The organism is Barnesiella propionica (assembly GCF_025567045.1).
GTDB lineage: Bacteria > Bacteroidota > Bacteroidia > Bacteroidales > Barnesiellaceae > Barnesiella_B > Barnesiella_B propionica.
Genome location: NZ_JAOQJK010000012.1, coordinates 1 through 57671, shown reverse-complemented (window position 1 = coordinate 57671; position 57671 = coordinate 1). Strand labels below are relative to the sequence as shown.

At 39.5% G+C, this 57671-nt stretch carries 51 protein-coding genes, 1 tRNA gene and 2 pseudogenes; 22 read left to right on the top strand and 32 right to left on the bottom strand.

The annotated features are described in order from the left end of the window. Positions 1-234: 234 nt before the first annotated feature. The gene (locus OCV73_RS13920) at positions 235-762 is read left to right on the top strand and encodes an antirestriction protein ArdA (protein WP_147553166.1); all 528 of its coding nucleotides are present in this window, start codon (positions 235-237) and stop codon (positions 760-762) included. Between the two features lie 129 nt (positions 763-891). On the opposite strand, the gene OCV73_RS13915 is transcribed toward OCV73_RS13920, so the two are convergent. From OCV73_RS13915 to OCV73_RS13870, 10 genes are all read right to left on the bottom strand, one after another. Then, positions 892-1218: a helix-turn-helix domain-containing protein gene (locus OCV73_RS13915; RefSeq protein ID WP_147553164.1), complete on the bottom strand. Its 327-nt coding sequence runs from the start codon at positions 1216-1218 to the stop codon at positions 892-894. Between the two features lie 6 nt (positions 1219-1224). Continuing rightward, the gene (locus OCV73_RS13910) at positions 1225-1590 is read right to left on the bottom strand and encodes a helix-turn-helix domain-containing protein (RefSeq protein ID WP_147553162.1); all 366 of its coding nucleotides are present in this window, start codon (positions 1588-1590) and stop codon (positions 1225-1227) included. Positions 1591-1845: 255 nt separating this feature from the next. Further along, positions 1846-2352 (bottom strand): dihydrofolate reductase family protein, encoded by a 507-nt coding sequence (locus OCV73_RS13905; protein WP_147553160.1) that lies wholly within the window; start codon positions 2350-2352, stop codon positions 1846-1848. Positions 2353-2694: 342 nt separating this feature from the next. Next, positions 2695-3318, bottom strand: coding sequence for a hypothetical protein (locus tag OCV73_RS13900; RefSeq protein WP_147553158.1), 624 nt, complete (start codon positions 3316-3318; stop codon positions 2695-2697). 24 nt (positions 3319-3342) lie between these two features. Continuing rightward, complete coding sequence (locus OCV73_RS13895) at positions 3343-4194, bottom strand: RteC domain-containing protein (protein ID WP_147553157.1); 852 nt, start codon at positions 4192-4194, stop codon at positions 3343-3345. 26 nt (positions 4195-4220) lie between these two features. Further along, the gene (locus tag OCV73_RS13890) at positions 4221-4730 is read right to left on the bottom strand and encodes a hypothetical protein (RefSeq protein WP_147553155.1); all 510 of its coding nucleotides are present in this window, start codon (positions 4728-4730) and stop codon (positions 4221-4223) included. A gap of 2 nt (positions 4731-4732) precedes the next feature. After that, a complete protein-coding gene (locus tag OCV73_RS13885; RefSeq protein ID WP_147553153.1) occupies positions 4733-5821 on the bottom strand; it encodes an MBL fold metallo-hydrolase in 1089 nt (362 codons plus the stop codon). Continuing rightward, positions 5797-6471: a flavodoxin family protein gene (locus tag OCV73_RS13880; RefSeq protein ID WP_147553151.1), complete on the bottom strand. Its 675-nt coding sequence runs from the start codon at positions 6469-6471 to the stop codon at positions 5797-5799. Before OCV73_RS13880 ends, OCV73_RS13885 begins: the two co-directional genes overlap by 25 nt. A gap of 92 nt (positions 6472-6563) precedes the next feature. Continuing rightward, positions 6564-6950 carry a DUF4377 domain-containing protein gene (locus tag OCV73_RS13875; RefSeq protein WP_147553149.1) on the bottom strand — a complete coding sequence of 129 codons (387 nt, stop codon included), beginning with the start codon at positions 6948-6950 and terminating at the stop codon, positions 6564-6566. Between the two features lie 73 nt (positions 6951-7023). Next, positions 7024-7641 carry a TetR/AcrR family transcriptional regulator gene (locus tag OCV73_RS13870; protein ID WP_147553146.1) on the bottom strand — a complete coding sequence of 206 codons (618 nt, stop codon included), beginning with the start codon at positions 7639-7641 and terminating at the stop codon, positions 7024-7026. Between the two features lie 836 nt (positions 7642-8477). Between OCV73_RS13870 and OCV73_RS13865 the strand changes: the two genes are divergently transcribed. From OCV73_RS13865 to OCV73_RS13850, 5 genes and pseudogenes are all read left to right on the top strand, one after another. Next, a complete protein-coding gene (locus OCV73_RS13865) occupies positions 8478-9281 on the top strand; it encodes a class I SAM-dependent methyltransferase (protein ID WP_147553144.1) in 804 nt (267 codons plus the stop codon). Positions 9282-9516: 235 nt separating this feature from the next. Beyond that, positions 9517-10866: an MATE family efflux transporter gene (locus tag OCV73_RS13860; RefSeq protein WP_147553143.1), complete on the top strand. Its 1350-nt coding sequence runs from the start codon at positions 9517-9519 to the stop codon at positions 10864-10866. A 148-nt stretch (positions 10867-11014) separates the two neighbouring features. Beyond that, a pseudogene (locus OCV73_RS13855) lies at positions 11015-12593 on the top strand (ABC-F family ATP-binding cassette domain-containing protein); the annotation flags it as partial. Positions 12594-12664: 71 nt separating this feature from the next. Further along, positions 12665-12904, top strand: a pseudogene (locus OCV73_RS14595) (ABC transporter C-terminal domain-containing protein); the annotation flags it as partial. A gap of 256 nt (positions 12905-13160) precedes the next feature. After that, positions 13161-15431 carry a glycoside hydrolase family 3 protein gene (locus OCV73_RS13850; protein ID WP_147553139.1) on the top strand — a complete coding sequence of 757 codons (2271 nt, stop codon included), beginning with the start codon at positions 13161-13163 and terminating at the stop codon, positions 15429-15431. A 140-nt stretch (positions 15432-15571) separates the two neighbouring features. On the opposite strand, the gene OCV73_RS13845 is transcribed toward OCV73_RS13850, so the two are convergent. Both OCV73_RS13845 and OCV73_RS13840 read right to left on the bottom strand, forming a co-directional pair. Next, complete coding sequence (locus tag OCV73_RS13845) at positions 15572-16015, bottom strand: methylglyoxal synthase (protein ID WP_147553137.1); 444 nt, start codon at positions 16013-16015, stop codon at positions 15572-15574. 71 nt (positions 16016-16086) lie between these two features. After that, complete coding sequence (locus tag OCV73_RS13840; protein WP_147553135.1) at positions 16087-17454, bottom strand: MATE family efflux transporter; 1368 nt, start codon at positions 17452-17454, stop codon at positions 16087-16089. A gap of 106 nt (positions 17455-17560) precedes the next feature. Between OCV73_RS13840 and OCV73_RS13835 the strand changes: the two genes are divergently transcribed. Further along, on the top strand, positions 17561-18202 hold the full coding sequence (locus OCV73_RS13835) for an HAD family hydrolase (protein ID WP_147553134.1): 642 nt from the start codon (positions 17561-17563) through the stop codon (positions 18200-18202). 66 nt (positions 18203-18268) lie between these two features. Continuing rightward, entirely contained in the window at positions 18269-18712 is a 444-nt protein-coding gene (locus OCV73_RS13830) for a hypothetical protein (protein ID WP_147553132.1), read from the top strand. A 175-nt stretch (positions 18713-18887) separates the two neighbouring features. Here the strand turns inward: OCV73_RS13830 and nadC are convergent, their stop codons facing one another. Then, positions 18888-19736 carry a carboxylating nicotinate-nucleotide diphosphorylase gene (nadC, locus tag OCV73_RS13825; RefSeq protein WP_147553130.1) on the bottom strand — a complete coding sequence of 283 codons (849 nt, stop codon included), beginning with the start codon at positions 19734-19736 and terminating at the stop codon, positions 18888-18890. Between the two features lie 147 nt (positions 19737-19883). Between nadC and rlmH the strand changes: the two genes are divergently transcribed. Both rlmH and OCV73_RS13815 read left to right on the top strand, forming a co-directional pair. Next, a complete protein-coding gene (rlmH, locus tag OCV73_RS13820) occupies positions 19884-20357 on the top strand; it encodes a 23S rRNA (pseudouridine(1915)-N(3))-methyltransferase RlmH (protein ID WP_147553128.1) in 474 nt (157 codons plus the stop codon). A gap of 94 nt (positions 20358-20451) precedes the next feature. Then, on the top strand, positions 20452-21033 hold the full coding sequence (locus tag OCV73_RS13815) for a DUF2490 domain-containing protein (protein WP_167551275.1): 582 nt from the start codon (positions 20452-20454) through the stop codon (positions 21031-21033). Positions 21034-21058: 25 nt separating this feature from the next. Here OCV73_RS13815 and hemW read toward each other — a convergent pair whose 3' ends face one another. Continuing rightward, the gene (hemW, locus tag OCV73_RS13810) at positions 21059-22186 is read right to left on the bottom strand and encodes a radical SAM family heme chaperone HemW (RefSeq protein ID WP_147553124.1); all 1128 of its coding nucleotides are present in this window, start codon (positions 22184-22186) and stop codon (positions 21059-21061) included. 149 nt (positions 22187-22335) lie between these two features. Between hemW and OCV73_RS13805 the strand changes: the two genes are divergently transcribed. The 3 genes from OCV73_RS13805 (at position 22336) to rprY (ending at position 27015) form a co-directional block, all read left to right on the top strand. After that, positions 22336-24492 carry an elongation factor G gene (locus tag OCV73_RS13805; RefSeq protein WP_147553122.1) on the top strand — a complete coding sequence of 719 codons (2157 nt, stop codon included), beginning with the start codon at positions 22336-22338 and terminating at the stop codon, positions 24490-24492. A gap of 259 nt (positions 24493-24751) precedes the next feature. Further along, positions 24752-26302 (top strand): sensor histidine kinase, encoded by a 1551-nt coding sequence (locus OCV73_RS13800; protein ID WP_147553120.1) that lies wholly within the window; start codon positions 24752-24754, stop codon positions 26300-26302. A 2-nt stretch (positions 26303-26304) separates the two neighbouring features. Continuing rightward, positions 26305-27015, top strand: coding sequence for a response regulator transcription factor RprY (gene rprY / locus OCV73_RS13795; protein WP_147553118.1), 711 nt, complete (start codon positions 26305-26307; stop codon positions 27013-27015). Positions 27016-27097: 82 nt separating this feature from the next. Here rprY and OCV73_RS13790 read toward each other — a convergent pair whose 3' ends face one another. Further along, a complete protein-coding gene (locus OCV73_RS13790) occupies positions 27098-27682 on the bottom strand; it encodes a lipocalin-like domain-containing protein (RefSeq protein ID WP_147553116.1) in 585 nt (194 codons plus the stop codon). 326 nt (positions 27683-28008) lie between these two features. Here OCV73_RS13790 and OCV73_RS13785 point away from each other — a divergent pair, with 326 nt between their 5' ends. From OCV73_RS13785 to OCV73_RS13755, 7 genes are all read left to right on the top strand, one after another. Continuing rightward, positions 28009-28737, top strand: coding sequence for a lysophospholipid acyltransferase family protein (locus tag OCV73_RS13785; RefSeq protein ID WP_147553114.1), 729 nt, complete (start codon positions 28009-28011; stop codon positions 28735-28737). A 94-nt stretch (positions 28738-28831) separates the two neighbouring features. Then, positions 28832-28902, top strand: a tRNA-Gln gene (locus tag OCV73_RS13780). Between the two features lie 168 nt (positions 28903-29070). Further along, the gene (locus OCV73_RS13775; protein WP_147553111.1) at positions 29071-31929 is read left to right on the top strand and encodes a hypothetical protein; all 2859 of its coding nucleotides are present in this window, start codon (positions 29071-29073) and stop codon (positions 31927-31929) included. A gap of 5 nt (positions 31930-31934) precedes the next feature. Then, the gene (locus tag OCV73_RS13770; protein WP_147553109.1) at positions 31935-35336 is read left to right on the top strand and encodes a DUF6443 domain-containing protein; all 3402 of its coding nucleotides are present in this window, start codon (positions 31935-31937) and stop codon (positions 35334-35336) included. Between the two features lie 11 nt (positions 35337-35347). Continuing rightward, positions 35348-36022, top strand: coding sequence for a DUF4738 domain-containing protein (locus OCV73_RS13765; protein ID WP_147553108.1), 675 nt, complete (start codon positions 35348-35350; stop codon positions 36020-36022). 104 nt (positions 36023-36126) lie between these two features. After that, positions 36127-36426 carry a hypothetical protein gene (locus tag OCV73_RS13760; protein WP_147553106.1) on the top strand — a complete coding sequence of 100 codons (300 nt, stop codon included), beginning with the start codon at positions 36127-36129 and terminating at the stop codon, positions 36424-36426. Positions 36427-36516: 90 nt separating this feature from the next. Next, positions 36517-37119 carry a nitroreductase family protein gene (locus OCV73_RS13755; protein WP_147553104.1) on the top strand — a complete coding sequence of 201 codons (603 nt, stop codon included), beginning with the start codon at positions 36517-36519 and terminating at the stop codon, positions 37117-37119. 70 nt (positions 37120-37189) lie between these two features. Here OCV73_RS13755 and OCV73_RS13750 read toward each other — a convergent pair whose 3' ends face one another. From OCV73_RS13750 to purL, 6 genes are all read right to left on the bottom strand, one after another. After that, on the bottom strand, positions 37190-38893 hold the full coding sequence (locus OCV73_RS13750; RefSeq protein WP_147553103.1) for an acyl-CoA dehydrogenase family protein: 1704 nt from the start codon (positions 38891-38893) through the stop codon (positions 37190-37192). 35 nt (positions 38894-38928) lie between these two features. After that, positions 38929-39075 (bottom strand): hypothetical protein, encoded by a 147-nt coding sequence (locus OCV73_RS13745; protein ID WP_167551274.1) that lies wholly within the window; start codon positions 39073-39075, stop codon positions 38929-38931. Between the two features lie 32 nt (positions 39076-39107). Beyond that, positions 39108-40127 carry an electron transfer flavoprotein subunit alpha/FixB family protein gene (locus OCV73_RS13740; RefSeq protein ID WP_147553101.1) on the bottom strand — a complete coding sequence of 340 codons (1020 nt, stop codon included), beginning with the start codon at positions 40125-40127 and terminating at the stop codon, positions 39108-39110. Between the two features lie 37 nt (positions 40128-40164). After that, entirely contained in the window at positions 40165-41037 is an 873-nt protein-coding gene (locus OCV73_RS13735) for an electron transfer flavoprotein subunit beta/FixA family protein (RefSeq protein ID WP_147553099.1), read from the bottom strand. A gap of 275 nt (positions 41038-41312) precedes the next feature. Further along, the gene (locus OCV73_RS13730) at positions 41313-42716 is read right to left on the bottom strand and encodes an amidophosphoribosyltransferase (RefSeq protein ID WP_147553097.1); all 1404 of its coding nucleotides are present in this window, start codon (positions 42714-42716) and stop codon (positions 41313-41315) included. A gap of 118 nt (positions 42717-42834) precedes the next feature. Next, positions 42835-46527, bottom strand: a complete 3693-nt coding sequence (purL, locus tag OCV73_RS13725) for a phosphoribosylformylglycinamidine synthase (protein WP_147553095.1) — start codon at positions 46525-46527, stop codon at positions 42835-42837. Positions 46528-46776: 249 nt separating this feature from the next. Between purL and OCV73_RS13720 the strand changes: the two genes are divergently transcribed. Together OCV73_RS13720 and OCV73_RS13715 are read left to right on the top strand one after the other, a co-directional pair. Further along, positions 46777-47427, top strand: coding sequence for a LysE family translocator (locus tag OCV73_RS13720; RefSeq protein WP_147553093.1), 651 nt, complete (start codon positions 46777-46779; stop codon positions 47425-47427). 66 nt (positions 47428-47493) lie between these two features. Continuing rightward, positions 47494-48141, top strand: coding sequence for a carbohydrate-binding family 9-like protein (locus OCV73_RS13715; protein WP_147553091.1), 648 nt, complete (start codon positions 47494-47496; stop codon positions 48139-48141). Positions 48142-48227: 86 nt separating this feature from the next. On the opposite strand, the gene OCV73_RS13710 is transcribed toward OCV73_RS13715, so the two are convergent. The 11 genes from OCV73_RS13710 to OCV73_RS13660 form a co-directional block, all read right to left on the bottom strand. Further along, positions 48228-48716, bottom strand: a complete 489-nt coding sequence (locus tag OCV73_RS13710; protein ID WP_147553089.1) for a hypothetical protein — start codon at positions 48714-48716, stop codon at positions 48228-48230. An 11-nt stretch (positions 48717-48727) separates the two neighbouring features. Then, positions 48728-49246, bottom strand: a complete 519-nt coding sequence (locus tag OCV73_RS13705; protein WP_147553087.1) for a UpxY family transcription antiterminator — start codon at positions 49244-49246, stop codon at positions 48728-48730. A gap of 7 nt (positions 49247-49253) precedes the next feature. After that, positions 49254-49718: a WbuC family cupin fold metalloprotein gene (locus tag OCV73_RS13700; protein ID WP_147553187.1), complete on the bottom strand. Its 465-nt coding sequence runs from the start codon at positions 49716-49718 to the stop codon at positions 49254-49256. Positions 49719-49844: 126 nt separating this feature from the next. Beyond that, positions 49845-50954 (bottom strand): glycosyltransferase family 4 protein, encoded by a 1110-nt coding sequence (locus OCV73_RS13695; protein WP_147553085.1) that lies wholly within the window; start codon positions 50952-50954, stop codon positions 49845-49847. A 9-nt stretch (positions 50955-50963) separates the two neighbouring features. Next, a complete protein-coding gene (locus tag OCV73_RS13690; protein WP_147553083.1) occupies positions 50964-51869 on the bottom strand; it encodes an NAD(P)-dependent oxidoreductase in 906 nt (301 codons plus the stop codon). Positions 51870-51891: 22 nt separating this feature from the next. Next, on the bottom strand, positions 51892-52701 hold the full coding sequence (locus tag OCV73_RS13685; protein ID WP_147553081.1) for an aldolase/citrate lyase family protein: 810 nt from the start codon (positions 52699-52701) through the stop codon (positions 51892-51894). Positions 52702-52731: 30 nt separating this feature from the next. After that, on the bottom strand, positions 52732-53328 hold the full coding sequence (locus tag OCV73_RS13680) for a sugar transferase (protein ID WP_147553079.1): 597 nt from the start codon (positions 53326-53328) through the stop codon (positions 52732-52734). A gap of 32 nt (positions 53329-53360) precedes the next feature. Continuing rightward, positions 53361-54671: a glycosyltransferase family 4 protein gene (locus OCV73_RS13675; RefSeq protein WP_147553077.1), complete on the bottom strand. Its 1311-nt coding sequence runs from the start codon at positions 54669-54671 to the stop codon at positions 53361-53363. A 6-nt stretch (positions 54672-54677) separates the two neighbouring features. Next, entirely contained in the window at positions 54678-55718 is a 1041-nt protein-coding gene (locus tag OCV73_RS13670; protein ID WP_147553075.1) for a glycosyltransferase family 2 protein, read from the bottom strand. Positions 55719-55723: 5 nt separating this feature from the next. Then, entirely contained in the window at positions 55724-56785 is a 1062-nt protein-coding gene (locus OCV73_RS13665) for a glycosyltransferase family 2 protein (RefSeq protein ID WP_147553073.1), read from the bottom strand. Between the two features lie 22 nt (positions 56786-56807). After that, positions 56808-57659 carry a UDP-N-acetyl glucosamine 2-epimerase gene (locus OCV73_RS13660; protein ID WP_262512976.1) on the bottom strand — a complete coding sequence of 284 codons (852 nt, stop codon included), beginning with the start codon at positions 57657-57659 and terminating at the stop codon, positions 56808-56810. Between the last annotated feature and the right edge of the window lie 12 nt (positions 57660-57671).

Below are 57671 nucleotides of genomic sequence, written 5' to 3'. Positions count from 1 at the left end.
ACCTTCCTTTGTCGGGCTATATCCTGCCTTGTGGTTATTTGTATTCATGCGGGCAAAGGTGCTTACGGCGTCTTAACGGTTTGTAAAGTTCCGGGAGCCTTGCAGGTTCCGTCGAAAAATCTTCCTCTGCGAGCGTATTTTGTCGCGGAAAACTTGACAACCCTAACACCTACACCGGATTATGCCCGTGAAAACAAAATAACGGCAGGTTTGCCGATAAAAAAAAGTCAGGTTATGGAAAATTTATCAGAAGCACGGATTTATGTAGGCACTTACGCCAAGTATAATAACGGTTCCATTTATGGAAAATGGTTAGACCTTTCAGATTATTCCGATAAAGAAGAATTTTACGACGCTTGTCGTGAATTGCACAGCGACGAAGAAGATGCCGAGTATATGTTTCAGGATTGGGAAAACATACCGTCCTCACTTATAGGGGAAAGTTGGCTTTCGGATAATCTCTTTGAAGTGATTGAAGCTGTTTCGGACTTGAACGAAAACGAGCAGGAAGCCTTTTATATATGGCTTAATGACGGCAGCCATGATATAGACACGGACGATATAAGCGGGCTTATAGATTCGTTCCGCGACGACTATCAGGGCGAATATAAAGATGAAGAAGATTACGCCTATGAAGTAGTCGAACAATGCTACGAATTAACGGAGTTTGCTAAAACTTATTTCGATTATGAAAAGTTCGCACGCGACCTGTTTATCGGCGATTATTGGTTTGAATCCGGCTATGTATTCCGGCGTTCCTGATAGAACGCCATACCTTGACGGCAAGGCGGGAATTTCCCGCCTTTTTCTTTGCTTGCGCCTATAAAAAGTGCATCCCGCCTTATCTCACGACAATACGGGATGCTCCCAGAAAGACATAAAACAAATAACTCATGGCTCGGAATCTTCTGTTTCCGTTTCGTTATCCTCTCCTTTATTGAAATGAGTTTTGATAAACAAATCTACATCGCTTTCCCGGTAATAAGTCTTGTGGTAAATCATTTGGTAGGGCAGTTCGCCCGACGAGCGGTAGCGTTGCAGGGTACGCTTGCTGACATGGAGCAATTGGCACACGTCCTGATTATCCAGCAACCGTTCCCCGTCCAAAAAATTATACCTTCCCGACATCTGTTCCATATTTTCATCTAAGCGGTCGAAGCGTCCCATAAACCGCTCAAACCATTCTTGCAACCAATTTGTTAAATCGCTCTCTCCCATATCGCATTACTTTTTTTGATTTCCTTTCTTGCGTTCCTGATACTTCTGATGCGCCTGCAACAAATCGGCTTCCTGTTTGTATTTGCTTGCAACCACCCGTCCAACGATAAGCCGCTGTATTTCTTGGAGCGTGTAACGGATTTTACCGCCCCGGATAGAATAGGTTACTTCTCCGTTAGAGCGCAAGCGTTGTAATGTCCGCTGGCTTATCTCCAAAATCCCGGCTGCTTCCTCGTTGCCTATCCATATCTCCGACGGGTCGGGCGGCGGGACAGCATCTTTTTCTTTCTGCTCTTTGATGTAGTTAAAAACTCGGTCGATTTTTCGTACCAATACTTTATAGGCTTCCGAATCAATGGTAATCACTTTCATATCTGTAACTCTTTGAATTTCTGCAAAGGTCGGGTGCTGAAACCAATAAAATTGCCAAGGTCTTACCAAGTTGGTAGATATTTATTTAGTTAAAAAACAGGGGTATAAATAAGAAAATCAGCCTGATTAATGTTAAAATAGGGCTGATTTGGGGTATTTTCAGACAGAAAACAAAAACTACCAAGTTGGTATAAACTTGGTAGTTTTCAGAATGTGCAATATTGTTTAATATGCTTTGTTATAGCAATATAGCAATTAGTTAAATGTGCAGCATATTTTTGTAGTCCCTTTATATTCTTCGGGATTGGAGGATTTAACATTTACATCATAGGTCTTGCCTAAAAAACGGATGCCGTCGCCGAGTAGAACGGGGACAATATACAAATACAGTTCGTCCACCAAGCCATTGTTGAGCAGGGAAGTTATCAGATTACCGCCACCGATAACCGTTATATCTCCAATAGCTGCTTTCTTCATTTCGCATATCTTTTCTATCGGTTCATCGAACAGGTATTGCAAATTCTCGCTTGCAAGCGATGAACTGTCATAATGGGAAACAACATAGCTATTTTTATATGGCCAGCTTCCGCACTGCTCAAAAATAGCATTATAAGTATTGGAGCCAGCCAATAAGATTTCGGATGATTGGTGTATTTCCGATATTTCTTTTGCGAGTTCTCCGGGTATCCAGTTTGTTTCCCCGTCCGTGTGAGCAATATAACCGTCCAGCGAAATTGCTATGTGTGCTTTAATCCTACTCATATTGTTATCGTGTTTATATCGGAGAACGCCGGAGCAAAAAAGAAGCGTGGAACCCACACTGCTCCGTTACGAGGTACTGGTATACCCATGAATAGAAACAGGCAAGCCCACGCTATACAATGATAGCATAGACATTGCACAGTAGCCTCTATTCATCTGAAAATTACCAGTTTTCGTAACGAGACGTTCTGCGAACGTTATGTAATATATTTATGCAGAAATAATCTGCGTTTTCATTTTTATATTGTTTTGCAAAGATAGGAAAGTCCTCCGGACTTTCCTATCTTACTAATTTTTTATTTTCCTGTTATTCTTTATAGTGTAATATAGATCAATAGTAATTTAATATACGTTCTGGTCTAAAATTGAACAAAATTCTCCTTTTAGTTTTATTTGTTCTCGCTTTTCATCTTGTTCAATCGGAGAAACAAATTCATACTCAACTATTCCTTTGAGCCACTTCCCTTCCTCACTAAGTTCTGTCAATTGAATATAACCAGAGCCAAAACTCAAATTGCCCCAATCCCCACTAAGTGAAAAGGTTACATAAGAAATCTGATTTTCGACTAATTCATCTGCAACAGAAACATAAGAAATTGAATGTTCTTTACCCGGTAATACAGGGAAAGAATATTTTTCTCCAATTTTTAGAGGTTCTTTCAGGTATATGAAAGAGCGCAAATCATAATAAGGCATGTCTACTGTTTCCTCATTTGGTTTAATTGTAGTTGAAAAACTAAACGCCCATTTATCTTCACCTACATAATAGTTCGTTATAGGAGAAGGTCTTCCATTCGGAAATGTCATAACCGGATTATCGGTTTTAAACTTTACCCCGTTTAATTCACATTCAAAAAAAGATGATATGATAATATCATCTTTATCACAGCTATTGAATGTTAGCAGTAGTATTGCTGCTAATAAACAATACATTGCACAGTTTTTAAAGTTGTAAGTTGTTTTCATACATTAATAATTATATTGATAAGTTTATTCTGAATCGTCTTTTTCCATTCTTCTGATTAGGCTCTCAATAAGTTTATTCAGAAATGGTGTCCGGTCTTTCTTCCGGCTTTTGATTGCAACATAAGTCCTGTAATAATCGCCCAAGTCAATATCAAAGCTGACCTCTATAAAGTTCATAATTTCTTTAACATCGACGTTTCCATGATTTATTACCCCGCTATCCCGTATGGAATAGCCTAACTCGGTCGCATCGGCTTTAGAACCCGTCCATTTCAAATTGTTATGAGGTAATAACTCCCGACTCTTTTTGATTATTACCTGTTTTTCCAGATTGTATTTTTTCTTGTTCAAATAAATCCGCAGCATTTCGTTGCAGATAATTTTTGAAACTTTGTAATCATATCCCGTTGAAAACAAGGGGTCAAGAATATATTGTGCGCTATCGGCACAAAGTTCGTGATTGGACTTTCCCCTTACAAAGTAGTATTCATCCAAGTAGGTCGAATTTGCCCTGTAATACTGGTGGAAGTCCAAATTACGCTCAAAGAAATAAGTAAGGCTTTTCAGTTCCTTATCGTAATACTCGCTTTGCGTTTCATTGCTCCCGATAGGGCGTTTTAACTCGACAGTGTGTATTTTGTTGAAATACAAAAGCAACCCCAATACTTCGGGCTTCATTTCTTTGAAAAATTCGATTTCGTCCTGCACGGTTATCGACTTCAAAACGAGAAAATAATCCCGAAGTTCGGATAAACAGTCTTCGAGGAATTTAACCATTTTGGCAGCTTCTTCACGAGATATGTCGCATCCTTCCAAATCAATACTTTGTAACTCTGTCTGTATCTTTCCTGATAGACGTGTGTGAAAATCTCTCATATCGTATATTTATTGATTATGACATATTATGGATTTATCAGAACTGGTTTTCTGTTTAAAATATGTCCCGGAATCGCTGATATAAATAAGAATATTATTGAGATAATGACAAGTTGATTATATCCATTTATCAGCACAAGTGGAACTGTCCCCAATACACCAACGAAACCACAAATCACTATGACTTTTCGTTTAAGTATTACTCCGGTAATTATTGTTTCAATCCCCATTAACAGAGATATAAGCGCAAACAAAGGATATTCATAAAAATACCTGCCGATACAACTTAAAACAGCTATTAGACCAAACAAAGACCAAATATTATCTATTAACTTTTCTGTGGTTGATGCTGTGTTGCTCTTGTTCTTTAGTCTTACGATTACATTTGCAGAGATAGGTACTCCCAAATACAACAAATAAAACAAGTCATTTCCGGTAAATATTAAACAGGCATAAATAAGTGCAGAAAAGAGAACTACCGAATATCCCCATGCGAGAAAACCATTGCCATTATATTTAAACACTATTTGCTTCATATCTATTCAATTAAAGAGGTGTGACCTATTGTAAGTTCTTTAATATTCTCCATACAGTTGCTTTCTAATGCCGACACTCTTAATCTCCTTATAGGCTCTCCCAAAGGTTCGTCAGATAAATCAAAAGTACCGTAATGCATTGGGATAAATATTTTCCCGTTTAAATCACGGAAAGCTGTAATCGCTTCTTCCGGGTTCATGTGGGATGATGCCATCATAAATTCAGGGGAATATGCCCCGATAGGAAAAATACATATATCTATATCTCCAAATAATTCCTGAATATCTTTGAATATTTCTCCGTAAGCACTATCTCCGGCGAAAAATACCTTTGTGTGCTTTCCCACAATTAAAAAACCGCCCCAAAGCGTTTTATTAAAATCATTAAGCCCCCTTCTTCCCCAATGTTTTGCAGGGAGGAAAATTATACGAACATCATCTTTGATCCGGTATTCCTGATACCATCCGGCTTCTTGAATAGGAATGTTTTTTAGAATATCGGTATCGAATAATCTTCGTGCATTAAGCGGAGTTAATGCTTCCATAGAAGGATTATTCCGGCTCAATAGCTCAATAGACTTTTTGTTAAAATGATCGTGGTGGTCATGGGATATGAGTAAATAATCTATATCCCCAATAGAATCGGCATTACAGGGCAAAACTGTTTTACGCTTGTTTGCCGGAATATTTTCAAAAACAGGATCGGTTATTATACGCACGCCATTAATCTGAATAATAAAAGTTGCGTGACCGAGCCAGATAATCTGATTGTTGCTATCTAAAGGGAAGCTTAGTTTTTCAACAGGAAGATGATATATCTCTGATTTCTTCTCCTTTCGCTGTGGGTTCCTACTCAACTTCCATTTTACCACATCCCAAAGCGGAGCAGATTCAGGCATGGTATCATTCTGAAACTTTCCGTTGATAACAATATTCCCTTTCCAATCCGGCTTTATGCAATCCAAATCAGGGTTCATCCTATATTCTATCATATCCTGTCCTTTCAATAAATTCGTATACGTAAATATTCCGACTATAATAGTTACAGAAATGATCGACAGCTTCATTATACGATATTTAGTTTTGCCCATCTTTCAAGAACTGCTTTATATTGTTTAGGCTTTTTAACGGCATAAGGTCTTATGACATGGCGGATTGCAAACCAGTTAAATAATCTGTCTATCAATTTCTTTCTTTTTTTCCCTTTAATTGAATTATAAATGTGATTCGATGTTTTTCCCAACCTCTTTTCCATACCGGGTAAGGATAAAGGGTTGGAATTGAAAGGGAGTTTTATTTGAAGATTACCCAATATAATGCCCCCGGAGATCCGGAATAATTTATTAAGAATACTTACCACATCACTGCTTCCTCCTATCTCATAAGTACTGACCGCAAACGTGTATTTTCCGTATAGCGATTGTTCCAAGACAAAATGCCCCCGGTCTATATATTTCTTTAATGTTCCGGGAACATTGCTTACATACACAGGCGAACCGATTATTAAAGCATCTGATTCAGCAACATTATTATTTATATCCTCAAGATTGTCTTTTAAATGACATACACCTCTCGCATAACAACTCAGACATCCTGAACACTCTAATAAAGAATAGTCAGTCAAATCGTAGTATGATACAGTTACATCCTCTTTTTTTTCAAAATTCTCCTGCATTTTTTTTAGAATTTTGGCGGTAGAACCGCTCTTTCTCGGACTTCCGTTGATGATTGTAATTTTCATATTTAATTTATTTTGTTAGTCAAATGACTAAATTAATTGCAAAAAAACGAACGCAATATCACCGATATTCCATTCGCCTTTGATTGAAACATCTATTCTATATAAGGCACTTCTGTTTTTTTTTGTAGTTTGGATACTATTTCCAGCAAATAATAGTTGCTACGTGGGGCATCTTGGATGTATTTACTATTAGCGGGTGTAACCTTTCTTACTTTAAGATTATATTCAAAGCCCAATTCATATGTAAAACCCTCAATCCAACCGTTAGGCAGATAGCTCCATTTATTGCCTTCTTTAATAATCAAATATTCTGTTTCAGTTTCCTCCATTGAAATTACGGATGTTGTTTTAGATGCAACGGTTAGAGAAATTTCTTCAACTTTATCCTCTTTTATATCATCGTCATTTAAACAGCTGCTTAAAGACAGGCAAACGAAAAAGGATATGGGTAATAATATCCCTGACTTAAATGTTCTCATATTTCTAAGTTTTATTGTTTATATTTTTGTTTTGTTATATTATTAGTCATTTGACTAAATTTGGGTAAAAAAATTATTTTTTTATGTTACTAATAATTAGATTACTTACGTGTTCTGTTCTTTCTTTAATCATACTATTATATCCCGATTTTTTATCAGGGTATAGAAAGCTGACAAGAAATCCTTTTGCCATGAATGGGAAAAGTGACAAAGATAGAATGTCGATGCATAATTGTTTGGGATCAAGCTCTTTGATAATACCTTTCTGCCCTGCTTCTATCAATTCCTCGAAAAATTTATCATAATTATCAATAATGCTCTTTTTTTGAGGTTGTGAGTTAATCACTTCCCATACGACCTCTCTATTAAGTGAAAATTCACGCATGAGGAAAGATGCAATCTGCGGATGCTTAGAAGCGGTTGTAATATAGCTTGAAACCATTAACTCTATTTTGTCAAATACAGTTATATCAGAAGTAAATGCTTTATTTAATTTCTTAAAAAGCAGATTTAAGGCATCTTGAAAAACAACCTCAAAAAGTTTATCCTTCGTCCTGAAATAATAGTGTAAGAGTGCTAAATTGACTTCTGCCTTTTTAGCAATATCACGAACGGTTGCACCGTCATAGCCCTTTTCATAAAAGACTTCACGGGCTGCATCTATCAATTTTTGTTCTACACTTTTTTTCATATCTCAATTTTAGTCAAATGACTAATATTTTGCAAAGATAAATATATCTTATAATTCTCCAAATATAAATCTCGTTTTTTTGCTATTTTGCTAAATACCAATTGAAAATGAGATTGCTGTCTAATAAAAAATGCTTTTTTAAAGCGCAAATTCAGATATTATTTATAACTTTGCTTAAGTTATTTGAAGTAGTGCAAAATGCAATGGTTTACGTTGTTAGCCACGCTTCTAAATCGTTACGGGTTACCGCAAAAAGCCTATCTTTGCAGTCAATTTCGACTAACTACCAATCACTTACAGATTTTTGTGTTCTTTTTTCAAAAAAATATATAAGGATTTTTCTCGCAAGACCATACATTCCCGACCAAATGATTAAAGTCTTGCCTAACGGATAATGTCGGCGTTGTGTGTTTCTTATTATATTAGAGAGGATAACAAGATTGGTAAAAAGAGGCTTCTAGTCTCGTTTTTAATCAAACTGTACAAAGTTAAGACAATAATTTAAATTCCCACACTTAAAAAGCAAAAATTTCTCCTTATATGCGCTTTTTTTATGGAAATATGTTATAAAACATAATTTAGGCATTCAAAAAGAGACATACGTTACTTCTTATCCCTAATGATTTACGATTCTTCATATTGACAAAATATATATTGTATATACATAATATTAAAAAGAAACTATAACTTTGTACATTATTTTATGTTGTTATTAATAATCAGGGAACCAGAATTATAGAATAAACAGGTGTTTTTAGGTTTCTCATCATAATGATTAAAACGGTTCGGCTATTTGATGCAGAAAAGTAAATATGCCTCCATAATTACCACGACAGATGAAAGTACGCTCACCTTACGACAGAAGAGATTTGAAGATTAAAAAAAAAGACCGCGTATTAGAAGTAGGTCCCGGACATAATCCATCCTACCGCTCCAATGTTCTGGCGGATAAATTCGTCGACTCCAATTATCACCGCTGTGGAAATATAAAGATATATCCACACCAAACCTTTGTTAATGCGGACGGGGAAAATCTGCCTTTTAAAGATAAAGAGTTTGATTATGTTATTTGTAATCAAGTTCTTGAACACACCGAAAATCCAGAGAAGTTTATACTCGAACAAAACAGAGTGGCTAAACGGGGATATATGGAAACCCCCAGCCTCTTAGGAGAATTACTCTTTCCTAAAAAATCCCACAAATGGATCATTCTGGATATAGATAATAAATTGATACTTTTTGAAAAAGATAAAATGCCGGGAAATTATAAAAATAACTACGGTGAACTTTTTTTAAATTATCTTCCATACCAGTCTCTTATTTACCGTCTGCTCCGGTTCACCGAGGGTAACATTATGTTCAACCGGTATGAATGGAATGATCAAATAGAATTTATCGTAAATCCTACGGATGAATACTATTTATCTTTTTTCATTCGCCCCTGGAATAAGGAAATGGTACGAAAATTATATCCTCAGAGAACTATTCTGAAGGAAATAGAAAAAATGTGCTCCGCCTTATTTTATTTAATGAAATCCAAAACAAAACTGAAACTATATCCTCATAATCCCATCTCATTAGAAGAGTTTCTGGCAAAAAAGACATTTCAGTCCGGAAACGACAGAGACACAAAAGAATAACGGTAAACATGCCTTCTGGTATATTTTATGATACTTGTAATCTTTTACTTATATAAATAAAGCAGATAAAGAAATACAGATTATCCTTTCAGCTCTGTAGCATCACATTGAAATATAAACATGCAGGCATCTGTCCCTGTCTGTAACAATATTATATCTCTCTTGACTATGAAATATCAAAGAGAAAGCGTAACTTTGCAGCCCATTTTCAAAAAATAATCATAACAAGAGTTATATGGCCGAAGTTAAAGATCTCACTACGGGTAGTATTACATCGCGCATCAGTTCTCTGGCAGCTCCCCTTATTGCCGCATCATTCGTTCAAATGGCATACAGCATGACCGACATGGCCTGGCTGGGACACCTGAGCAGTAAACATGTTGCCGCAGTGGGAGCCGCGTCTTTCATTATCTGGTTCTGTAACTCGACGTCTTTTATTTCACGCATAGGAGCTGAAATAAGTATTTCCCAGTCATTAGGAAGAGGTTCCCGCGAAGAAGCCCGCTCTTACGCCGAACATGCCATATATTTGTCTTGTATCGTTTCACTCGCCGTAGCTGTACTCGTTTTTATAATCTCTCCTCTTTTCATTGGATTCTTTAAATTAGAGAACGATATTTCCGCTATGGGAATAGACTATCTCCGCATCATTGCTCCAGGTATATTTTTCACCTGTAACAATAACACTTTCGGCGGTGTGTTTTTCGGCTCGGGAAACAGTAAAACACCATTTAAAATAGCCTCGATAGGCTTAATCGCAAATATGATCCTGGACCCTCTCCTTATTTTCGGTTACCTGGGCTTTCCGGCTATGGGAACGAACGGGGCGGCACTTGCCACTACATTATCCCAGTTACTGGTATTTTCTATTTTTTCTTATCAATTATATACACACCGTTCCCCCCTGGGAAAATTATCTGTTCATTTCAAAAAACACAAGAAGAAAATATCACAAATCGCCCGGCTGGGAACCCCGGTATCGGTACAAAATATGATCTTTGCCACCCTTTCCACTACCCTGGCTCAGCTGGCTGCTCGGTTCGGCCATGTAGGAGTAGCCGTTTTTAGTATAGGCTCGCAGATAGAAGCCATCTCCTGGATGACGGCCGGAGGTTTTTCCACAGCCTTAGGTAGTTTTGTGGGGCAAAATTTCGGAGCCAAAAAGTACGGACGTATTGTAAAAGGGTACCAGATAAGCATGCTGCTCGCCGGAGGAATAGGATTAGCTGCCGGTTTGGCTTTTTTCTTTGCAGGAGATATGATATTCTCGTTATTCGTAACAGAACCCGAAACATACCACGCCGGAGGCGTGTATCTGCATATCCTGGCACTTTCGCAAGTTTTCATGGTGATGGAAACCGTCACAGCCGGAGCTTTCAACGGACTGGGGCGTACATCTATTCCCGCATTGTTAAGCATAGTTCTCAATGCCTGCCGCATTCCTATGGCATACGGGTTGGTCACGTTCGCCATATTAGGCGTGACCGGGATATGGTGGAGCATCACGATCAGCAGCATTCTGAAAGGAACAATTCTTACTCTGTGGTTTTATTATGCTATTATCCGTAAATACAAACATTATTGAACCGGTAAAAAATTGTTCCCTTCATTTTACCGAAAAATATATTCTCCGGCAGGAAGTCTACTTAAGAAAAAGTACATATCGAAAAAAACAACTACTTTTGTAGTCAGTGCATTCATACGGATGCCCTCTATATATAAACATCATACCCATGATAAGTTATCTGCAAATTGAAGAACTTACCAAGTCATTCGGAGACCTGGTCCTGTTTGAAAACCTCTCCTTCGGGATAAGTGAAGGAGACAGAATAGGGCTTATTGCCAAAAATGGAACCGGGAAAACCACTCTGCTCAACATAATAGCGGGAAAAGAGGACTACGATTCCGGGAATGTAACCTTCCGCAGGGACTTGCGGGTCGGTTATCTGGAACAAATGCCGGTATATCCGCCGGAACTAACCGTCATTCAAGCCTGCTTTCATTCACAAAACGAAACGGTTCAGGTCATATCGCAATATGAGCAGATTATGATGTCTGATGACCATTCAAGACTGGAAGAGGTCTTGGAACATATGGACCGGCTCAAAGCCTGGGATTATGAGCAAAGAGCCAAACAGATACTCTCCCAATTAAAAATCAATCATTTTGACCAGAAAGTAAAAGAATTGTCGGGAGGGCAGCTAAAACGTCTGGCTTTGGCAAATGTCCTTATTACCGAACCGAACCTCCTCATCCTCGACGAGCCGACCAATCATCTGGATATCGATATGACCGAATGGCTGGAAGAATATTTACACCGTAACAATATCACCTTGCTCATGGTCACTCACGATCGTTATTTCTTAGACCGGGTGTGTAACCAGATTATAGAGATTGATAACAAAAGCCTATATTCCTATAAAGGGAATTATAGTTATTATCTGGAAAAACGGCAAGAACGTATCGAAGCCAAAAACGCCGAAATAGACCGGGCGAACAACTTATTGCGTACAGAATTGGAATGGATGAGACGGCAACCCCAGGCCCGAGGAACCAAAGCCAAATACCGCATTGACGCATTCTATGAACTGGAAGAGAAAGCAAAACAACAGCGGCAGAATACACAAGTAAAACTGGAAGTTAAATCCTCATACATAGGTTCGAAAATTTTTGAAGCCAAACATCTTTATAAAAGCTTTGAAGATATAAGAATCATCGAAGATTTCAATTACGTTTTTGCCCGCTACGAAAAAATGGGGATTGTCGGGAATAACGGTACGGGAAAATCTACTTTCATCAAAATGCTAATCGGAGAGGTTAAACCCGACAAAGGACATTTCGATATAGGAGAAACAGTCCGTTTCGGTTATTACAGCCAGGACGGTCTAAAGTTTGATGACCAAATGAAAGTAATAGATGCCGTCCGCAATATAGCCGAAGAAATATCTCTGGGCGACGGCCGTAAATTATCGGCATCACAATTCCTGCAACATTTTCTGTTTGCACCCGAAACCCAGCACAATTACATTTATAAATTAAGCGGTGGAGAAAAACGACGGTTATATCTTTGCACGGTACTGATCAGTAATCCGAATTTCCTCGTACTGGACGAACCGACCAATGACCTGGATATTGTTACGCTAAACGTATTGGAAGAATACCTGCGTACCTTCAAAGGTTGTGTAATAGTAGTCTCACACGACCGATACTTTATGGATAAAGTAGTAGATCACCTGCTCGTGTTCAAAGGAAATGCACAGTTAAAAGACTTCCCGGGAAATTACTCCGACTACAGAGTGTGGAAAGAGGAAACAGAAAAAAGCGAACGAGCTGAACAACAAGCAGAACAAGCAAAAAAAATAGTAAAAGACAACACTTCTACAGAAAAAACGGCTCAACCCAGAAAAAACAAACTTTCGTTTAAAGAAAAACGGGAATTAGAAGAACTGGACGTCCTTATACCTCAACTGGAAGCGGAAAAAGCAGAATTGGAAAATGCAATGAGTAGCGGAACTCTATCTAACGACGAGCTCATGGTAAAATCCACCCGTATCGGCGAAGTCATGAAACTCATAGATGAAAAAATCATGCGCTGGCTCGAATTAAGCGAAATAGAAGGATAAAATTTAATCTCTCCCCTTTTTTATCAAGCCAAAGGAAAAATCTGAATTAGATTTTTCCTTTGGCTTCGTTGATAAGTAAAATCTATCGGGAACCTATTCCCACAAGTAAAATAAAACCTTCAATAAAAATATATAATATTCAACAATATACCTTCCTTTCCTATTTTATATAAAAATAATAACGAATATTTTTGTAACGTAAAACGCATTATAATACTATAGATAATAAAACACGCTATTAAATCTAAATAACACTATGAATGAGAATAGCAAAAACAAGCTTCTCTCAGAATTCAAAGAAGAAGTAAAAGACGGATATAACCTGATACATCAAAATGAAGGTCCCACATTAGGTTATTCTCCTGATTCCGGTATCAAAATAATCGAGGTAGACGGAAAAATATTCAAAGATTTCAACGGGTCAGGAAAACTCGAACCGTACGAAGACTGGAGATTATCCATGGAAGAACGGGCCCGCGATCTCGCTTCGAAACTTACTATAGACGAAATTGCCGGACTTATGTTATATAGTATTCAAAACAAACTCCCTATGCCGGACGATACATACGGAGGCAAACCTTTTGAAGAAAGCGATGCAAAAGCTTACGACTTAAGCGATGCACAGAAAAAATTCCTGATAGAAGATAATCTAAGGCATATATTAGTCTCAAAAATCGAAAGCCCGGAAACAGCAGCACGCTGGAATAACAAAGTACAAGCTTTAATAGAAGGAAGAACGCATGGCATTCCCGCCAATAACTCTTCAGATCCACGACACTCTGCCATTGCAGATGCAGAATTCAGTGCCGGTAGCGGTGGAAAAATATCCATGTGGAGCAGCATGCTAGGACTGGCGGCCACATTCGATCCCGATATTATCCTTAAATTCGGTCACATAGCCTCCACTGAGTACAGAGCCTTGGGGCTGGCAACAGCATTATCACCTCAGGCCGACTTGGGAACAGATCCCAGATGGTATCGTTACAGCAGTACATTTGGCTCCGAACCATTACTGGCAACGGACATGACCCGGGCTTACTGCGATGGTTTCCAAACATCGGAAGGAAATGACGAAATCGCAAACGGCTGGGGTTATAAAAGTGTAAATGCCATGGTTAAACACTGGCCGGGGGGAGGTACCGGAGAAAGCGGACGTGACGCTCATTATGGTAACGGTAAATTTGCCGTATATCCGGGCCGCAACTTCGAACTTCATAAACAACCTTTTATAGAAGGAGCTTTTAACTTGAACGGAAAGACGCGTATGGCCTCGGCAATAATGCCATATTACACCATCTCTTATAACCAGACCGAAGAAAACGTAGGCAACGGTTTCAACAAAACTCTTATCACCGACCAGCTTCGAGGCGATGCAAATTACAACGGTGTCGTATGCACGGACTGGATGATAACTCATGACGAAGAACATCCTGGAGTCCATTCGGGCAAACCGTGGGGAGTAGAAACGATATCGGAAGCTGAAAGACATTACAAAGCTCTTATGGCCGGAGTCGACCAGTTCGGAGGCAATAACGTGAAAGAACCGGTCATAGAAGCTTATAACATGGGAGTTAAAGAACACGGAGAAGATTGGATGAGAAAAAGGTTCGAGGATTCCGCTTATCGTTTACTACTGAACATATTCCGTACAGGATTATTCGAAAATCCCTACGTAGACGTTGATCACACTATACAAACCGTAGGATGTCCCGAATTCATGGAAACAGGCTATGAACAACAAGTAAAAAGCATAGTCATGCTTAAGAACCACCATTCGTTACTACCCGTAAACACGAGAAAAAAAGTATATATACCGCAAAGAATATCTCCTTCAGGACCCAGCTTTTGGAGGGAAGAGCAACCGGAAAGAATTTATGATCCGGTTCCTGATTCAGTTCTGGAAAAATATTTCGATAAAGCAGCCGATATCAATGATGCGGATTTTGCCATAGTATTCATAGAGTCACCCCACAGTTTTCTTATGGGCTATGACAAAGAAGATATAAAAAAAGGTGGAAACGGGTATATTCCTATTAGTTTGCAATATAACGATTACACGGCTGAATATGCGCGAGAGAAAAGTATCGCCGGAGGTGATCCGTTCGAATCTTTCACCAACAGGTCATATCGTGGCAAAACCTCCCGGACGATCAATCTCTGTGATCTGCATATGCTCGAAGAAACCCGCAGGAATATAGGAAATAAACCCATTATTCTGGTAATATCAATGTCAAATCCTATGGTCATGCAAGAAGTAGAACCGCTGGCCGATGCTATACTTATAGGTTTCGATGTACAAGTACAGGCCATTATGGACATAATCTCGGGTAAATATGAGCCGTCGGGGTTGCTTCCCGCCCAAATGCCGGCTGATATGCGCGCCGTGGAAGAGCATAATGAAGATACTCCGCTCGATATCCGTTGTTATACCGATACGGATGGAAATTCATATGATTTTGCTTTTGGACTCAACTGGCACGGTATTATTAATGATGAACGTACACATCGATACAGGAAAGTAAAATAGACCGGACAAGATAAAAAACGTCATTATTTGTTTCTTCTGAAACAGATAACGACGATCTTGCAAATTATAAACGGTCATACAAAAAAACGTATAAACCTAATAATCAAAACTATAAACAATTATCATTCCTATCTGCAGAATTACCGTTTAAAATAAATGTATTTGGGTTCAGTGGGAACATAATCTTCATTATCCCACAAAGTACTGGTAATCATAAGATCGGCACTATAACGGTTACAAGCGATAGGCACATTATGCACGCGGCACTGGCGCAGCAACATTTGTATATCAGCTTCATGAGGCTGAGCATTTAAATCATCTATCAGGAAAATAGCCAGGTCTATCTCATGTCGTACCACCATTGCGGCAATTTCCGCATCTCCCCCGAGAGGTCCCGAATTCATACAAGTAATTTCAGCTTCAATTCCTTTCTCCTCGAATGCTTTACGAACCAAACTTCCCGTAGTACCAGTGCATACCATATGATGTTTCGACAGCAATTCCGCATTATATGTTACCCACTCTACCATATCGGCCTTACGGTTATCATGTGCAACCAAGGCGATAGTTAATCTCTTTTTCATAATTCAAGCATTTTATATACATACAAATGTACTGATAAATTATTAAAAGATTCTATATTTTATCACATTATTTAATCGGTAACTACAGGTAAACTTTGTTTACGTACTTTCTTAAAATGAACACCCAATGCAACTATAGCTACAACAAAAGCGACAAAATCGGACATCGGCATACTGGCCCATACGCCTTCGGTTCCCCAATAACGGGGCAACAATATTAAACAAGGAATAAGGAACAGCAATTGACGTGACAAAGATAAAAAGATAGAAACCTTGGCATGACCTATCGACTGGAAAAAATTGGAAATAACGATCTGGCATCCTACGAACGGGAACATCAGACAGGCGATCCTTAGTCCGGTCGTTGCCAATTCAGTGAGCTCATTACTGGTAGTAAACATTGCAACGATCATATGAGGGAATAACTCACTGACAACAAATCCGAATGTCGTGATCGTAACACCGGCAATGATCCCGTATTTTAATGTCTTGCGCACTCTGTCAAACTGCCGGGCCCCATAATTATACCCTATAATCGGCTGCATACCCTGGGTTACTCCTATCACGATCATGACAAAGAGAGTCAACATCCGGTTCACGATACCATAAGCTCCGATAGCCAGGTCGCCACCATAACTGCGGAGTGCGTTATTAATAATTATAACAACGGCACAAGCACAGGCATTCATCAGAAAAGGCGACATACCGATAGAAAAAATGCTCAGTACTATCCTTTTTTTTAATTTACGGTAGGTCTTATCGAAATGTATAAAACTCCCTTTATTCCTGAAATGATGTATTACCCATAGCATTGCCAGGGATTGAGAACAGACAGTTGCAAAAGCTGCTCCCTTGATACCCCAATCAAAATGAAAAATAAAAATGGGTGCGAGAATAATATTAGCTCCTACGGTAAGCAGGGACGAAAGCATAGCTTTACGGGGATATCCCGTAGCGCGCATTATATTATTGAGACCGATAAATACATAGGATATGGGAGAACCTATAAGAATGACTTCCATAAAATCATGTGCATAAGGCAAAGTCTCCCGGCTGGCTCCGAAAAATATAAGGATAGGGTCAAGAAACAGCAGGGTAAGCCCCCCGAAACAAAAAGCAGTTATAATACATAAAATAAGTACATTTTCTAAAACTTCGGTAGCCCGTACAAAGTCTTTTTGTCCGAGATAAATAGAGCTGATAGTAGCTCCTCCGATAGCGACCAGCGTGCAAAATGCGATAACCAGATTCATCAAGGGAAAAGTAACAGCCAGTCCTGTTATGCCCAGCGGACCTACACCATGTCCAATGAAAATACTGTCAATTATATTATAAAGAGACGTTACGGTCATGGCGATAATCGCCGGAATAGAATACTGCAAAAGTAACTTTCCTATAGGCTTTGTACCTAATATAAGAGGGGAATTCGTGTCTGACATATATCTAATTTCACAATTATTATCGTTGGCAAAGGTAAGGATTATTTGCTTGGTATACCATGAATTATTTACTTTGCATAGTTAAACAAATTAAAGGTATAAAAAGATGTGTAAGACTATCGCAGCCCTTTTTGATCTCGACGGAGTCATTGTAGATACAGAACCCCAGTATACGAAATTCTGGGAAAAGATAGGTAATGAACATTTACCCGAACAACCAGATTTCAGCCGGGCTATCAAAGGGAATACCCTGGTACAAATATATGAACGCTACTTCCCGGGACAGGAAAAATTAAGAGCGGAAATAACCGAAGAATTATATAAGTTCGAACAGGAAATGACATTCCCCTTTATTCCGGGGGCAATCGAATTTATTACTGGCGTCAGAGAGAATGAAGCAAAAGTAGCCGTTGTTACCAGTTCGAACGATGCAAAAATGGCGAACCTATATCATCAACATCCCCATTTTAAAGAATTATTCGATACCATCGTCACGGCCGACCGAATTACCAAATCAAAACCCGATCCAGAATCTTATCTTCTGGCAGCGCACCTACTGAATACTGACATTCGCAACTGTTATGTTTTCGAAGACTCCTTCGCCGGTATAGCAGCAGGAAATGCGGCCCACATGAAAGTTATCGCTTTATCGACGACAAATTCGGCAGAACAACTCACTGGCAAATCGGTCGCCGTTATTCCGGATTTTGAGAACTTTACATTCCAAGACATGATCAAGATTAAATAATCAAAAAAGTATATTCTTTAATCCCCATTAATCTTATTTTTTTGTTATAACTAATATATAACTAACATGAAAAATTTGCTGTTTACATTACTGCTGGCCCTCGTCTTTATTTCATGCGAAGGGCCGATGGGTCCTCCGGGTGCACCCGGCGAAGGAACGAACTGGGGTGTCAAAACTTTCGAGATCAAATCCAGAGACTGGAAACTGGTAAGCGACGGAAACGGAAATAATTCGTTCTACACCTACTCATTTCCGTTCAGAGAACTTACCGAATTCATCTATCAATCGGGAAATGTCAACGGCTATAAAGTAGATATTATAGATGGACGTGAAATACAAACGACTATGCCTTTCGTCTATCCTCAGGAAGATACATACGGGAACAAATGGGTGGAAGTTTATAGCTTCGATATAGAGCCCGGATACATTACCTTTAATGTCATGTACAGTGACTTTATGGTAAATGTCCGGCCTCCCGACCTTTTATTCCGCATAGTAATGACTTGGTAAATTACACAAAACGAGGGCTTTTTTCTAAAAAGCCCTCGTTTTGTAACATACATTTATTTATTCCAATCATACCACAAAGCTATTCCGGGACTACACTGTCTCATAATTATCCGGAAACACAATAGCTAATCACCCGGATAACTTTCACCTGTGCGAAAGATTGCTTTAGCTTGAATCAACAAGCTTTAAAGCTCATATCCAGTCCTTTTACCGAATGTGTGAGTGCTCCGACAGAGATAAAATCCACACCGCACTCGGCATACATACGCAAAGTATCTATAGTTATACCACCGGATGATTCGGTTTCATATTTCCCGTCAATGAGTTTCACCGCTTCACGCGTAAGTTCCGGAGTAAAATTATCCAACATAATACGGTCTACCCCTCCTACTCTCATAACTTCTTTCAATTCGTCAAGATTACGCACTTCAATCTCAATTTTCAAATCTTTACCTCTTTCTTTCAGATACTGTCTGGCCCGGGTTATTGCCTGTTCTATCCCACCGACAAAATCGACATGATTATCTTTCAGCAATATCATATCGAAAAGACCTATACGGTGATTTACTCCCCCTCCTATCTTTACAGCTTCTTTCTCCAGCATGCGCAAACCGGGTGTCGTCTTACGGGTATCCAGCACACGGGTATGCAGCCCATCCAGCAATTTCACATATTTACGGGTAACCGTAGCTATTCCGCTCATTCGCTGCATTACATTTAACATAAGACGCTCCGTCTGCAACAAAGACTGTACACGCCCCTCTACAACAAAAGCTACATCACCGGGCATTACTTCCGTTCCGTCCTGAATATATACGGTCATTTTCAATTCAGGATCGAAATCACGAAATATCTTTTTAGCCACTTCTACTCCGGCCAATACACCCGGTTCTTTTACCAGTAACTTGGATTTTCCCATTTCATCGGAAGGGATACAACACAAGGTCGTATGATCACCGTCTCCTATATCTTCGGCAAAAGCCAGTTTTATCAGGTCATCTACCAACTCTTCGGAACTTTTCATACTTTAAATTCTTTTGCAGGATTAATATTTAATACATTTTTTTCTAACAGGAGTTATTGCTACCTTTACGGCTCGAAAAAAGAGGAGTGAAGGATTTATTTTTCCGGTTGCAAAATTAGGAAAAATGCCCCATAAATACAACCTGTTATGAAAATTGTCTTTTTAGTGATCGGCAAGACTACAGATGCATATTCTGTCGCAGCAATACAGGAATATACAAACCGGTTACGGCATTATATACCTTTTGAAAACGAAGTTATCCCGGAATTAAAGAATGCCAGAAACCTCAATTTCGATCAGCAAAAAGAGCGGGAAGCGGATCTTTTATTAAAGAGTTTTCAACCGGGAGACTATATTGTTCTGCTGGACGAAAAAGGAAAAGAATTTACATCGGTAAGTTTCTCCCGGTATCTCGAACGTAAAATGCACACGGTTCCTAAACGACTGGTTTTCGTGGTAGGAGGACCTTACGGATTTTCACAGCGCATTTACGATATAGCACAAGAAAAGATATCCCTATCCAGAATGACTTTTTCACACCAGATGATACGTGTCATTTTCACCGAACAACTATACCGTGCCATGACCATATTGAATAACGAGCCCTATCATCATGAATAATATAATTATGTCACATTATCTTAAATTTCTCCCACTGCTTCTTCTTATTTATTGTTCTATATCATTGAAGGCCGAAAAATACGATTTTGGAAATATGTTTAATTTTACGATTAGCAAACAAGTCACTCCACGTTTCGGTGCTCATATACAACAAAATATCTGGACAAACTCTAATTTCGGGAAATATGAACGCTATATGCCAATCGTAGCCATCGATTATGCCGTATGGAAATCCCACCTGAAACTGAACGCCTTATATTATTACATGAACCAAAGAACTGCAGACGGTTCTTATAAGAACCGGAATCGTTATCAATTAGGATTTACAGCCCTACAATCGGCCAAGCGCATAGATATATCCTGGGCATCCCGCTTCGAATCGACATATACCCGGGGAGTATCGGAGCCTAATAATAAATGGAGAAACCGAATAAAATTGAGTTACATTATATCGAAAGACTCTCCCTGGAAACCTTTTCTTTATGCCGACTTGTTCTTGTTATGTAACGGGACGAAACAGGGAAAGCTCGAACGGGTATGGTACGATGCCGGGGTGGAATACCGGATAGATAAACATAATTCGGCAGAGATTAAAATAAGGGAAGAACAACTCATTACGACTTCGCCCCGGCAACTGAATACAATGATAAGTTTCTCCTACAAAATAAAGCTGTAAATTAGTGCATGACAAAAAAGAACAATCAGACATAAAACAGATCGCTCATAATATCATCGGACACGAATAATCCTGAACGAGTAATACGCAGGATACCGCACTCATAAGACATTTTGCCGCTACGAATATGAGGATAGGCTTGTTGCAGACAATAATCATGTAATTCTTTACCATACAAACGTTCCAGTTTCCCGGTATTCATACCCCATTTTGTACGCAAAGATGTCAATACCATTTCGTTATAACGGCTATACAAGTCTTCGGACTCTTCTTCATAGGCGACCTTTCCTTCTTTTATCCGGTCGATATAATAATGTATGTCGTCTTTATTAAAACGCCTGAAATCTCCGTCATAACTATGGGCCGAAGCTCCCAATCCCAGATAAGGGACCTGTTTCCAATAAGAGGTATTATGTACCGCTTCTTTACCAGGTAAACAAAAGTTGGATATCTCGTAATGTTCATAGCCTGCCAAAGCGAGTTTATCCATTAGAGATTCGAAAAGCCGTATGCACGTATCTTCGTCGCATTCCTGCAACAATCCCTTTTCCCGCATCCGAAAAAGAGAAGTACCTTCTTCGTAAATAAGATTATATGCCGAAATATGAGGAACACCGAGACTTATAGCTCGATCCAAATGGTTTTCCCAACGCCCGGCAGTCTGTCCGGGCAAACCGTAAATAAGATCGATACTTATATTTTCCAGCCCGGCTTTCCGGCAATTTCCGACAGCCTCGACGGCCTGCTTTGCGGAATGACGCCGGTTCAGAAACTTAAGTTCCTGGTCATCAAAACTTTGAACACCCATACTTATCCGGTTTACCGGCAGCTCGCGAAGAGCAAAAATATATTCGGGCGAAAGGTCGTCCGGATTGGCTTCCAGCGTTACTTCCCGACAGGCATCTATATCGAAATACCGGGCAACTCCATCAAAAAGAAACTGCAGCTCGGAAACCGATAACTGGGAAGGAGTTCCACCTCCGATATAGAGTGTTTCTACCGGTTCCCCTCTTAGCTCGGAAAAACGCAACGACAACTCTCCGAGCAAAGCATCCAGATAGTCCGAACGCAGCGACATATCCGTATTGGAATAAAAATCACAATATAGACAACGACATTTACAAAAAGGAATATGAATATAAATTCCGGCCATAACAGATACAAAGATAGACAATTATTATACGCACAAATAATGTTTTCTAACATATATATGTTAATTGCATTTGTCAATTTAATTTTTTAATTTGCGAACGCTTTGCAAAAAAGCATAACCTTATTGTTTCATTAAAAATCTAATATCCCATGAAGGTATACGAATCACATGAAATCAAAAACATTGCCTTATTAGGCAGTAAAGGATCGGGTAAAACCACTCTCGCTGAAGCTATGCTTTACGAGTGTGGTATAATAAAACGCCGCGGAACCGTTGAAGCCAATAATACCGTATCGGATTATTTCCCGGTAGAAAAAGAGTATGGATATTCTGTATTTTCCACTGTATTTTATGCCGAGTTCCTAAATAAAAAACTGAACGTGATCGACTGCCCGGGCTCTGACGATTTTGTAGGAAGCGCTATTACGGCTCTGAACGTAACCGATACCGGAGTCATAGTTGTCGATTCCCAGTATGGTGTGGAAGTAGGTACCCAAAATATCTTCCGGACGGCAGAAAAGCTGAACAAGCCTATCGTATTCGCCATGAATCAGCTGGACGGAGAAAAAGCCGATTTTGATAATGTAATGGAGCAAATGCGCGAATCTTTCGGAAGCCGCGTGGTACAGGTACAATATCCGGTCAGCAGCGGGCCGTCATTTAATGCAATGATAGATGTCCTTTTGATGAAAATGTATTCATGGGGACCGGACGGAGGTGTTCCTACAATTTCAGAAATACCGGAAAACGAAAAAGAAAAAGCTCTCGAACTAAATAAAATATTGATAGAAGCTGCAGCGGAAAACGATGAAACGCTGATGGAAAAATTCTTCGATCAAGGATCACTGACCGAAGATGAAATGAGAGAAGGCATTCGCAAAGGTCTTATTACCAGAAGCATATATCCGGTATTCTGTGTAAGTGCCCTCAGGGATATGGGTGTACGCAGAATGATGGAATTTCTGGGAAATGTAGTACCTTTCGTATCGGAAATGCCGCAACCCATAGATACCGAAGGACAGGAAATAGCTCCGGACCCGAACGGACCGGTGAGTATGTACTGCTTTAAAACGACTGTAGAACCTCATATAGGTGAAGTATCTTATTTTAAAGTAATGTCAGGAACGGTCAAAGAAGGAGACGATCTGATAAATGTAAACCGGAACAGCCGGGAACGTATGGCACAATTATTCTGCGTATGCGGACAAATCCGTACTAAAGTAGATAAAGTAGTTGCAGGCGATATATGTGCCAGCGTTAAACTGAAAGACGTTCGTACAGGTAATACATTGAACGAAAAAGGTTGTGAGATCCGTTTCGACTTTATCAAATACCCCGATCCGAAGTATCAGCGCGCTATCAAACCGTTGAATGAAGCCGATGCGGAAAAACTGAGTGAAATACTGACCCGCATGCATGAGGAAGACCCGACCTGGACCGTAATACAATCGAAAGAACTGAAGCAAACGATCGTCTCGGGACAAGGAGAATTCCATCTTCGTACATTAAAATGGAGAATCGAAAACAACGAAAAAATCGCTATAGAATTTGCAGAACCCCGTATTCCATACCGGGAAACGATCACTAAAGCTGCGCGCGCCGATTATCGTCATAAAAAACAATCGGGCGGTGCAGGTCAGTTTGGCGAAGTACACCTCATCATAGAACCTTATTACGAAGGTATGCCGGCCCCTGATTCTTACCGTTTCAACAATCAGGAATACAAAATGAACGTCCGTGACACGCAAACGTTAGATCTTGAATGGGGCGGAAAACTGGTCGTATGTAACTGTATCGTAGGAGGTGCTATCGACGCCCGGTTTATTCCCGCCATCGTAAAAGGACTTATGGACCGTATGGAACAAGGGCCGCTCACGGGGTCTTACGCCCGTGACGTGCGGGTATGCATCTACGATGGTAAAATGCACCCGGTAGATTCCAACGAAATATCTTTCAGGCTTGCCGGACGTAACGCTTTCAGCGATGCATTCAAAAATGCCGGTCCTAAGATTCTGGAACCTATTTATGATGTGGAAGTGCTTACTCCCGCCGATAAAATGGGAGACGTTATGAGTGACCTGCAAGGTAGAAGAGCTATCATTATGGGTATGTCCAGTGAAAAGGGATTTGAAAAAATAAGCGCAAAAGTTCCTTTAAAGGAAATGGCTTCCTATTCCACCGCGCTCAGTTCCATCACAGGCGGACGTTCCTCATTTACTATGAAATACGCCTCATACGAACTTGTTCCGGGAGATGTACAGGATAAACTTTTAAAAGCTTACGAAGCACAACAGGAAGAAGAATAAAAGATTTTCAAAATACAGATTTGTTAAATTTACTAAAAACGCCGTTATTTCTTATAGCGGCGTTTTGCATTTAAACATTCATTTGTTAAATTTGCCCTGAAGTGTTAAAGCTGATATTATTAAAAAGTGGACTAATTTTGCAAACAAAAGCATAATTGATTTGTTTATATATAAAATTGTTCAAAACTTACGAAATCGTAAATCATATGATAACAAGCATTTAACAAAATTATAAGGCAAAAAGAAGTAAAAACGATATATGAAAAAATCGACAATCTGGTTATTGGCAATCATCATGGCCCTCACATTTGTGGGACTATTATACATGCAAATCATGTATATGGAAAACATGGTGAAAATGCGGAACGAGCAGTTTACAGAAGCCGTAAAACGGAGTCTGTACGGCGTTTCCACGAGCCTGGAACTGGATGAGACGAAACATTATCTCGCAGAAGACATAGAAGAGACCCAAAATAAACTGCTCTCTGAGTATGAGCAGAACAACCAGACCAAAGACGTAGTATCCACACACAGACAATTTTCTATTGTAGCTCCAGACGGAACCGTCGCCAACTTCTCTTTCAGGGAACAGACCAGTACGATCATGCTGAGACCCAGCATCCGCCCGAGCAAAAAAGAAGACAATACGCTGATCAACACGTATAAGAATATGCAAGAGGTACTCAAAGGCCAGTACCTCTATCAAAAAGGATTACTTAATGAAGTCATTCTTAATATTTTAAGTAAAGCCAGTAGCCGTCCTATCATGGAAAGGGTGGATACGAAAAAACTGGAAAGCTATCTGAAATCGGAATTTGAAAACAACGGGATCAATATCATTTTCGAATTTGCCATTACCGACAAAGACGGAAAAATCATTTATAAAACATCAAAATTCGATCCTAAAGAAGAAGGAAATCTGTTCACACAGGCTATATTTCCTAATGACCCTCCGGGACGTCTTAACTATCTGAAAGTATATTTTCCTACTAAGAAAAATTATATCTTCAGTTCGGTTAAATTTATGATTCCGACATTTGCTTTTACATTAATATTGCTGGTAACATTCTTGTTCACCATTATTGTCGCTTTCCGTCAAAAGAAGCTGACTGAAATGAAGAACGATTTTATCAATAATATGACTCACGAGTTTAAGACACCTATCTCTACCATATCGCTGGCTGCCCAGATGCTGAACGATCCCGCTGTCGCGAAAAGCCCGGCCATGTTCCAGCACATATCCGGAGTGATAAACGATGAAACTAAAAGGCTTCGTTTCCAGGTGGAAAAAGTGTTGCAGATGTCCATGTTCGACCGGCAAAAGACACTCATGAAATTACATGACGTAGATGTAAACGATCTCGTTACCAGCGTTATGAGTACCTTTAAACTAAAAGTAGAAAAATACGGAGGAGTAATAGATGCCGACCTTCAGGCCGAAGATGCTATTGTTTCGGTAGATGAAATGCACTTTACCAACGTTATTTTCAATTTACTGGACAACGCCGTAAAATATCGCCGGGAGGATGTTCCTTTATCTCTGTTCATCCGTACACGTACCATCGGGGATAAAGTAGAAATATCGATACAGGACAACGGCATAGGAATGAAAAAAGAAGATCTAAAAAAAATATTCGAGAAGTTCTACCGCGTATCAACCGGAAACCGCCACGATGTAAAAGGATTCGGGCTGGGTCTGGCATATGTAAACAAAATCATCAGAGACCTGAAAGGGAACATACGCGTGGAGAGCGAATTGAATCACGGTTCAACATTTATAATTACATTACCTCTAATAAAAACTGACTAATTATGGAAGAAAGATTGCGTATCTTACTATGCGAAGATGATGAGAATCTTGGCATGTTGTTGAGAGAATATTTGCAAGCAAAAGGATATGTAGCCGATTTATTCTCCGATGGAGAAAGCGGCTATAAAGCATTCCTCAAAGGCAAATATGATCTTTGTGTTCTGGACGTGATGATGCCGAAAAAAGACGGTTTCACACTGGCTCAGGAAATTCGTACTGTAAACGGTGAAGTGCCCATTATTTTCTTGACGGCGAAATCACTCAAAGAAGATATTCTGGAAGGTTTCAAAATCGGTGCTGACGATTATATTACCAAACCGTTCAGCATGGAAGAACTCGTGTTCCGTATTGAAGCCATTCTCCGTCGCGTAAAAGGCAAAAAAGGCAAAGAAGTTACTATGTACAAAATAGGACGTTTCACATTCGATACTCAGAAACAAGTTCTGTCTATTGATGATAAAACGACCAAACTTACTACTAAGGAATCGGAATTGCTCAGCTTGTTATGCGCACACGTAAATGAAATTCTTGAACGTAACTTCGCCCTTAAGACGATCTGGATTGACGACAATTATTTCAACGCACGCAGTATGGATGTCTACATCACCAAACTTCGTAAACATCTGAAAGATGATCCCTCTATCGAAATCATCAATATCCACGGTAAAGGATATAAACTGATCGCTCCGGAAATCGAAGCTAAAACGAAATAAATGTCTGTAAAAGTTCATTTTATAATAAAAGAACCGGATTATAATAATCCGGTTCTTTTATTATAAATACGGTACATAATCATTACTTCTTCCTGACTAAATCCCAAACCATTCTATTATTTGCGGAAAGAACCAGAGAATCGGCATTGATCTTTACAATATGCAAAGTATCGGAACCTTCTATCGTAAGTTTATTTCCTATACTCGTATATTGCAATATTAACATGTGGCCTTTCAGAGTCCAACTCCTGAAATCCAAAGTAGCCATATTCACCGATTCTGCCGTACCATCTTGTTTTAAAACAAAACCCTGCATCTGTGCTGTATCTATCGGGTTAGGTTCAAGCCAGGTACCTTGTATACAATAATACGGAGAACGTACAAGAATAACCAGCGAGTCAGCCGTTAATATTTTATCCTCACCTACCTTTCTATCCGAACAGGTTACCCGTACGGAATCATTAATAAAAACTCCGGGTACTTTTGCCGGATCGGCATTCATCGTACTTACCGTTACAGTATCACCCGTACCGGTAATAATAACGATATCGTTCATACTGGCATCGAAAATTCTACCTTCATAAACTTTAAAGGCCGTATCTTTACAAGATACCATTACGGCCAATAACAGTACCATGCCTACAGAAAATCGTATTAACCTGCTCATAACTCTATTCGTTTTAAAACTTAACATTGATTTAAATGATTGTAATATAACAAAGATAGGAATAAATAATCTATTGATTATAAAAGGAATGCTTTTATTTTAGACTTTACATTAAGCAAAAAATATTCAATTTTTGGCCGCCTTTCGTCATCTTTCTGTCATTTATCCATTCCCTTCTTTTATCTTTCATTCCATCTTTCAGTTTTTATATTTATCTTTGCTCCAAAGAGAGAAACGGAACAGCAAAATTCATTACCCGCAGATGTTTACAGCCTGAGCCGGGAATAAAAAAAGAATTGAAGAACTTCATCATTTATAAATTACGTATGAAAATTATCCTATTTATATATCAATGGTTTATAGCCGCTCCTATTTTACTTATACTTACCTTATTAACAGCTATTACTACAATTATAGGCTGCACACTGGGAAAAGGAGATTTCTGGGGATATTACCCGGCACAATTATGGTCACGACTCTTTTGCATCCTTTCATTCGTACGGATCGAAGTACGGGGACGGGAGAATATCAACTCTAAAACTTCATATGTATTTGTCGCCAATCATCAGGGTGCTTACGATATATTCCTCATTTATGGTTATCTCAACCATAATTTCAAATGGATGATGAAAAAAAGTCTCCGCAATATTCCCTTTGTAGGAAAGGCATGTGAAGCCGCAGGACATATCATGGTAGACAATTCTTCTCCTCATAAGCTAAAAGAAACCATGGAAAAGGCAGAAAACACTTTAAAAGATGGTATGTCTCTCGTGGTTTTTCCGGAAGGGGCACGCACGCTTGACGGCCATATACACCGGTTTAAAAAAGGAGCTTACCAGCTGGCCGTGGAATTCAATCTACCGGTAGTCCCGCTTACCATCGACGGAGCTTACTACATAATGAAACGCGGAACATATACTGTTAAACCAGGAAAAATAGTGCTGACGATACATAAGCCTATCTATCCTCAAGAACATGAAGGACATAACCTGAATGAACTTATGGAAACCTCTTACAAAGCCATCGTTTCGGCCTTACCTGAAAAAAACCGATAATGTAAAATAATATTAAACATATTATTTTTTATTGCCGCTTTGATACAAAAGTCAAAAAAAATTATCAACTTTGCACTCGTAAAACAAGAATAATTGTCCAGTGGTGTAATGGTAGCACTTCGGATTCTGGTTCCGCCTGTGAGGGTTCGAGTCCTTCCTGGACAACGCTTCAAAAACCCTTCCGCTTATTTAAGAAGTGGTTGGGTTTTTCTTTTAATATCATGTATCTTTTCTGCACTGTTTTTCTTCAATAATTCCGGTTGAATATTTTATCCTTCAAATTATTTTATTTACATTTATGTTTAAATGTAAATTATTTCTTTACAAAATACTATGAAAAAGACACTTTCCTATCTGCTTATTTTATCGTTATATTTTTCGTCCGCCGTAGCACAAACATCTAATACTTTACTTCCTACGATTATTCCGTCTTCTCCCGAGGCCATGTCTATTGCTCAATACGTAAACTACCCGATCAATTACTGTTCAGGATTAGCCCAAATAGAGATACCGTTATTCGAAGTGCAGTCCGGTGATATTACACTGCCTGTTTCTTTAAGTTTTCATGCATCGGGATTAAAGACAAAAACTATAGCTGACTGGGTGGGATTAGGCTGGACATTAAATGCAGCTCCCTCCATATCCTGTTCGGTCAAAGGGTTGCCGGATGAACGGGGTTACTTATATAGCTGCGCCGATTATAATAATATAGTGGATATCGTCGGTGTTGGAAAAGGTACACTGGATAGTCAACCTGATGAATTTTATTATAAGTTATGTAACTCCTCGGGGGGATTCTTTTTCTACCGGAACGACAACAGCGAACCTGCTAAAGCTATTACTATACCTTTCAAGCCTATAAAAATTGATTATGAACAGTTACCTAAAATCGGCATCGGATTCAGAATAACTGATGAGAACGGATTATTCTATCGGTTTGGAGACCAAGCCGATGGTTCCGGTTATTACACCGAGAATACAAATTTTGGAGCAGCAACTACGTCCTGGAAATGTACCGAGATATGTTCAAATAAAACCAACAGGAAAATAAATTTCACTTATGAGGCTCCTTATTACTTCGATATTTATTCCCAAGCGGAGGATATGATACAAGTCGAAGACTCAATTCCGCATTATACGAAAGTTATTTCATACTTCAACGGAGAAAAATCCTCAGCCTTTTTCGTTCCTGTAACAAATACATGGGACACGATACCTAGTTTTGAAGAGTACCCCTATTGCGGAATTATAAGTTCTTACAAGGTACAGTCCCGAAAATTGAAGTGTATCACTTTCGATAACGGAAACATAGATTTTATCCATCATAATGGGACCGGAAGACACGACATAGAATGGATAAAAATACGGAACAACAATAACCAAATCGTTAAACAGTTCCATTTTTTCCAGACCCCTTATAATGTCCGGGAAGACGGATATAAAGTCATGAGGCTGGATTCAATCCAGATTCTGGACAAGGCGGGAAATATTGCAGAAGTTTACAGATTTGACTATTACAACCACACATACTATTTTCCAACCTTGAAAGAGCAAGTAGGAAGCGATGACTTTTGGGGATATTACAACGGGATAAACAGAGGAACAAACATTCCTTTATTAACAATCAAACAGAAATATGATGAAGGAGAGTTCACAATAGGAGCAGACACAAGAAATTCTCATCTGGAAATGGAAACAGGAATGATAAAATCCATCATTTATCCCACCGGAAGAAAATCGGAATTCGAATATGAAACAAACAGATACTGGCGTATCGGAGAACATCCGAATACGACAAGAGACTGGCCGGCCGGAGGACTTCGCATAAAAAGAATTACCGAGACCGATCCCATAAACGGAGAACAAACGGTCAGAAATTTCGTATACGGCATAGCAGAAAACGGATTGGGGATCATACGGCATCAAATAGAACCCGACGATTTTATGTATGAGAAAGAGAACAGAGAACAGAGGAAAAAAATAAGGACCTTTACTCCTAACTCCATTACCGACTTATTCTATTCCGAAGGCTCCCCTGTACTATATGAAGAAGTTACAGAATATTTTACCGGAGATAAAACAGGTAACGACCAGAATGGAAAAATCGTATATCGATATGCAATAAACGAGGAAGAATGTAAAACAAAAATCCCCGGAACGACATTAGTGTTCAATAAAAGAAACGGCTGGAAAAACGGGCTCTTATTATCACAAACCCAATATAAATACGTATCGGGAAACTATATTCCTGTTATGAAAACAGAGTATGCCTATGAACCGAAGAACATGCAACAATATATTACTCATGACACTTACGACAATTGGGTCGTGGCAAAAGACCCTCATCCTACCCTCGATCACGGGAGGTTCATATCACATACGAATATCATAGAATCCGGATGCATAAAACCTGTTTCCGAAACCACGACCTGTTATTATGATAACGGAGATACTCTGACGACTACACATAATTACATTTATGAAAATCCACAACATCTATATCCGACTATTATCGAAACATTCAACAGTGACGATAAAGTTTCAAAAGAAATACGCAGATATCCGTCCGACTTGTCATTAAGCGGAAACGATGAAATCGCCCGGCAGAAACTACTGGAGGAAGGACGTATCAATACCTTGCTGCAATATACTGTCCTGGACAACGGGGACTCTCTTACGACCACTTCCCATTTCAACCTTTTCGGCAATAAAGCCTATATAGAGAAAGTATCGGTTAATACGGGTGAGAACAACTCCGAAGAAGAAAGGGTCATATATCATAAATATGACTCTTACGGAAATCCGCTACATATAACAAAGGACAATAGCCAGAAGATAGTATATTTATGGGGGTATAAAGCCCAATATCCTATTGCTGAAATCAAACAGGCGGGGTACGAAGACGTAACTAATATCATACCGGAAGCCCAACTGTCGGTTATAGCCGGAAAAGCCGCTCCGTCTCCCGAAGACATAGCATTAATAAATCAGCTGAGGGAAACATTACCGTCCATCGCGCAGGTTACGACCTTTACCTATGAACCTCTGACGGGCGTTACCTCTATAACAGACCCGCGAAACCAAACAATCTATTATAAATACGATCAGGCAGGGCGTCTCGAAGAAATATACCGGTTAAAGAACGGGAATAAAGAAATAATTGAAGCTTATAAATACAACTTTAGAAATTAGGAAATATGAAAATACGTCTTATCCTCTTTACCGGTTTACTCATAACATCCCATTCGCATCTATCGTTCCCGGCTTTAGGAGAAAATATACAGCTTCATTCCACCGGAAATAGCTATTTTACCTCCGGACTGGACAAAACACGGAATTATATATTAAAAATCAGTCCGTTACAATCTTATAGCGATGTATTTAGCTCCACAACGGCAGGGCTGACAACAATCAGCTACTATGACGGATTAGGCCGTTGCTATCAGGTCATACAGAAAGGGTTTACTCCGGAAGGAGCCGATCTGGTTACTCATACCCAATATGACAAACAAAGCCGTCCGTCAAAGCAATGGCTGCCGGTTCCTGTCGGGAATAACAACGGAGCGGAAGTAAGTATGGAGAGCATCACCGCCTTATCCCTGTCGGCCTACCGCCAAGACCCTTATGCATACAAAGAGCTCATATATGAAGCATCCCCTCTGAACCGAATAGAAAAGGAATATGGTCCCGGGCAAGAATGGAGACAAAACGGGGAACATTGTTTAAGGACCGCCTATAAAGTAAATACATCTTCGGGAGAACATGCAGTAAGGTATTTCTATGAGGAAAACGGTAATTTGAAAGAGGACGGGCATTACCGGGCAGGAACTTTAAATATTACAGAACAGACTGATGAAGATGGGAAAATTGTATATACTTACACCGATAAGAGGGGGCAAGCCGTACTAAGCCGCCAGATGAACGGTACCTTACCTCATGATACTTACTTCATATATAACGACTGGGGGGGAAAGAGCATCGTTCTATCTCCAAAAGCGGTAGATGAACTGGGAAATGCCGGGATATGGACACCCGATCATTCTACAATAAAAAAACTGGCTTATTTATACCGATACGATAAACGAAGGCGTTGCATCGCAAAAAAATACCCGGGAGCCGACTGGATATATCTGGTATATGACCGGGCGGACCATCTCGTCTTTTCCCAGGACGGAAACCAACGGACACAGAATTTGTGGACATTTTATATTTACGATCAGCAGGACAGGCTGGTCATCAGCGGAAATTGCAAAAACAATACACGCCCGGCCGTTTCTCAACAACTTTTTACCGCTTCATGGAACGGCTCCGTAACCGGAAGTTTTTGCAAAACCGGTTATACTATACCGCAAGACATAACATTGGAAGATCCTCATCCGGAAATAGTTTACTATTACGACCATTACAATTTTAAAAAGTTATCCGCCTCCCTCACAAGCTCCCTTTATAACTACGGCATGCCTGCGGGAATTCCTGATAACCGTTATGGGACCGATAACAGCACATGCGAACACAAAGGTCTGCTCACCGGAAAAAAAGTTTATAATCTGGGGGCTACATCCGGTTATCTGGAGGTATACTATTATGACGACAAGGGACTGCTCATTCAAAGTATCAGCGATAACAGCCTAAGCGGAGGAATAGACAAGGAAAGCATTCAATATAATTTTTCAGGACAACCTGTAAAACGAATACACGAACAACTGGTATCGGCAGGATTACCTCCCACCCAAATCAATACAAAATTCAAAGAAACATATACTTATCAGTACGACCATGCCGGAAGAAACACTCAGATAAAACACCAGATTAACGATCAGGAAGAACAAACCATCTGTTCTCTCATCTATAACGAATTGGGTCAAATATGGAAGAAATCACAGGGAAATACGACTCCTACCACCTTCACATACAATATACGAGGATGGATTTCCAGCATCATCGTCATGAACAAGTTCATGGAAAACCTCTATTATACCTCCAATCCTTATGACCGGGACATCTATTATAACGGTAATATAGCAGCCAGTAATCTGGTAGGTTTCGGCAAAAAGGGAAACGGACAGACTTTTCGTTCCACCAAGAGCATGACATATAAATATGACGGACTCAATCGCCTGACAAATGCCGAAATGAGGAATTATCACGATGGATTCGACCTCTATTTTGAAAACTTCACTTACGATAAGAACGGTAATATCCTGTCTCTCTCCCGGGGATGGAAAGACTCAATGGAAGACGATCTGTCTTTCACTTACAGTGGTAACCAGATGACACGCGTAGCGGATGCCGGGAACGACATGTATCTCTCTTCCGTACCACAGATACCTTGTAATATTTACGACAACGCATTTTCCTATGATGAGAATGGCAACCAGACCAAGGATATTCCCCGAAAAATTGGCTCTATAGCATACAATTCCCTGAATCTGGCATCGCAAATAACGAAAAATAACGGAGACTATATGAAAATAAAATATGGCGCCGACGGAAAGAAACATTCCAGTGAAATCCACTGGGCTGTAGCGGAAAACGTCCAGCCGGGAGAGGGCAATACTATAATCTCACCGATAAGCCGAAAATACACCTATTATGCTGCCAATGCCGTATACGAAGGCGAAGCATCAAGCTTGACCTCTCTTTCGAAAATCTACATAGACGGAGGTTTTCTCACTTACGATACGCAAACTTCCCGATACAAATATTATTATTACTATAACGACCATTTGGGTAGTAACTGTATGGTCGTCGACGAAAGCGGAAAGATTCTGCAGGAAGCCGATTATCTACCATCGGGACTACCTACCAGCGAATACGGACCACTCACTACCGACAACAAATTACACCTCAATATGGAATTTGAGAGTCTATTAGGCATACATCTCTATGATAACGAAGCACGCTGGAGAGATCCTATCTACAACCGGTTTATCTCCATCGATCCGCTTTGTGAGAAATATCCACGGATTTCTTCCTATGCTGTCTGTGACAATAATCCGATGAATAAGATTGATTTGGATGGGAAAAGAGAATGGCCAGTAAATGAAACATATAATAGTAAGTCAAGAAGTCATTTAAATAATTTTAATGCTCCTCGATATAATGGGCGTAGACATGGAGGATTAGATATAAATCTTGGTTCTCGTTCAGATGATTTAGGCGCTCCTGTTTTTGCAACTCATGAAGGTATTGTTACAAAATCAGTAACAATGGAAAATGGTGATATGGATGCAGGAGGAAATCGTGTTCTAATAACTTCTGTAACCGGTAAAGTTGCAACTTTTTATATGCATCTTAATGAAATTTCTGAGAGTATTAAGGTCGGTGATTTTGTACCAGAAGGCATGCAGATAGGCACCATTGGAGGTACAGGAAAAGGTTCTTATAAACAATATGTTCCACACTTGCATTATGAAATAATAATAGATGGGGAGAAAATTAATCCTGTATTGTCAAAAAACAATTTAATTGATCCTCAAAAAGAATTTATAAAACCAATGCTTTTACCAGAAGTAAAAGTATCAGCTCCGACTATTTCATTAGCCATACCTCAACTACCAATTCCATCAATTACAATACCTGCCGTTATTAATAACTAAATCAATATAAAATGAAAAAAAATATTATTTTATCAATCTTTTTATTTTGTGTATTTTCATGCTCCATGAAAATAAATAAAGAATCAATAAATAAAAATGAGTTTAAAATAGATAGTTTGGCATTTAATGAATCTAACCTGGATTCTTTCGGTAAAGATATAATAGTGATAAATGATAGTATAAATAAAAAAATAATAAATGATAACGATTCTATTTATAAAGTAAACCTGAAAACATATTTATCAAGGATAGAACAGAAAAATAATGATATTTCTTATTGGGAACCTATTAAAGTTGATACGGTTATTGAAGATTACTATGTAAGTTATGTAATAATAAATAATGCAGATACAGTAGTTAATACTGTGAATTATGGAAAAGGGGAATTTACTGTTTTTAAATTTTTGGACGTTTCAGTATATTTGAATGTTATGTATAAAAATAGAATTATAATGCATAATAAAGAATTTACGAAGTTTTTCTTTGATAATATAATCCCACTAAAAGATATAAATAAATATTCAATAGTGAGCTTTTATATAAATGGCATAACTTCTGGAGAGATTAGTTTTTCGTTAAACATCTGTATTCCGGATAGTGATATTTGTTATCCCATAAGCCTGTCAATAAATAATGACGGAGTTATAAATACAAGTTTGGAAGAAGAGATATGGGAAGAAAATTAAACTTATTATGTAAAATAATAATTGATTTTGTTTTTATTTGTATAGCCATAATGTTCGTCAGCGGAACCCTCTGCTGAACCTGTTCAGTTCCATAAATCCCCTCTGTGAAAAAAATCCTTGCATTTCGCCGTATACTTATTGTAGAAACAATCCTTATTAATCGAATCGGTCCAGACGGAACGGATAATTTTTATTACAAAGCTAATGGACAGGAAATTTGCAGACTCTCCTATAATAATCTTAATAGAAATTTTGCGATAAAAATAACGCAAACCACAAATGAAAAGTATGGAAAAAATGATTTCTATAGTGGTTATATTAATAAAAATGATACCATTAGAACTGTTCAACCAGAAGATACAGGAGATCCTTCCAATGTATACCGGGTTATATTCCATCTATAGTGTATAGTAAAAACATTTCGATAAAACCGATACAACCTTTCAGTCATTATATTGTTATATTATTATAAATTAACCTATAAATATCAAGTTATGAGCCGAAATTTTAAAGAAGCTATCCAACACCGCCGAAGCTATTACAACCTCACGAACGAATCTTCCATAAGTGATAAACAAATCGAAGAGATACTGGATTTTGCGATATTACATGTGCCTTCGGCATTTAATTCCCAATCAACCCGCCTGGTTTTATTATTACATGAGGAACACCACAAACTATGGAATATAGTAAAAGAGGTATTGAAGCTTCAATTGTCGGAAGAATCGTATATTAAAACAGAAGAGAAAATAAATACTTCTTTCGACAGCGGATATGGTACGGTGCTGTTTTTGGAGGACCGCAGCGTAATTACCCATTTGCAGGATAGTTTCCCGGTATATAGCGACCGCTTTCCGGTATGGTCTCAACATACCAACGCCATGCACCAACTAACGGTATGGTGTATGCTCGAAGACTCCGGCATGGGCGCCAGCCTGCAACATTATAATCCACTTATCGACGAGATTGTACAACGCACCTGGAATTTACCGGAAGAATGGGAACTTGTCGCCCAGATGCCATTCGGTATTCCTGCAAAAGAACCGGGTAAAAAGGAATTCAATCCCATAGATACCCGGATAAGAATATTCAAATAAGTTCTTTTATAATAACAGAACGGGACGGCTTTATCAAGTCGTCCCGTTCTTGTTATAACATATTCATATATTATTTGCGATAGCTGGCCAAATCTTCAATTTTGAAATTATTGATAAATTCGGCATTCTTCGTTACTTCTGCTTCGCCATAATGAATGTAAACTTCGGCAGAATGACGGAAAGATTCATTCCGTGTCGTATCTCCCAAAAGTAAATATCCCATGATTATATGTCCAGCCATTTCAACCATACGACGAGCCTGGAAATCAATATATTCGTTATCCTTGGTTCCTACTACTCCAGCAACCGTTTTTTCATAAACGGCAGTCATGGCTTTCAGTTTATCACGCAACGGTTCCAGTCCTCCGGCTACAGGCTCAGCTTCATATACACGAATCTGATTCAAATAAGTTCCTGTAGTCACGTGACGTATAGCAGCAACTACCTGTAACTGGGTAGTACCTTCATAGATCGAAGTAATACGCGCATCCCGGTAAATACGTTCACAAGCGTAATCTTTCATAAATCCGGAACCGCCATGTACCTGTACACAATCGTAAGCATTTTGATTACAGAATTCACTCGACATTCCTTTGGACAAAGGTGTAAAGGCATCGGCCAGTTTCTGATAGGCTTTCATCTCCATACGTTCTTCCTTATCCAACGTACGTTCTTTAGCTATATCTTCATACGTTTTGTACATATCGACGAAACGTGTCGTTTCATACAGTAACGAACGTGAAGCATCCAATTTGGCCTTCATTACAGATATAATTTCATAAATAGCCGGAAACTCGATAATAGCTTTACCGAATTGTTTACGTTCCTTTGCGTAAGAAAGAGCCTCGCGATAAGCAGCCTCGGAGACTCCTACCGATTGAGCGGCAATACCCAGACGGGCTCCATTCATCAAAGCCATTACATATTTGATAAGACCCAGTTTACGGTCTCCGCAAAGTTCCGCCTTAGCATTTTTGAATACAAGCTCGCATGTAGGGGAACCTTTTATCCCCATCTTATTTTCTATACGACGTACGGTCACGCCACCATTATTCCGGTCATAAATGAACATGGACAATCCCCGGCCGTCTTTGGTTCCTTCTTCTGAACGGGCCAATACCAGCGCAATATGTCCGTCTCCATTGGTGATAAAACGTTTTACGCCGTTCAATAACCAACAGCCGTCTTTTTCGCTGTATGTGGCTTTAAGCATTACAGCCTGCAAGTCGGAACCGGCATCCGGTTCGGTCAGGTCCATTGCCATCGTTTCCCCGGCGCAAACACGCGGAAGATATTTCTGCTTTTGTTCCTCATTGGCAAATTCGTAAATAGTCTCGGCGCAGTCCTGCAATCCCCATATATTCACAAATCCGGCATCGGCACGGCTCACCATGTCGGCTGCCATGATATAAGGTACTAAAGAAAAATTCAAACCGTCATAACGACGAGGCATCGAGATTCCCATCAAACCGGCTTTAACCAAAGCATCGAGGTTTTTTTCTGTCCCCTTGGCATAAACCACATGGCCATCGACTACATGAGGCCCTTCATGGTCCACATCTTCGGCATTGGCAGCAACGATTTCTCCACTTATCTCTCCGGCAATCTCAAGAACTTTTTCGTACGAGTCCATAGCATCTTCAAAATTGAAAGGTGCATAATCGTATTTCTCGGCGTCGGTATAATTACGTTCTCTCAGAGCCACCAGCTTCTTCATGAGCGGATGGTTCAAGTGATGTTTCAGATCACTGTTATCGGTATAAAAATTAGCCATTATTCTCTATTTTTATTTTACGAAAACCTGTTGTGTTAATACGGAAGAACAAAACAATGCGTATATTCCACCGCACCGGCTTTATCGTACCAACGATAATTCTTATCGATATAGACTGTATGCTGAGCTGACTCCCATTGTACAGAAACCCATAAAATAAGAATTAAAACGTTTTTTTTCATAACACATCGGGTTCAGCAAAGAATATTTCTCTTTATTTGGAATTCTTCTTGTAATATTTAATCAGTTTGGGAACAACTTCTTCGACCGCACCGGTAATCACATAATCGGCTATCGTATTGATAGGTGCGTTAGGATCACTGTTTATCGAGATGATAATAGAACTATCCTGCATTCCGGCTATATGCTGTATCTGTCCCGATATACCACAAGCGATATACAATTTCGGGCGTACGGTTACACCGGTCTGGCCGATCTGACGGTCATGGTCACAGAACCCGGCATCTACAGCAGCACGTGAAGCTCCTACTTCTCCGCCCAATGTAGCGGCCAGCTCATGCAACATATCGAAACTTTCTTTCGAACCCATACCATAACCTCCGGCTACAATAATAGAAGCGCCTTTTACGTTCGCTTTCGATTTTTCCATCTGACGGTCGATCACTTCCACTACGAAATCGGCATCCGATACATATTTTTTCGGATCGAGTTTTACTACTTCACCCTTGTAATCAGCATCATATACTTCCTTCTTCATTACACCTTCCCGAACGGTAGCCATCTGGGGACGACATTCCGGATTCACGATCGTAGCCACGATATTGCCTCCAAAGGCGGGACGTATCTGGTATAAAAGATTTTCATATGTTTTATTCGCTTTTTTGTCTTCATGAGGACCTATCTCCAATGAAGTACAGTCGGCTGTAAGACCGCTATGTAATGCCGATGAAACCCGCGGGCCTAAATCACGGCCTATACTCGTCGCACCCATCAGGCACACCTGCGGTTCAATTTCTTTAAAGAGATTGACTACAGCCGAAGTATGAGGGGTTGAGGTATAAGGATATAAACGGGTATCGTCCATTAAATATACCGTATCGGCACCGTATGGAAATATCTGCTTTTCTACACCCTCCAGTTTACTTCCTATGACCAAAGCTTCCAGTTTACAGTTAAGTTGGGTCGCCAAACTACGTCCCTTGGTGAGTAATTCCAGACTCACATCGGCTATCATGCCGTCTTCTATTTCGCAATATACAATCAGATTATTCATGATTTGTGTTTTTTGTCAAAGTTAAAAAGTTACGGCATCATCCGATAGTATGGTTCACAATCAATTCTTTCACGAGCTCTTCTATTTCGTTGTCGTTGCTCGTAAGCTGCTTACTTTCCTTAGCCTGAAAAACAACATTCTCAACATGCTTTACTTTTGTGGGAGAACCGGCCAACCCGACCTGGCTAAGATCGGCATTTACATCGGCAACACTCCACTCATAAAGATTAAGAGCCGGGCGTTCTTCATATATCTTCTGTGCATCGGGTTCCAATGCTGCCTTTTCACTCGGAGTCTTTGCATATTTGTAACGCTGAACTAATTTCGCATTACGCGGGCGACATTCATCTGCCGAACCATTTACGGTAATTACCAGAGGCAATGGGGCCACTACGGTTTCCACCCCTCTTTCCAAACGGCGTTTAACGGTTGCTTTCCCGTTCTCCACTTTTAATATTTTTTCGGCATATGTAACCTGAGAAAGGTTCAGTTTTTCCGCTACCTGCGGACCTACCTGTGCCGTATCGCCATCGATGGCCTGCCGTCCTCCCAGAATAATATCGTATTCTCCTATTTTACGGATAGCACTTGCCAAGGCATAAGAGGTTGCCAGCGTATCGGCTCCAGCAAAAGCTCTGTCGGTAAGTACGACACCTCCGTCGGCACCGCGGAACAGGCCTTCACGAATAATTTCAGCAGCACGAGGAGGTCCCATTGTGAGCAATGTTACAGTAGAACCCGGGTGCTGCTCTTTCAGCTGAAGAGCCTGCTCCAGGGCATTGAGATCCTCGGGGTTGAAAATTGCAGGTAAAGCGGCACGATTGATCGTTCCATCTTCTTTCATCGCATCTTTTCCAACGTTTCTTGTATCCGGCACTTGTTTTGCCAGCACGACGATTTTCAAACTCATAATTTTTTAAAGATGTAAGATTAATGTATTCTTGTTTTAATTATACTCATTCAGTAGCTTGCAAAGTTACACAAATGATTCTTTTTGCCAACTGTTTTTTACGAAAATGTTACAGGACAAGCACTGTTATAATCATTTAAATATCAATATGTCCGGCTATTTTACACAATGAAGCAGAAAGTATGAATCATCTATTTTTATATCTATATACATAGGAACCCGTTTTTGTCTAATACTAACAAAAACGAGTTCCCTCATTCATTATTTTCAACAAATCATTCATAACTGCTCCCGTCAAAACAATGTGTACAAACAGATTCTTTCGGTAAACCGATAGCTTTGACAAGTGTCTCCAAAGAATTGAACTTAAGGCTGTCTACTCCTATTTGCTTGCGTATCTCTTCTACCATCCGGCAATAACAGGGAGAACCTGTCTCGGCATAAGAACACAGATTCTTTTCATGGTCTCCCTCCAACTTATGGATCGTTCGACGGGTTATCAGCTCCATATCGCTTTTAGATGCGGTAAAATTGGTAAACTTACAGGGATAGATGAGCGGCGGACAACTGATACGGATATGAACCTCTTTAGCCCCATACCTGTACAGATCACTGACATTATCTCTCAACTGTGTACCTCTCACGATAGAGTCGTCACAGAACACAGCCCGTTTTCCGTTCAGTATATCTTTATTCGGTATCAATTTCATTTTGGCGACCAGCTCACGAAGGCTTTGGGTAGGAGGTGTAAAACTACGCGGCCATGTGGGTGTATATTTAACTATACCCCTGCGGTAGGGTATTTGCTTTCCTGTCGCATATCCCAGTGCCATACCCACTCCCGAATCGGGTATGCCGGATACGAAATCGGCTTCGATATCATCATCTTTACCCATTTCCAGGCCGCAGGTATTTCTCATTTGATCTACATTCCTTCCTTCATATTCACAGACCGGATATCCGTAATATACCCATAGGAACGAACATACCTGCATTTGTTTACCCGGCTTCCGGAGTTGGGAATATCCGTCGGAAGTGATCAGGACGATCTCTCCGGGGCCTATATTATATTCGGTTTCATATCCCAAATTAGGAAATGCACATGATTCAGAAGAAACGGCATATCCGTTCGCCCCCTTCCCTATCAGGATCGGTGTACGTCCATACTTGTCCCGGGCCGCAATAATTCCCTCGGCAGTCAACAGCAACATAGAACAGGAACCTTTAATGCGTTTATACACATTTTCTATTCCTTCCACATAATCTTTTCCTTCACATATCAGCAAAGACATGAGTTCACTGGTATTAGACAAGCCATTGCTATGTTCGCTTAAATGATGCCCGGCATCCAGTAATTCCTGTTCCAACTCTTTTTGATTATTTATCCTGGCTACGGATACGATAGCAAATTTTCCCAAATGACAATTAACGATAATAGGTTGAGCATCGGTGTCGCTGATTATTCCTATACCTGAATTTCCACAAAAAGCAGGCAGTTCTTCTTCGAATTTGGTACGGAAATAAGAATTCTCTATATTATGTATCGAACGCACGAATTTCGCTTCATTGTATGTAACCATACCGGCACGTTTCGTCCCCATATGGGAATTATAGTCTACTCCGTAAAAAAGATCGGCTACACAACTTTCTTTTTTTATTGCTCCAAAAAAACCACCCATCGCAGTTATATTTCTTTATTCTGATTTATTATTTTAATTAGGGCATATCTCCCCCATATTTATAAAAAGATACGTGGCTGTCTCTTTATAAGAAAACAGCCACATATATTATATTCCGTTATTTACGATGTTTCTCCACCCACTTGCGGGCATTTACAAATGCCTCTATCCAGGGGGTAACTTCGTCCAGTCCTTTTCTTTCGGCCGGATAATATGCCCATTGCCATGGGAATATAGCCCTTTCCAGGTGAGGCATCATCGCCAAATGACGACCGTCTTCCGAAGCAATGCCTGCTATTGCGTAAGGCGAACCGTTAGGATTAGCCGGGTAAGCGTCATATGAATATTGAGCGATAACGTTATAATGTTCTTTCGAATACGGGAGGGAAAATTTTCCTTCTCCATGAGCGACCCATATTCCCAGTTTACTACCTGAGAGCGAACCGAACATGACAGAATTATTTTCAGGAATAGTCAGTCCCAGGAACTGGCTTTCAAATTTATGGGAATCGTTATGTAACATTTTAGGCTTTTCTTCATGGCCGGGAGTTAATAATCCCAATTCCACCATTAACTGGCAACCGTTACAGATTCCCAAGCTAAGCGTATCTTCCCGGGCATAAAATTTATCTAATGCAGCTTTGGCCTTTTCATTCCAAAGGAAACCGCCGGCCCATCCTTTTGCCGAGCCGAGAACATCTGAATTAGAGAATCCCCCGCAATAAACAATCATATTTACATCTTCCAATGTCTCACGGCCACTGATCAAATCGGTCATATGAACGTCTTTTACATCAAAACCGGCCAAGAATAGGGCATATGCCATTTCGCGGTCGCCATTCACTCCTTTCTCCCGGATAATAGCGGCCTTTATTCCTGACCGTCCACGACGGTATGCCGATATTTTGAGGTCTGACAATTTTCCGGTAAACGAAGAATTGAAATGCAGCCGGATAGGTTGTTCTTTATAATTAAGGAACCTTGCCTTCGCTGCTTCTTCTCCACTCTGTTTGCGATCCAGCAAATAAGAGGATTCAAACCATACATCTCTCAAATGGTCTATAAAGAACTGGTATTCAGAACCATCTTTATTTATAAGAATATGACGTTCGTCACAAGGACGGCCGATACGAAGAAATCCTATTCCGGCATCGGATAATATTTTCTCCACTTCACTCTTATTTTCGACCTGGATCAAAATACCGGGATTCTCACTGAATAATATCTTCACCAGATCTTTTTCGGGCAATTTGTCTAAATTAATCTCCAAACCACCTTCCACATTGGCGAAACACATTTCCAACAGAGCCGTTATCATTCCACCTGCAGAGATATCGTGTCCGGCAAGAATCAGACCTTTTTCCACTAACGTCTGAACCGTATTAAAAGCGGTTGCAAAATATTCGACATCACGCACCGTAGGAGCTTCGGATCCTATTTTATTCAGAGACTGCGCAAAAGCCGAACCTCCCAGTTTAAAACTATCGAAAGAAAAATCGATATAGTAAACTGCACTGTTACGAACAGGCTGCAATACAGGGGAAACTACTTTCTTAACATCGGAGACCTCGGCTCCGGCAGAAATAATCACCGTACCGGGAGCAAATACTTTTTCCTGGCCATATTTCTGCGTCATGGAAAGGCTGTCCTTTCCAGTCGGTATATTAATACCTAAGGAACAGGCAAAGTCGCTGCAAGCTTCCACAGCGGTATATAAACGGGCATCTTCTCCTTCGTTCTTACATGGCCACATCCAGTTAGCACTCAGTGATACACTGTCCAATCCTTGGGCCAGTGGAGCCCATACTATATTGGTAAGAGCTTCCGCCACGGCCAATACAGAACCGGCTGCAGGATCGATCATCGCTGCCTGCGGCGCATGACCGATAGATGTCGCGATACCGGCTTTACCCTGATAATCCAAGGCTACTACACCACAATCGCTCAAGGGCAACTGTATCTCACCCTGGCATTGCTGGCGGGCTATCTTTCCGGTAACGGAACGGTCTACCTTATTGGTCAGCCAATCTTTGCAGGCAACGGCTTCGAGCTGAAGAACCTGTTCTACATATTCGTCAAGATGCGCCGGGTCATAATTCACATCCCGGTAATTTTCTTCTATAGTCCGGTCACTCATAACCGTACGGGGAGCTTTTCCGAACATATCTTCCATTGCAAGATCTATCGGTTTTATTCCATCAGCCTGTTCAAATACGAACCTATGATCGTCCGTCGTCTCCCCCACCACGTAGAAAGGAGCCCTCTCACGGTCGGCAATACGCCGTACTTCCTCTATATCTTTTTCACGGATAACCATTCCCATACGTTCCTGGGATTCATTACCCACTATTTCTTTCGCGGATAAAGTCGGATCGCCTACAGGCAACTTATCCATATCTATACGGCCTCCTGTTTCTTCAACCAACTCGGAGAGGGCGTTAAGATGTCCTCCGGCTCCGTGGTCGTGAATAGAGACAATAGGATTTTCTTCAGCTTCGGCCAGCGCACGGATAACATTCGACACCCGTTTCTGCATTTCGGGATTGGCCCGCTGCACGGCATTCAGCTCAATAGCATTGGCATATACTCCGGTTTCCACTGAAGATACAGCGCCTCCTCCCATTCCGATACGATAATTATCACCGCCCATGACTACGACTTTTTCTCCGGGCTCTGGTGTCCCTTTAAGAGCATCCCTCATCGTTCCGAAACCGACTCCTCCGGCTAGCATAATTACTTTATCATAAGCGTATTGCTTATTATTCTCGGCATGTTCGAATGTCAGCAACGACCCGCAAATAAGAGGCTGGCCGAATTTGTTTCCGAAATCGGACGCTCCGTTGGAGGCTTTTACCAATATTTCTTCAGGAGTCTGGTATAACCACGGACGTTCAGGCATGGCATTTTCTTCCCATTCCCGTCCTTCTTCACTACGGGGATATGAGGTCATATAAACGGCTGTACCTGCAATAGGAAGGCTTGCTTTTCCTCCTCCCAAACGGTCGCGTATCTCCCCTCCGGTACCTGTCGCCGCACCATTAAAAGGTTCTACGGTCGTAGGGAAATTATGTGTTTCGGCTTTTAATGAAATAACCGTCTTTATATCTTTTATTTCAAAAAAATCGGGCTTATCGGAAGAAGCCGGAGCAAATTGTTCCACAACAGGTCCTTCATTGAAAGCGACATTGTCTTTATAGGCCGAAACTAAACGGTTGGGGTTATATTCCGACGTCTTCTTGATAAGCTTAAAAAGAGAGTTTTCTTTCTCTTTTCCATCAATGATGAACAAACCGTTAAAAATTTTATGACGGCAATGTTCAGAATTAACTTGTGAAAAACCGAATACTTCACTATCGGTGAGTTTACGTCCTATTTTCTTACTGAGCCCGTTGAGATATTCCACCTCTTCGTCACTGAGTGCCAGCCCTTCCTGCCGGTTATACAAGTCAATGTCATCGATATGTACAATAGGATCGGGGTGCTTGCTTATCTCGAACACACGGCTGTCCAGTCCTTTATAAAGACGCTGCAACATCTTGTCGTATTCTGCCTCATCGCTCCCGACGGGAAAAAACTCTTCTATACGAGAAATGCCGGAAAGTCCCATATTCTGAGTTATCTCTACGGCATTTGTACTCCAGGGAGTAATCATCTCTTTACGGGGACCGACAAACCATCCCGGGAGGGAATCATCGGTTAAAGCAGCGGCATTGCCAAACAGCCAACACAACTTTCGGGTTTCTTCGGGAGAAAACTGGTGATTGGCTTCTACAACGATGACAGAGTCATCTGTTCTAAAAAAAAGGACCATGTATGTATATTTTTTATGTTATCAGGTAGTAGCACTCTACTTTATATCTGTCACGAAAATTTCCGCAAAGAAATCGACAATAAAATCATACTCAACATGCGGCTATGATTCTTCGTGCAAAATTAATCAAAAAGCTATATCTCTTCAAATTAATTTCAATAAAACAATACTGGATTTTGCAGAAAATTCTCCTTATCTTTGCACACCTGTGCAATAAAATTGCCGGAAGAAAAGAAACATAAAAACAAGATGGATCTCACAATATATACTATTATTCGCGGCGTAGCAATAGGCGTATTGGTCTCTGCACCAATGGGTCCGGTAGGTATATTATGCATACAGAGAACCTTGAACAAAGGCAGATGGTCGGGCCTTGTTACCGGCTTGGGTGCTGCTCTCTCCGACCTCGTTTACGCGATTCTTTCGGGGGTAGGAATGGCATTTGTCGTAGACTTTATATCTACAAATCAGAATATTTTGCAAATTTTAGGAAGTTTTGTGTTAGTAGGGTTCGGTCTTTATATCTACCGGCAAAACCCGACCAAGAAACTCTCTAAACCTCAAACTTCTAAAAATACATTCACACAGGATTTCATTACTTCATTCCTGCTTACTTTCTCTAATCCTCTTATATTATTCCTGTATATAGGTCTTTTTGCCCGGTTTAACTTTTTCCTGCCGGAATCACAGGCTGTACATCATGCCCTGGGTTATATATCTATCATATTGGGGGCTATTCTATGGTGGTTTACAATTACGTACTTTATCAATAAAGTAAGAGGACATTTCAACTTGCGTAGTATATGGCTTATCAATAAAAGTATAGGAATTATCATTATAATTATGTCTATCGTCGGTTTTATCTGGGGTATAAAAGATTACTTTTTACATATCAACTGATAAGACGATCATACATTTCATAATCCCACTAATCCTCACAAACTATCATAATTTAATTACATGTCTATGAAAAAGAAATTATCCGTCCCCTATATTCCTCATCTCGATACGATGCCTATGGAAAGTATAAGCGACGAGCTGGAGGAACAAAGTACGCGCCAGAGTATAGAATGCATAAATTGGCCTGATAAATTTGCATACCGGCCCATTACCGTATTCAACATAGCCCGCGGAGACAAATATTTGTACATCGACTATTTTGTGCGGGGTAATTATTTGAGAGCTGTAAACTATAAAGATAATGACCCGGTATGGCAGGATAGTTGTGTGGAGTTTTTCGTACAAGTACCGGGAGAAAAAGAATATTATAATTTCGAATTCAACTGTATAGGCACAGCTTTGGGAGGAAAACGGGAAAACAGAAATGCAGCAGTACATCTGTCACCGGAATGTCTCAAAAGTATAAAAAGATACGCTTCTGCCGGAAATAAACCCTTTCAGGAAATGGAAGGATTATTTGCCTGGAATTTGCTGGTTGCGATTCCTTTCGAACTGATAGGACTCGACGGCAATAATCTCCCGGAGAAACTATATGCCAATTTCTATAAATGCGCCGACGGAACCAGCCTGCCTCACTATTTGAGCTGGTCGCCTATAGAAACAGAAAAACCTGATTTTCACCGTCCGGACTTTTTCGGTGAAATATATTTCTGATTAGAAATCCGAAAAGACTTTTTAAATAAAAACGCTCCCGATATTTTGGAATATCGGGAGCGTTAATTATAAAATTTATATGGCACTCAATCTTTCCGGGAAAGGTATGATTCTATTACCCTTTCAAAATCCCGGTGAGCAGCCATAAGAGTCCGCCCTCCATAAGTAAGAACCTCAGTTCCGGCACGTACCACTCCAACGAACATACATTCTTCCTCATCATACTCTTCATAACCTTCATACCCCTTATATACGAGCCGGCAGTTATAAGCCAGCAAATAAGAGAAACGCCCTTTGCCGGCAGGCTTCACCGGAGTAAGTATATATCCTTTACCCGGATCGTGTTCCATCTTCATTTCACTCCCATCGGGTAATAATAAAAGATAGTGACATTCCATCGCTTTTGAATCATACAACTTTATAGTAACCGCACGGGCATCATTCCACATCGTGAGTAAATAATTTTCCAGTTTTCCCTGATCCTCCGGATCTGCAGTCCAACTACCCTCCTCACATTCGGTTATGTGAAAAGACATTGTTTTCTGGTCGTCAAGTATTATGTCATATTCTTTCATGTACATATAATTTATAGACTGTCTATTGTTTCTACAAAACTTCCCGGTATCGTAACCGCAGCATATCCCAGGACCGACAGCCTGACAACAACTTTGCTTTCTCCTCCGTACCGGATAAGTTCACCTTCCATTCCAGATAAAGATCCTTTTATAACCCGTATCTTATCGCCTATTTCCAACGTATCATTAATCATTTCCACCGCACTGTCGGAATAATCGATAAGGAAACGAAAATCTTCTATTTGCTTATCCGGAATTACCGCAGGCTGGGATTCGCAACGCAAACGAAGATAACAGACAACTCCCCTCGTCTCTAATACACGTATTTGCTCCTGCCGGGTCACACGAACGAAAAGCATCCCGGAAATAACAGGCACGTCAACTTTCTGTTTCCGGTATTTCCATTGACGTACGACGGTCTGTATAGGTAAAAAATTCTCGATACCCTGTTCATTCAATCTGTCCCGTACTTTCTTTTCACTACGGGATGCGGTATATATTGCGTGCCAATGTGGAGTATCGTTCTTCATACTGCTATCATTTTTCTTTCAATGCCTGCATGTATCGAAGCACTTCTTCTTTGTCTTCCGCAGAAGGGGCCCAAGGCGCCAGATGAACCGGTGATAACGGCACGTATGGACCTTCCTTGATTTCATAGATCACGGTTCCCGGCTCTTGAACCAGTATCGTGTGCCAGGTACGGGGAGGGATTTCTATGGCGTGGACAGGGGTACCGGGGCCCAGCTGTATACGTCGGGTTACCTCTCCCTGATCGTCAAACAGAAGGGCTTCGAGACGGCCCCGGAGGACGAGGTAGATCTCAGTCTTGTCCGGGTCTTGATGGCGATGGGGAGGTAGATAGGTTCCCGGCTCCAGGGCGTTGAGCATGCGGTTGACGGGATCGGCATGGTCGTCGTGGAAGTTATAGTTTTTACGTAAACGGGGATTTTCACGGGCTTCGAGAATGACCCGGTCTAAAAGTTCGTCGGTCAGGAGTTTTATTTCTTGCATATTATAGCTCATTTTTTTTCTTCCACACATAATACGGAATAAATAAAAACACTAATATGTTTTTCATTTTCAAAGCACTACGCTTTAGCCGAATGTATCTTTTTTTCATATTCCAGATCAAAGATTCATTATACGAATCATCGCTGCATTAACTTTATCGACCTCAAATCTATCTTTACACAATTCATAACTAGCTCGTCCCATTTTTTCTACAAATTCAGGATGTTCTATAAAACACTCCATTTTTTCTACCAGCTTTTCTATATTTCCGACCGGAACAAGATAACCATTCTGTCCTTCTAAAACCGTACTCCTGCATCCGGGAGCATCTGTTGTTATAATAGGACGCCCCTTTGACATAGCTTCTAATACAGTTCGGGGCGTACCTTCCCGATAAGATGGCAGGACAAATACAGAACATTGATCGAAATATTCGGAAACATTCTTGCTTTCACCAAAATAATCGATAATACCGTCTTCTATATAAGGTTCCAATTCTTCTTTTGATATCGAGTCGGGCATATTCTCTATAGCACCCAAAAACATAAAACGGACATTCTCACGATACCGGTCCTTTACGATTTTAGCCGCTTTAAAATATTCCCTCACTCCTTTACTGATTAACGCCCGGGAAAGCATAAAAAATGTCATCCGGTCCGGGAAAGAGGTCACTGTATATTTAGCCATATTTACACCGGAACCATTAACGACATGGCACTTGGAACGTTTTACCAATCCGTTTGAAATAAATTCGTCCAAATCGTCCCTATTCTGAAAAATAACATGGTCGGCGCATTTTAATCCTATAATATACAGTATCCGGGCTAAAGCGCGTAGAATACGTGCTTTCATTGTTTTGGAAACAAATAAATATCCTACTCCGGTTATCATAGAATTAATATTCGCCACTCTCGCCATTTTAGCGGCAATGGCTCCATAAATAACCGGTTTGACCGTATAGCCGAGCATTGCGTCCGGACGTTCCTCTTTAAATAGTTTCCTTAATGCCAACAAATATTTTATATCGGAGAAAATATTGATACCGGTTTTGTTCATAGGTATTTCATAAAACCGTACACCCAATGTTTTTATTTGTTCCAAATTATCAGTATTAGGACCCGTTACAATCACCTCGTAACCTTTACGTTTTATTTCTGCAATAAGATCCCCTCTGAAGTTATAAACAGTCCTGTTTTTAGGAGACACCAAAATAAACTTTTTACTCATACCGATACATTAAGAAATGTAATTTTTAAGATTATCGTACATCAACCGGAAAAGCCGCTCATTATTTTTGTCGGAGATAAAAGAATTGTGAGGAGAAATAAATACATTCTTCATGCTCCATAACGGGCTATTACTTTCTAAGGGCTCCTGTTCAAAAACATCTAAAGCAACACCCCTGAATTTACCTGTATTTAAAGCATCAATCAAAGCTGTCTCCTGTATAACAGCACCTCGTGAAATATTAATAATCACCGCATCTTGTCTCATACTATTTAATCGTTCTTTATTGATCAAATATCTGGTTTGTCCGGTAAGAGGCAAAGTAAGTACTATAATATCGCTAAGAGATAATGCTTTATCAATATCATTAATATGGAAAAAACGATCCACGTAATCTTCCTTTATTTCAAAAATATCTATACCCAGAATTTTAACTCCAAACGCCTTTAACCGGCGGGCAACTTCTTTACCTACACTCCCCATTCCAACTACCGATGCCGTACGACCGGACAGCTCCATGATATTTCGTTCTTTAAGCCACTTCCGGTTATTTTGTGCCTGCATAAAATGAAGAGAATCTTTATATATTTCCAGTATTTTCAACAAAGCCCACTCTGCCATGGGTATGCTATAAACACCACGGGCGTTGTGCAAATCAATTTCATGAGATTTTATATAATCAAGAGGTACCCTGTCCAAACCGGCACTTGTCAGTTGTATAAATTTGAGAGATTTAAAATCTTCAATTTTATTATATAAAAAGAGATTATTACAAACAACACAATCTATAGTGGATGTATCGATCTCCAAAGGAACTCTTTCATCCTGAACAAATAAAGTCTTATAACCCAAAGCCTGAAAACTCTCAATCTGGCCGGGAGTGAAAGAATACGCTCCTGTTAATAAAAGATTCATACTTTTTACTTAATCTAAAATACTATTCTTCCGAAAGTTTACGAACTGTCTCAAAAACAAACTTTCTGTTATCCTCAAAATAATTCTGATATCGCAAAATTTCTTCTTCAAGCGTTCTGATATCGTACATGCCCTGTTTAAAGACCTGTGCCACTTCTTCCAGATCGGTAATAATATCGGTATTACAAAAGCTACGGGATAAAATAGCCCGCGTAGAGCCGAATCTATAATGTTCTTTTATCACACATTCAGCCGGCAATGCCCCTTTTCCCAATCTGGCAATTCCACCAAAACCATAAGGGATACCTTTCTGCCTGAATTTATTACACAACATCTCTACGGTCCCGTCGGTCAATAATTCAAACATAAATTTTTTATGATAAGCCAAATGCAAGTCATTCAAACCGATATGTATTTCATCTATTCCATCTAAAGCCAATATACCCTCTATCCTGTCGACTGCTTCCGGTGTTTCTACCAACAAACAAGTCTTCACACGTCCATTTACATAATTTAAAAAAGCTGCCGCCTCATTGACACTCTTAAAATATGGTAACATGATAATATCGGCTCCATTTTGTATAATGGTTTCTATCTCTTGACCCGATCCCGGATGAATAGGATTGCACCGAACCAATAATTTAGCGGAACGAATAGCTTTTTTTATGGTAGAAACATCATCAAGAGTATGAGTAGATTGTACCGTATCCATTCCTCCCTGCCGCTCTTGTTTTCCAATTGTCTCCAAATCAACAAAAATCCTGTCAACCCCGGCCTCCTCAGCGATTCCGGCTATTTCGGGACGGTTCGTTATATACATTAATTTCAGCATACCACAAGTATTAAAATTTATCGAAATATATCAAGCAGTTTTTGATACGTTATTATTATCCTGCATAGTAAATACTTTGAATACAGTCATGAAAAAAATCTTCATATCAAATGCAAATGACATTTTATCTACATACTCGACATTCAATTCTATACGCCGGTTCCACTCTACATCTTTACGGCCATTCACTTGTGCCCAACCGGTTACTCCGGGGCGCACTTCGAACATACGCCGCTGCTCTTCGGTATATTGTTCCCAAGGCCACGGATGATAAGTCAAGGCAGGACGAGGCCCGATAACCGCCATATCCCCTTTTAATATGTTTACAAACTGTGGCAGTTCGTCAATGCTGGTAGCCCTGATGAATTTACCCACCTTCGTAATCCGGTTATCTCCTTTAAAGGAGTAAACTCCTGATCCTTTTTTTTCAGCACCCACAACCATGGAACGGAATTTATAAATCTTAAACGGTTTACCGTATCGTCCCAAACGTTCTTGTTTAAATATTACCGGCCCACGACTTTCTAATTTTATCATTATCGCAGTAAACAATAAAACCGGAGAAAGGCATACCAACCCTATAATTGATATTAAAATATCAATTATTCTTTTAATATACTTATACATATAATTTATTATATTTTTATAATACCAAAAGATTATGCTTTATCTTTAAAAGAGGGGATACTCCTGAATTTCACAACATTAAACAGATCCTCTTTCAATTCGGCTTGTTTAACTGATTTTTGATGATTTCTTTTCCCGCATTCCCATGCCTTTTGCGCATATGATTTTAATAAAGATAAATCGTTTAATATTCTATTTAAGTTATCTAAAATACCCTTATAACTTTGTGCTACGAATGCAGAGTCATTGTCTATAAAATATTTTATTGAAGCAGAATCGTCCCTCCCAATAACAAATATGGCACGATTTTTTTCTAAATAATCTACTATTTTAGTAGAAAACGATTGCCTAACCAATGAATTTTCTTTTGAAGAAAGGCCTTCGACATGTACTAACAAATCAGATTGTTGTTGTAATTGTATAATTTGAGAATAAGAAACGGGATCGTGTACACGTACAACATTTTCAACACTAATTTTACTTATCTGTTTGGGTGTTAATACCGTTGTAGTATAAATATCGAAAACAAATTTCTTCTTATCTTTATTTATCTCCTTAATTGCATTTACAATTAATAAGATAGACTGATATCTGCCCGTTCCTATATTTCCGGTATATAACATTTTTACAGGAAATTCATGTTTATTTACCGGCATCTTTTTCTCTTCGTCAAAATCGGAAAATTTGGTCAATATCTTAAATTTATCACCAAATAAATTAGCATATTCGCTTCTCTGGGTCTCTGAAATAGTATAAACAATATCACATGCATTAAATACTTTTTTCATGACAGGTCTTATCATTGATCTATCTATATATTGGAGAATGCGACCATAACACGGCCGTAAATATACATCGTCCGAAACATATCCTACAGCAGGAATTTTTAATCTATCTTTTATGAAAAAATTTATATCGTGAATATAATGCGAATAATAAACAGGAATAAAAAGTAAATCAGGATTAAAGTCATCAATAAAATCAATAAACTCTTTAGATTTCCATCTACCTATTTTCCAGATTATGGCCCGGAACCAAAACAACCAAATATTCTTATATCTTTTAATTTTGTTAAATTGTTTTTCTCCCGTCTTGTCATTCCTTTCTTTTTGAAAAACCCTGACCACCCTGCCTGATTTATTTTTTTTGTTTCTTAAATTATTAAGTAAAGATTTCTCTGTTATCTGATAATATACAGAAACGATATCATTATCAGGAACTCCATATTTTAGATATATATTTGCAATTTCTATATCACCCATCCCCTGAAAAATATTGGAAAAGGAGTTTCCGAAACTATTATCATTTCTCCAAGGAGAATTTGATACTATTAAAATTCTCATATAGTTTTATAACTTATTATTTTTACCTGCTATATTTGCTAAAAAACAAAGCAGTGTATAACACCTATATTTCATTAGCAAGATGGAAACAATCATAAATATTTTTTGTATAGTACCTTCAAAATAAGGGAATTCTATCTTATTTTTAAATGCATCTCTTACTCTGCAGTTATCCATATATTTTACAGACAAAGCTTTTCTTTCTGCATATTTAATATTTTCATCCACCATAACCTGGATAACATAAATTAACACATTTCTAAATAACAACGATTCTCTTTTTCCTTTAATAACATTATTATACTTTGAAGAATCTATATTCTTGATAAATGATTCTACTTTATTATCCATTAAAATAATAGTATCGAAAAAATTCTTATAAAATGAAGTTGATATGCTTCCATTCCTTTTCAAACATAATAGAGTAGGTTCTTCTATCATCCCTATTTTATTGGATTTAAGTAAAAAATCCAGATTAAAGAATACATCCTCCGAAATTAATCCATAAGGAAATTCAATCGCATTATTTTTCATTATATCAAGATCATATAAGACAGCTGTAGATCTCCTTGCACGCCCCTTTCCTATAACTACATCGAGTGCAAAGACTTTAGGGTCATTGGAAAATGCATCTTTTTTAAAATGTAAAGCATATTTTTTTTCAGTATTATTCTCATATACCTTATAATAAGAATTCGGATAAACAGCATCTAAGCCTTCTCTCTCTGCTTTTCCCACCATTATCGAAATGGCGTCTTGTACTAATTGATCGTCGGAATCCAGAAATAAAATATATTTCCCGGTCGCTTTTTGCATTCCCGCATTTCTGGCACTTGATAACCCTCCATTTTTTTTATGAATTACTTGAATATTCTCATTTTCTTTCGCAAATTCATCACAAATACCCGGACAATCATCAGGTGATCCATCATCCACCAATATTATTTCTTTATTATTATACGTTTGTCTTATTACTGAATTAACCGAACCAACTAAATAGGACTCGGTTTTATATACAGGTATAACTATACTGACTTTCGGTTCCATTTTTATTAAATATTTCGCCCTTTATTCATTATCTTTCTCATCACAACCGTAATAAAATAAAAGCTTAGATTCAACTTATGTTTTGCTGTGAAAAAAAACACTTTCCAATGAAACGGTAAATAATTTAATTTGAATCTTGAAAAAGCTTCCTGATAAATTATTTTTTTAAACATCTCGTCAACTTCTTTCATTGCGAGTTTATAACTCCGCATCCTGTAAGCATTACCCCCTATTGGTATAACAGAAAAACATATTCTATTGAAATATGCTTCTTCCATTATCGATTCTATATTTTTTTCTTTGATAAAACGCTTTAATTGTTCAAACTGAGCCATCCACAGATTTATCGTATTTTCCCGGTATACGGCGGTTTGTGAAACTGTATTTGTTCGTACATAATGATATAACGGCTTATCTATATAAACAGCTTTTTTTGAGTAATAGCAATATCTGAAAATAAAATCAAGACAATCCGAATATGTTTCTTTTCTGCTAATCCATTCTATTTTATTATTCTTAACTATATCCAGACGAAATAATTTTGACGTACAAGTTAACAATGAATCAATTTGCTCCGGATGTCTCAATTCTTCTCCTGTCAAACCTAAAACCTTTTTCATCAAAATATTTCTTGTCTCTATTTCATCAAAAACAATCTTATCCTGAAAAAACAAATGTTTTACTGTACGTCCCTTAGAACTTTCCTTATAATAAGCTCCTAAAACAAAATCTACAGAATCTGCTACAGTTTCGTTATAAAGGACTTCACAAGCATCCGGCGTTAAATAATCATCACTTTCCGCAAATGTAAACCATTCCCCTTTAGCCGCATTCATTCCGGCATTACGGGCATCACACACTCCGCCGTTTAATTTATGAATAACCTTCACCCTCTCATCTGTCCGAGCATACTCATCACACATTTGAGGACATTTGTCCGGCGAACCATCATCTACTAAAATAATTTCTAAATTCGTATATGTTTGGTTCAGCACGCTGTCTACACATCTTTTTAAACTATCTTCTGCTTTATAGATAGGAATAATGACGCTTATTAATGATTTCATATGATACTGATTAATCGACTGCTTACTTTTCCCTCCAGACATTCCTTTTCACATAATCGGTATAGGAGAGGATTATCCTCACTACTTTATCGCTTACGTTGGGCATCGAGTAGTCATACACGGGACGAAAGTTACGTTCTTCTATATCTTGGTTCTGTAACTCGGCTAGCCCTTGCATCACACGATCGGGATCCAAACCTACCATCATCACCGAGGCTTCTTCCATCGCTTCGGGACGTTCGTGGGCTTCGCGGATGTTCAGTGCACGGAAGTTCAGGATGGAGGATTCTTCGCTGATCGTACCCGAATCGGACAACACGGCGTTAGCGTTTAACTGTAACTGGTTGTAGTCACTCAGGGACAGGGGTTTCATCAGTTTTACGTTTTCGTGAAAACGGATGTTTTTTTGTTCTATCTTCTTACGGGTGCGGGGATGGCAGGAGACGATGACGGGGTAACCGTAACTTGCTGATATCTGGTTGAGGATGGTGACCAGGTTTATGAAGTTTTTGTCGCTGCTGATGTTTTCTTCTCTGTGCGCGGAAACAACGAAGTATTTCCCTTTTTCCAGACCGAGCGTTTCGAGGATTTGGGATTGACGGATCTTGGGAAGGTACTGCATCAGTACTTCGTACATCGGGCTACCGGTCTTGATCACACGGTCGGCGGGAAGGCCTTCACGCAACAGGTATTCGCGGGCGATGCTGCTGTAGGTGAGGTTGATGTCGCTGGTATGGTCGACGATTTTCCGGTTGCTTTCTTCGGGAACCCGCTGGTCGAAGCAACGGTTACCGGCTTCCATGTGGAAGATGGGGATGTGGCGCTTTTTGGCGGCTATGGCGCAAAGGCAGGAGTTGGTATCGCCCAGAACCAGGAAGGCATCGGG

Coding starts and splice junctions, on each gene's coding strand:
- OCV73_RS13900 (WP_147553158.1), bottom strand. CDS start 3,318: ATGAAAACAACTTACAACTTTAAAAACTGTGCAATGTATTGTTTATTA.
- OCV73_RS13910 (WP_147553162.1), bottom strand. CDS start 1,590: ATGAAAGTGATTACCATTGATTCGGAAGCCTATAAAGTATTGGTACGA.
- OCV73_RS13745 (WP_167551274.1), bottom strand. CDS start 39,075: ATGAAAAAAAACGTTTTAATTCTTATTTTATGGGTTTCTGTACAATGG.
- rprY (WP_147553118.1), top strand. CDS start 26,305: ATGGAAGAAAGATTGCGTATCTTACTATGCGAAGATGATGAGAATCTT.
- nadC (WP_147553130.1), bottom strand. CDS start 19,736: ATGAAAAGTTCCGAAGAGTTGGTAGATGACCTGATAAAACTGGCTTTT.
- OCV73_RS13840 (WP_147553135.1), bottom strand. CDS start 17,454: ATGTCAGACACGAATTCCCCTCTTATATTAGGTACAAAGCCTATAGGA.
- OCV73_RS13720 (WP_147553093.1), top strand. CDS start 46,777: ATGGATCTCACAATATATACTATTATTCGCGGCGTAGCAATAGGCGTA.
- OCV73_RS13740 (WP_147553101.1), bottom strand. CDS start 40,127: ATGAATAATCTGATTGTATATTGCGAAATAGAAGACGGCATGATAGCC.
- OCV73_RS13885 (WP_147553153.1), bottom strand. CDS start 5,821: ATGGGCAAAACTAAATATCGTATAATGAAGCTGTCGATCATTTCTGTA.
- OCV73_RS13735 (WP_147553099.1), bottom strand. CDS start 41,037: ATGAGTTTGAAAATCGTCGTGCTGGCAAAACAAGTGCCGGATACAAGA.
- rlmH (WP_147553128.1), top strand. CDS start 19,884: ATGAAAATTGTCTTTTTAGTGATCGGCAAGACTACAGATGCATATTCT.
- OCV73_RS13845 (WP_147553137.1), bottom strand. CDS start 16,015: ATGAAAAAGAGATTAACTATCGCCTTGGTTGCACATGATAACCGTAAG.
- OCV73_RS13865 (WP_147553144.1), top strand. CDS start 8,478: ATGAAAGTACGCTCACCTTACGACAGAAGAGATTTGAAGATTAAAAAA.
- OCV73_RS13665 (WP_147553073.1), bottom strand. CDS start 56,785: ATGAAATCATTAATAAGCGTCATTATTCCTATCTATAAAGCAGAAGAT.
- OCV73_RS13905 (WP_147553160.1), bottom strand. CDS start 2,352: ATGAGTAGGATTAAAGCACACATAGCAATTTCGCTGGACGGTTATATT.
- OCV73_RS13915 (WP_147553164.1), bottom strand. CDS start 1,218: ATGGGAGAGAGCGATTTAACAAATTGGTTGCAAGAATGGTTTGAGCGG.
- OCV73_RS13770 (WP_147553109.1), top strand. CDS start 31,935: ATGAAAATACGTCTTATCCTCTTTACCGGTTTACTCATAACATCCCAT.
- OCV73_RS13750 (WP_147553103.1), bottom strand. CDS start 38,893: ATGGCTAATTTTTATACCGATAACAGTGATCTGAAACATCACTTGAAC.
- OCV73_RS13680 (WP_147553079.1), bottom strand. CDS start 53,328: ATGTATAAGTATATTAAAAGAATAATTGATATTTTAATATCAATTATA.
- OCV73_RS13870 (WP_147553146.1), bottom strand. CDS start 7,641: ATGAAAAAAAGTGTAGAACAAAAATTGATAGATGCAGCCCGTGAAGTC.
- OCV73_RS13830 (WP_147553132.1), top strand. CDS start 18,269: ATGAAAAATTTGCTGTTTACATTACTGCTGGCCCTCGTCTTTATTTCA.
- OCV73_RS13675 (WP_147553077.1), bottom strand. CDS start 54,671: ATGAGAATTTTAATAGTATCAAATTCTCCTTGGAGAAATGATAATAGT.
- OCV73_RS13920 (WP_147553166.1), top strand. CDS start 235: ATGGAAAATTTATCAGAAGCACGGATTTATGTAGGCACTTACGCCAAG.
- OCV73_RS13835 (WP_147553134.1), top strand. CDS start 17,561: ATGTGTAAGACTATCGCAGCCCTTTTTGATCTCGACGGAGTCATTGTA.
- OCV73_RS13850 (WP_147553139.1), top strand. CDS start 13,161: ATGAATGAGAATAGCAAAAACAAGCTTCTCTCAGAATTCAAAGAAGAA.
- OCV73_RS13875 (WP_147553149.1), bottom strand. CDS start 6,950: ATGAGAACATTTAAGTCAGGGATATTATTACCCATATCCTTTTTCGTT.
- OCV73_RS13880 (WP_147553151.1), bottom strand. CDS start 6,471: ATGAAAATTACAATCATCAACGGAAGTCCGAGAAAGAGCGGTTCTACC.
- OCV73_RS13800 (WP_147553120.1), top strand. CDS start 24,752: ATGAAAAAATCGACAATCTGGTTATTGGCAATCATCATGGCCCTCACA.
- OCV73_RS13690 (WP_147553083.1), bottom strand. CDS start 51,869: ATGAATCTTTTATTAACAGGAGCGTATTCTTTCACTCCCGGCCAGATT.
- OCV73_RS13890 (WP_147553155.1), bottom strand. CDS start 4,730: ATGAAGCAAATAGTGTTTAAATATAATGGCAATGGTTTTCTCGCATGG.
- OCV73_RS13765 (WP_147553108.1), top strand. CDS start 35,348: ATGAAAAAAAATATTATTTTATCAATCTTTTTATTTTGTGTATTTTCA.
- OCV73_RS13715 (WP_147553091.1), top strand. CDS start 47,494: ATGAAAAAGAAATTATCCGTCCCCTATATTCCTCATCTCGATACGATG.
- OCV73_RS13895 (WP_147553157.1), bottom strand. CDS start 4,194: ATGAGAGATTTTCACACACGTCTATCAGGAAAGATACAGACAGAGTTA.
- OCV73_RS13805 (WP_147553122.1), top strand. CDS start 22,336: ATGAAGGTATACGAATCACATGAAATCAAAAACATTGCCTTATTAGGC.
- purL (WP_147553095.1), bottom strand. CDS start 46,527: ATGGTCCTTTTTTTTAGAACAGATGACTCTGTCATCGTTGTAGAAGCC.
- OCV73_RS13685 (WP_147553081.1), bottom strand. CDS start 52,701: ATGCTGAAATTAATGTATATAACGAACCGTCCCGAAATAGCCGGAATC.
- OCV73_RS13860 (WP_147553143.1), top strand. CDS start 9,517: ATGGCCGAAGTTAAAGATCTCACTACGGGTAGTATTACATCGCGCATC.
- OCV73_RS13705 (WP_147553087.1), bottom strand. CDS start 49,246: ATGAAGAACGATACTCCACATTGGCACGCAATATATACCGCATCCCGT.
- OCV73_RS13790 (WP_147553116.1), bottom strand. CDS start 27,682: ATGAGCAGGTTAATACGATTTTCTGTAGGCATGGTACTGTTATTGGCC.
- OCV73_RS13695 (WP_147553085.1), bottom strand. CDS start 50,954: ATGAGTAAAAAGTTTATTTTGGTGTCTCCTAAAAACAGGACTGTTTAT.
- OCV73_RS13670 (WP_147553075.1), bottom strand. CDS start 55,718: ATGGAACCGAAAGTCAGTATAGTTATACCTGTATATAAAACCGAGTCC.
- OCV73_RS13775 (WP_147553111.1), top strand. CDS start 29,071: ATGAAAAAGACACTTTCCTATCTGCTTATTTTATCGTTATATTTTTCG.
- OCV73_RS13710 (WP_147553089.1), bottom strand. CDS start 48,716: ATGAAAGAATATGACATAATACTTGACGACCAGAAAACAATGTCTTTT.
- OCV73_RS13730 (WP_147553097.1), bottom strand. CDS start 42,716: ATGGGTGGTTTTTTTGGAGCAATAAAAAAAGAAAGTTGTGTAGCCGAT.
- OCV73_RS13815 (WP_167551275.1), top strand. CDS start 20,452: ATGTTTAATTTTACGATTAGCAAACAAGTCACTCCACGTTTCGGTGCT.
- hemW (WP_147553124.1), bottom strand. CDS start 22,186: ATGGCCGGAATTTATATTCATATTCCTTTTTGTAAATGTCGTTGTCTA.
- OCV73_RS13785 (WP_147553114.1), top strand. CDS start 28,009: ATGAAAATTATCCTATTTATATATCAATGGTTTATAGCCGCTCCTATT.
- OCV73_RS13755 (WP_147553104.1), top strand. CDS start 36,517: ATGAGCCGAAATTTTAAAGAAGCTATCCAACACCGCCGAAGCTATTAC.